The following is a 57,671-nucleotide window of genomic DNA, read 5'->3' as shown; positions in this document are numbered from 1 at the left end:
CGGGGTTCTACGTCCTAAGATCAGCTCAACCGCATAAAGGTACATATGTACTGTATAGCGGTACAGAAGAGAGCGCAACTGCGCTGTCCTTTTTCATCAGCAAGGAGCGGGTAGATGACCATTACGGTTCGCGGTGTGAATTATCAGGAAAACCTGAAAAACGACATGGGGCTGGAATTCTATGACCTCAGCCATCCATGGGGCCTCGGTCAGCCGTGCTGGCCGTACTTCGAGGACGTCAAGATCGAGCGCCTGCACAACATGGCGAAGTCCGGCGTACTGACCCAGCGCATCACGACCGTGATGCATTCGGGCACCCACATCGATGCGCCCGCTCACGTCGTCGAGGGGACCCCGTTCATGGACGAGGTGCCGCTGCCGTATTTCTTCGGCACGGGCGTCGTGGTGTCCATTCCGAAAGGGAAATGGGAAGTCATCACCGCGGAAGATCTTGAAAAGGCGAGCCCGCAGATCCGCGAAGGCGACATCGTCATCGTCAACACCGGGTGGCACAAGCACTACAGCGACAGCCGCATGTACTACGCGTACTCACCGGGCTTTTACAAGGAAGCCGGTGAATGGTTCGCCAAGAAGAAAGTCAAGATGATCGGAACCGACACTCAGGCGCTCGATCATCCGCTTGGCACCGCGATCGGGCCGCACGGTCCCGGCTGGCCCAACGGCTTGCTCCCCCAAGTGAACCAGGAATACGAGCGCGAGACGGGTCGCAAGGTCATCGAGGACTTCCCGGAGTGGGAACCGTGCCACCAGGCAATCTTGAGTTCGGGCATCTGTGGCATCGAGAACGTCGGTGGAGAGATCGACAAGGTGACCGGCAAACGCGTGACGTTTGCAGCTTTCCCGTGGCGCTGGACGCAGGGTGACGGTTGTATCGTTCGCCTCGTGGCGATCGTGGACAAGAGCGGTCAATATCGCCTCGAAAACGGAGAAGCCTGACCATGCACGTCACGCGTTTCGGCGAGGCCGCGGCCTATGTGGCTCCTAACCACTACGACATGCGTTCCCTGCGCCTGCAGGGATTCATCCCTGGCGGTCCGGAGACGTTCTGGGTCGGCCTGTCACATTTTCTACCGGGCGGGGGAGCCGGTCCTGACAGTTCACCGCTGGAGAAAGTGTACGTGGTCCTCGCCGGCGCGATGACGATCAAAACCGACGCCAGGGAAGTGGTGCTTCGACCATTCGACAGCTGCGCGATTCCCGCCGATGAGGTGCGCGAGGTCAAGAATCACGGGAACGAAGTGGCGACGATGATCGTCGTCATGCCTTATGCGGGGGCAGCAGCATGAACCGGCACTGGTTGAAGGATCCACAATCGCTCTTCGACATCCGCGGCAAAGTCGCCGTCGTGACCGGCGCATCGGGCGCATTCGGCAGTCTTGCCGCCAAAGTGCTTGCCGGTGCAGGCGCGAAACTCGTTCTGGCCGCCGGAAACGAACGTGCTGTTGCGCTGACCGCTTCGGAGTGCAGAGAACTGGGGGCGGACGTCCAGTGCGTCGTGCGCAGGCCTGGCACCGAGGCCGACTGCGAAGCCGTCATGGACGCGGCGTTGACGGCCTATGGCTCACTGGACATTCTCGTCGTGGCATCCGGCATGAACGATCCGTGTCCGATCATCGACATGTCACCCGAACGTTTTGATGCGGTGATGGATGGCAACCTCACGAGCGCCTGGTTGCTTTGTCGGGCGTTTGGCCAGCGCGCCATCCGGCGCGGCACGAAGGCCAAGGTCGTACTCGTGTCATCCGCACGCGGCAAGCTCGGACATCCAGCGGGATATTCAGCCTATTGCGCGTCGAAGGCCGCGACGGACGGCTTGACCCGGGCACTGGGCTGCGAGTGGGGAAAACACGGTATCACGGTGAACGCGCTCGCGCCTACCGTGTTCCGTTCCCCGCTGACCGCGTGGATGTTCGAGGAGAACGAGAAGGCCAACAAGGTGCGCGCGGATTTTCTGGCACGCGTGCCGCTGGGGCGCCTCGGTGAACCGGAAGACCTCGCGGGCCCACTGCTCTTCCTGTGTTCCCGCGCGTCGGATTTCCACACGGGCCATACCGTGTATGCCGACGGCGGCTACACGGCCGGATGAGGCGAACAATGGAAAAAATCGCAGTCATAGGTGCAGGGCTGATGGGGCAAGGCATTGCTCAGGTCTTCGCTCTGGCCGGGCATCAGGTCAAGGTCCACGACGTTCAGCATGCCGTGCTGAACAGCCTGCGGCCGCGCACCGAACGAAACCTCCTGGATCTCGGGCAGGACGAGCGCGCCGTGCAACGAATCACCCCGGTTGCCGATCTGCGCGAAGCGGTGGGCGACGCCGATGCAATTTTTGAAGCGGGCCCGGAAGACCTTGCGTGGAAGCAGGATCTGTTCGGTCAGCTCGAGCGGCTTGCTCCTGCGCACGCGCATCTGGCAAGCAACACGTCGGCGATACCGATCACGAGAATCATGGAGCGGCTCGCGTCGGGACACCGCGCACTAGGGACGCACTGGTGGAACCCGCCTTACCTGATCCCGCTCGTCGAAATCATCAAAACACCGAACACGGACGCTGCGACCGCACATCGGATGTTCGATCTGTTGACTCGCGCAGGCAAGACGCCAGCCATCGTCGAGAAGGACATCGCAGGCTTCATCGGCAATCGGCTGCAGCATGCACTCTGGCGCGAGGCGATTTCATTGGTCGCCAACGGTGTATGTGATGCGCGGACGGTCGATACCGTCGTCAAGGCCAGTTTCGGTCGCCGCCTGCCGGTGCTGGGCCCGCTCGAAAACGCGGATCTTGTCGGCACCGACCTGACGCTTGCCATCCATCGTGTCCTCTTGCCTGAAATCGAAAACCAGGCCGGCCCTTCTCCCTACCTCGAATCGCTGGTTCGGGACGGTCGGCTCGGCATGAAAACCGGCGAGGGATTCCGGCGATGGCCGCAGGAAGAACAGGACTCGCTTCGCGCCCGCTTGCAGGCGCATTTGATCGAGATGAACGCGGCTGAAAACCGCTGAGAGAGAAAACCATGGCAAAAAAGCCCAGCAAGGTCATCATCACCTGCGCCGTAACGGGGGCGATCCACACGCCTTCGATGTCGCCGCATTTGCCTTTGACCCCGGAACAGATCGCACGACAGGCGCTGGATGCGGCCGAAGCCGGCGCCGCGATCCTGCATTTGCATGCGCGCGATCCGCATGACGGCCGCCCGAGCGCCGATCCGGACGTATTCGCCGAAATTCTTGCGCCGATCAAGGCCGGTACGGACGCCGTGATCAACATCACATCGGGCGGATCGACGAAGATGACGCTCGACGAACGTCTTGCACCGCCGTTGCGCTTCAAGCCGGAGATGGCATCGTTGAACATGGGATCGATGAATTTCTCCATTCACCCCGTCGCAGGGAAGATCAAGGACTGGAAGTTCCCGTGGGAAAAAGCCTACGTGGAGGGGACGGAGGACATCATTTTCCGGAACACGTTCCGGGACATCCGCCACATCCTTCGCGATCTCGGCGACGGTTGCGGCACGCGCTTCGAATTCGAATGCTACGACGTGGGCCACCTCTATAACCTGGCGCACTTTGTCGACGCCGGCCTGGTGAAACCGCCGTTCTTCATTCAGACGATCTTCGGCATCCTGGGCGGGATCGGCCCGGACCCGCAATGCGTCACCTTCATGCGGGACACGGCAAACCGCCTTTTCGGCGACAGTTATCAATGGTCGGTGCTCGCGGCAGGCCGTCACCAGATGAGTCTGCTGACACATGCCGCGGTCATGGGCGCCAACGTGCGCGTCGGCCTCGAAGACAGTCTTTACCTCGGCCGCGGGCAGATGGCGGAGAACAACGCGGCCCAGGTACGCAAGATCCGGGGCATCCTCGAAGAACTCGGTCTTGACGTCGCCACACCCGCCGAAGCACGAGACATGCTGCAGCTCAAGGGCGCGGACGCGGTGGATTTTTGACGCGGGACATCGAATGAGAAAGCGCTGACGTTACGCAGATTCGCTCCCGTTCCAGCCGGCCCGCCGACCCTCGGGCTTCCCGGACTGGAGCGGCCAAAGATGACGCACCCGTGACGCTGCAGTGATCACGCCGGGAATGGAACGTTTCAAAAGAATATTGGAGACATAAATGCTTAGCATTACGAATCTAAGACTCGCGCTCGTGTTTGTGCTTGCTATCGCGGCGACGAGCCAGGTCGTTGCCGCCGACGAAATCGTCATCGGCGCGTCTTTACCGCTGTCCGGTCCGCTCGCGGGTTTCGGCGCCTATCAGAAGTGGGGCTATGAGACCGCGGTCAACGATGTGAACAAGAATGGCGGGCTCGACGTCGGCGGCACCAGGCACAAGATCAAGCTCGTCATCCGCGACGACAAGACGGATCCCAATTCGACCGCAAGCAACACCGAAACGCTGATCTCCCGCGACGGTGCAGTCGCGATGCTCGGTTCATGCACGCCGGCGCTCGTCAACGCCGGCGCACTCGTCGCCGAGCGCCGAAAGGTGCCGATCGTGTCTGGCTGCGATCCGCTGAGCGCGTTCAAGTCCGTGCGCCAATGGAAGTACGCGTGGGACATCTTCTTCGACGAAGGTGATCTGGGCACGGCCCCGTTCCGCATGCTCGCGGATTACCGGCTGGAAACGAACAAGAAGATCGCGATCTTTTCGGACAACGGTCCGGACGGCAAAGTGGTCGGCGGTGTGATCTGGCCTAACGCGGCCAGGCAAGGCGGGTTCACCGTCGAGCAGCAGAACGCATTTCCCGTCGATGCCCAGCAGTTTACGTCGATGATCAGCCAGGCCAAGGCCGACGACGTGCACATCGCGTTGGTGGACGCGATTCCGCCGCAGGCGATCGCCATGCGCAAGCAGATGGTTTCCGCGAACTTCCAGCCGAAGATTCTGGTGATGGAAAAAGGTGCCGAGCCGGAGCAGTTTGCCCGTGCGCTCGGCAGGTTGTCGGATGGCATCCTGGTGGGCGGCTACTGGGATCCATGCTTCCCGTATCCCGGCGCGGCTGATCTCGGCAAGCGTTTCGAGTCCGAGATGAAGCAAACGCAAAGTCAGCACATAGCAGACTCGTACACGGCTGCCCAGGTTCTCCTCGATGCCATCGCGCAAGCGGGCAGCGTCGACCGCGAGAAGATCAACGATGCAATCGGGAAGACCAACAAGACCTACGTCGTCGGGCCGGTCGCGTTCGACGCCGCGCATACGTCGAAAATCCCGATCGCGCTCATGCAGTGGCAGGGCGGCAAGGCCCTGACCGTCTGGCCGAAGGACCGGGCAAACGGAAAGCTGGTCTTTCCGCTGCCTGTCGCCCACTGACGCATGACAGGAGAACAGTCATGCCAGGACTTTCATTGCCGGATCTCTCCGTCGTCACGAGCAGCCTCGCGTCCGGCCTGCTGCTCGGCGGCATGCTTGCGCTGACTGCGTTGGGCCTGTCGATTGCATTGGGTGTCATGAAGCTCGTCAACCTTGCTCATGGCGAGCTGCTCGTGGCGGGCGCCTATCTCGGGTACTTCCTGACCCGCCTGGCCGGCGTGGATCCACTGCTGGGGTTGCCGCTCGTGGCGCTTGCGGCAGCGGCCATCGCGTTGCCGCTCCATCGGGTCCTGATCCGGCCGCTCGCGGGCAAGGGTATGGAGGCGCCGATGATGTCGATGTTTGGCATCTCGATCATCTTGCAGAACCTGTATCTGCTTGCCTTCAGTGCGGATACGAGAGCGATCGAGACGCCCTACGCGGCGCACTCGCTGCAGTTCGGCCCCGTCACGGTGCCCGAGATCTATGCGATCGGTTTCGTCGTGTCGGTGCTGCTCGTGCTGGGCGTGCACGCCCTCATTACACGGTCGGGCTTTGGACGGGACTTGCGTGCGGCCGCGACGGATCCGACGGCGGCGGCAGTCATGGGTGTGGATGTCGGCCGCGTGCATGCGCTGACGTTCGCGCTTGGGGCGGCCTGTGCCGCGATGGGCGGTGTCCTGATCGGAACGGCGTTCTCGTTCACGCCCAGTACCGGCTCGACCTATCTGCTGATGAGCTTCGCCGTTGTGGTCATGGGGGGCATCGGCAATATCTTCGGCACGCTCGTCGCCGGGGTCACGCTGGGTCTCCTTCAAAGCGTCGGCGCCCTGCTGCTGGGCGACGGTTATCGCGACCTGGTCGGGCTGGTTCTCTTTTTACTCGCCCTGACGCTGCGGCCGCAGGGCATGGTTACGGGAGTCCGGTGATGGCTCAAATGACAAACGATTCCGTTTCGCGCGAACCGTCCCGACCACCGCAGCTCATGAAGCGTCATTCCGCCACCGCAGATCTCATGCCGGTCCTGGTCGCCTGCATCCTTCTGCTGGTTGCCGGAATCGCGGTTCCGCAAATGGGCGACTACGCACTCGAGGTCGGCTTTCGCCTGCTGTTGCTGATAGCGATTGCCGAGGCGTGGAACCTGATGGCCGGCTACGGCGGCATGGTATCGCTGGGCACGGCGGCATTTTTCGGGGCGGGCGCCTATGCACTGACGGGGCTGGTCAATGTCACGGGGCTCCCGTTCCTGGTCGCCCTGCCACTGACCGGGCTGGTGGGCGCAGGTCTCGCCCTTGCAGTCTCGCGCGCGGTGTTCCGCTTGCGAGGGCTGTATTTCACCGTGGGCACGCTGGCGCTTGCCGAGGCGCTCCGTCTCTTCATGATCAACTACAACGGGTTCGGCGGCGCGTCCGGAATATTCCTGTCGAAGGACACGCCGGGGCTGCACACGCTGTTCCTGATGGCCATCGGCCTGCTCGTCGTGACCATCGTCGCGATGGATCTCGCGACGCGCTCCCGGTTTTCGATCCTGCTGCGTGCGGTGCGTGACGATGAGGATGCCGCGGCCCAGATAGGCGTGCGGACTTTCAGGATCAAGCTGGCTGCTTTCGTTGTATCCAGCTTCCTGACATCCGTGGCCGGCGGCCTTCAGGCGCTGAAGCTGGGCACCGTGGAGCCCTATGGTGCATTTGGCGTGCAGTGGACGGTCAGCGCGTTGTCGATCGTCATCATCGGCGGCCAGGGATTGCGGGCGGGCCCTGCCGTCGGTGCAATCTTCGTGGTCGCGCTGGGCGAGTTGCTCGCCGACTGGCCCGCCCTGCATCTGGCACTCACGGGTGCGATTCTCATTCTGGTCATTCGCTTTGCGCCGCAGGGCCTGGCCGGCGTCGGACAGACGATTTTCAAGGGCAGGGGCAACTCATGAACCTCGCACATCCATTGCTGGAAGCAACGGATCTGGTCAAGCGCTACGGCGGCCTCGTCGCCACGGACAACGTGTCGTTGACGATCGGCACGGGAGAAATCGTCGGCATCGTTGGTCCCAACGGCGCGGGCAAGTCCACCCTGATCGGTCTGCTGGGCGGCGCCGTTCGTGCCGACGGCGGATCCGTCAGGCTCGACGGCCGCGATATCACGGCACTTGGGGCCACGGAGCGCGCGCGACTGGGCATTGGCCGGACGTATCAGATCCCGCGCCCGTTCTTGAATGTCACGGTTCGGGAAAACCTGCTCGCGGCACGTTACAGCCTCTATCCGTTCTCCACGAGGCGCGACGCGATCGAGGCCTGCGACCGCATTCTGGAGCGGACCGGCTTGTTCGATATGGCGGATCTGCCCGCGCGACAACTGCCGCTCCTGCGCCGCAAGCGACTTGAAGTGGCGCGGGCGTTGGCGCTCGAACCCAGACTGCTGCTGCTGGATGAAGTCGGCGCCGGTCTGGTCGACAGCGAAATCACCGAACTCATCGACTTGATCCGGTCACTGCGGCACGAAGTTCAGGGAATGATCATCATCGAGCACGTGCTCCGGATCGTCCGCGAATGCTGCCAGCGCCTGACCGTGCTCAATTTCGGGCGCAAGTTTGCGGAAGGCGCTACGCAAGAGGTGCTGACCAGCGACGAAGTCGCCGCCGTGTACCTCGGCACTGCGCACGGCAAGGGGAGCGCCGACGCAGATGGCGGTCATCCGGAAGCGTCACCTCGCCCCGACGACGTAGCGTGTGTCGGTTCGGTCGAACAGGCACGGTCGACTCCCGTGCTGGAGCTCCGCGGCATCCACGCCGGCTACGGACAGGCGCGTGTCCTGAATGGCATCGACCTTAAGGTGAAAAACGGCGAAGTCATCGCCGTTCTCGGGACCAACGGTGCAGGCAAGACGACGCTCGCGAATGTCATTTCGGGCATCGTGCGTCCCACGGCAGGTGACATCCGGATCGATGGTCAGGTCGTCAACGACCATGCTCCCCATCGCATGGCGGCATTGGGGCTTTCTCAATGCATGGAGGGTCGACGCATCTTCGGTTCGCTGTCGGTCGAGGAGAACCTGATGCTTGCGGCGCGGAACGTGCCTGCTCAACAGATCCGTGAACGTCTTGAATCTGTCTATGACATTTTCCCCGATCTGCAGGCGCGCAGGAGCAATTCGGGCACGTCGATGTCGGGCGGTCAGCAGCAAATGCTGGCCATCGGTCGCACGCTGATGGCGCGACCGCGCCTGATCGTCTTCGACGAAATCAGCCTTGGCCTTGCTCCGGTGATGATGGACCGGCTCTACCTCACGCTCCGCAAACTCAAGGAGTCCGGTTTGACGATGCTGATCGTCGAGCAGGACGTCGAGCGTGCGCTCGACCTTGCCGATCAAGTGCACGTCATGGAGCACGGGCGCTTCGCGCTATCCGGGCCAACTGCCTCGATTCGTCACGATCCACGTTTGCGTCACCTGTATATCGGGACCGCAGACTGAGCTCCACCAGAAACCGCTTTACCCGCAATGACGATGCAATAAACCATATAAAACAGGAGACAAGGCAATGAGGAGAATCATCGCTGCAATCGCAGGCTCGAGCGTGTGTTTAGCTGCGCACGCGCAGAGTGCAGTCACGCTGTTCGGCTTTCTCGACGCCGGCATAACCTACGTCAGCAATCAGGGCGGACACGGCAACGTGATGATGGACACCGGGAACTTTGCACCCAACCTGTTCGGCCTGAAGGGATCCGAAGATCTGGGTGGCGGCACCAAGGCAATTTTCTTGCTGGAAAATCAATTCGATCTCGCCAACGGTTCCACGATTCCCGATGCCGGCTCCCTCTTCGGGCGGCAGGCCTGGGTAGGCCTGTCAGACGCACAATTCGGCGAACTCACGTTGGGCAATCAGCATGACTTCATGTGGGAATCCCTGCTGTTCGGTGGATTTCACGACCGCAATGGTGGATTTGATGGAGCGCTGCCGTACGGTGGGCTGTACAACTTCCGTCAGGGGCCGTTTTCCGCGCTCGGCGTTCCCAACAATCCGACCGGTTCTTTCGATTTCGACCGAGTGGCCGGCTCGTCTCGCGTTGCGAACTCGGTCAAGTACAAATCGCCGGATTTTCACGGCGTCACTTTCGGCGCGTTGTACGGATTCGGTGGGGTTGCCGGCGACTTTTCCTCCGGAAGCTCCGTGAGCTTCGGCGCCAACTATTCGCAAGGGCCCTTCGCGATCGGTGCAGCCTACACCGAGGTGAAGTATGCGCAAATGAACAATGGACACGACGGCATTCGTAACTGCGGCGTCGGCGTGCACTATGACTTCGGCGGCGTGCTCGCCAGCATGCTCTATACGAATACGAAGAACACCATGACCGGCGCTCGGATTGACGTGGGCCAGATCGGTGCGAACTGGTTCATTTCGAATGCGTGGACGTTCGGAGGAAACTACGAGTACATGAAGGGAAATGCCGCGTTGCAAAATGACAAGGCTCATCAGGTCACCGCATCGCTGATGTACTGGTTTTCGAAGCGCACGTCGGCTTACGTGGAGGGTGTCTATCAGTATGCGTCGGGAGACAACCCCGCCACGGGTGCCTGGATCAACGGACTCATCGGAACGACGGCTGCCTCGAGCAGCCACTCTCAGGCAATCGCGCGCCTGGGCTTGACGACATTGTTCTGACGGATGACGCCTGAATGATTCTGGGCCACGCTCCCATCAAGCACGATGCCCCCCACGATCAGTGGGGAATCGTCCGGTGTGAACGTTCCGCGTCAGGCAACGCGCGGAGCATCCGGTACCGCACCAAAGCATTCGGGCTCGCGACTGGATAAGCGACGTACCGATTTGGCAAAACAGACAAGCACCATTTTCAAATTTCCGGTTGCTCGACAGGCAACCGGGGCAACCCAGGAGACAACCATGAGACTCGATGAAGTAGAAAGCCTGCTTGACCCGACCCCGCTTCGCCTGGAAACAGGATACGAGCGGTTGCCCGACGGCGTACTTCATGTCGCCTGCAGAACCGACCTGCACCATTGCACTGGCGAGATGTTCGAGTGGTGGTTCCGGTCGCGCCCGGACACACGCCACTATCGCTGGTGGCATCCGGTCGATCACGTCAGCAGCGAGTGGGCCGAAGGGACCGACAATACCCACGTTGGCTCGATCCATCTGGTCGAGGAATACTTTACCGGGTTGCCGGCCCAAAAGCTCGCCATCCAGTTCCGCGATGCGTCGGAATTCTTCAACGAGAATCCGTACAAGATTGCGCGGGACGAGAAGCGCATATCGGCGGCGATATGCGGCCGCATCGGCCTCGGAACGCATCCGGAACGCACACCGGATGGCAAGGTCGTCGGCGGCCGCCTGCTTCATGTCGGACGAGATACGTCATGGGGCCTTGCACTGCGCAGTCACTTCTATATCGGCCAGGATTTGCCGGCCGCCGGCAAAACGCCCGAAGAGATCGGAGCGATGTTCCCCGACGAGTTCGGGCATGCGCTGCTCAGGCATTGCTACAACGAATTTACGTTCCTGTCGCGATTCCTTCCGTCGCTGTACCTCGGCGACAATCGGGAAAAAATCGACATCCCGCTTCCCTGGTAACGGGTTTTGCCCATTGATCTGCGTGATCTCATCCTTAGCCCGATAGGACAAAGGCCGATGGAAAATCATACGGAACGAAATGACCTCCGCAAGAACCGGTCACAAGACATCTGCAACTGGATCCGCGTCGCAGTTCGTTTGCGTGCGCAGTGTGAGCTGCAATTCGTTTTTGTCGATGCCGAAGCGGACGCTCAGCGACCGGAGAACAGCGGCTGTCCACCGCCTCGGCGACCAGAATCGCGTACTGATGGCATGAAGGCAGAGTAATCCGGTCGAATTCACCTGTCGTTGCGGGCGAATGTCCGCAACGACAGAGCCGGATACCCGTTGATCGATGCGATGACCTTTATCGACGCAAGTGCCTGATTCTCGGGAAGTGGATCCCAAAGCCCGAAGTCGTATTCGGATAACGGATCGCTGGCCGAGAATTCAACTCGGCTCATTGCTTCCTCATCAATCGCTGATATCGATTTCAGATGAAACGGGCGGCGCCCGTAGTAGATCGGATGCCAACATCGTGTCACCCGACTACAACGCGCGCCTTGCCGTCAGGCACCGTACTCCTGGTAGAGAGCCGGAAGGAATTTTCCGAGGCATGTGAATTCGGTCATGTCATGAACGGCCATTTCGTAGGCGAGATTTTCAAGCATGACCTTGTCCAGCTTCATCTTCCTGACCAGTTCCTGCGAGAGACGTGCGCCGTCCGGGAATTTCTTGAAGCGACCAAACGATGCATGCGAGCCGATCCAGTAGCGGTTGATCATTTCCAGTCCGGCAGGCGTGTCGCGACCCAGGTGGATCATGAAAACCAGCGGTGAGTGCCGGTCCGTTACCGGCGTGATTATTCCGCTTGCATTGAACGTAAACCCGTTGGCCTTCAGTGCTGCCGGGTCAACACCGAAGCTCTCCGGCGTATCGAAGTTGATATAGCTGTCGAGCAGCAACGGGCCGATGTATTCGGTAACGTGATTCGGGTTGCCATAAAGACGCTCGCTGTAGGTCAGCTTGTCATTGGCGAGTCGAACCGGATCGACAACCGAGTTGTGAATGTGCGCGTGCGGGAACCACAGCATGTAGCGCTCGCTTTCGATCGGATGCCACGTGAACCACCACTCGAACATTTTCGCGGTAACGCCCGGGAAGACATGCCGGCTCTGCGCGTAGGCGAGCGGACCTTCGTCGATGAACGCATAGCCGGAAACCGGTGCATCGGCGAACGTTTGCATCATCTTCGCCAGCCCGGCGACCGTTGGCGGGAGCACGTGTTCCGGCGGAAGCGGGCCGCTCGCGAGCGCATTCACCATGTCGACCGGCGCCACGAGATCCTTCGTGAAATATTTCGCGTACGGCTTGTCTTTCACCAGTTTCTCATTGATCGGCCACCGCTTCTGCATCGGGACTTGAAAATACGTGATACGCGTTCGGTCCGCGCTTGTGCCACCCGGTGCGACTGACGCACTCGCGGATGCAATGGACGGCAACGTATTCGCCGCGGCCATCCCGGCCAGGAGGGCAGGCGCGCCGCTGAGAATTTTTCGGCGTTTCAGGTTGGTGTGCATGTTATTCCTCTCGAATGAGTGGGGGAATCTGGTGTGCGCGCGACGAAAGGCATGGTGACGACGAAGTTCGGCCCGAGTACGCGAGCACCGAAACGGCATCCGGCCGCGGCGGGTGTTGGTACGAAATCATGCTGCTTCCAAAGCGGTTAGCATTACGTATTGATTAATTTCCTCTGAGGTTCTTGTACGGCGAGTCACGCCGATGTGCGGTCAATGTTCGGGGCGGGGCGAGACCGAATGCTCCAGGCAATCGCCGTTATCGCCGAGACGCCCGCAGCCAGATAAAACGGAATGGAATGTCCACCTGGTACCAGCTCCATGAACGATGACGCAAACTGACCCAGAAAAATGGCAACGGACAACAGCGCGAGATTTCGACCTCGCGCTGTTGCGTCGCTGCGCTCGATCGTCATGTGGTTGACGAGCGGAGTCGACAATCCGAAGCCGGTACCGAGCAACACGGTTCCCGCGAACAGCATTGCTGGATCCACTGCGAGTGCGAAGCACAAATGCGCCAGGGCATAGGCAGAGAAAGCAAGCACGAATGTGAATGATGCTCCGACTCGCCTGATGATCCGCGGCATCACTGCAGCGACTACGACAGCGACCACCGACACGAAGGAAAGCACATAGCCGACCTCCGATTCGCTGAATGCGACCTGCCCGAGGCCAGTGGTCAGCCGGAATGGCAGAACGATAATCGCGGTGAAGAAGCAAAGCATCGACAGGAATGCCGCGCCGAAAATCGAGGTCGTCTCGCCTGTTTGCGTCGCACTGCAGATCGATACTTCGGCCACCGGGGACGGCACCTGATTCGGAACGAAGGCCAGCACCATAGCCAATATCAGGAGTGCGACAAGATACAGCGCGAATGGCCCTGCCCATCCGATGCGTGCCAGCATTCCGCCAATCGACAGGAAAATGACGCCGCCAATCTCGATGGCCACACCTTGGCGCGCAATCACCGCCAGCCGAGCCGCTCCCGAGAAGAACTCGGATATCAGCGTGGTACCGGCTGCCATGACGATGACCGTGGCGCCGCCGAGCAGTATCCGGTCCGCAAATACCGGAATGGGACCGTGGAGCATGACGGCTCCCGCCCCCAACACTGCATACAACACAAGCCCGTAGCAGAGGGCGCGATACGCGCCGACTTTCGTGAGGAATCGCCCGGACACCCCACCAAACAATACGACGCCCAGTGACGGGAGCGTCACGAGCCAGCTGGCTGCGTGAGGCACGCCGAGAGCGGGCGCAATGCCCGGCAATCCCGGGGCGAGAACGCAACCCACCATGATAGTTGGACAGGCGGCAAGCAGTAGCGACAATGCCCCAGCCTTGCCCAGACGGCTGGAATGGTTTTGCAATTGACCCTCTTGGTTTGTGTATCGTTATGCGATACAGATGAATCTAATTACGGTACATAAAGTCTGAGGACGAATCGTCTCGATGTCAAGGGACACCGGAAATGAGCGAGCGGCTCGACTCGGTCGCCGATCGTGCTCGGTTCACATTTCGGCTGACGTGTTCGCCGCTCAACGGGGCAGTTGCCTATGAGCAAGGTCCGCACGACTACAGGGTTAGCTCGTATGCGCGTCGTCCGGCCAGACCGTGATGGTGGCGATGCCGGACGCTGTCGCCTCGAGACGCTCGAAGAGGGCGACCCGTCCGAGGTGAACGTCGAGGCAGCGAATACGTCGGTGACTTGCAGTTTCGACGCTGGAGGGTTCGTGAAGGCGTAGCAGCGCTCCGGCTGCGAGGTGCCATCTGTTGTGGACGTGCTGTTGCTCGGACTGGCTATTGCCAGCGTCGAGGTTTTTCAACAGAGGCAGATTGAGGTTGCTCGCGTGCCGCGTGGGGATGCTTCAATTCGACTTAAATCGGTCGTTCCAGACAAGGCGCTGATTGTCTGCTACTGGCCGATGCCTGCTCGATACGGATGCTGGGTCACGACGCAGTCCCAATTGCGCGCTACACCGAAGATGGATGTATACGCACTACCGTGCGTGGTGTCAGTGCGTGCGCAAAACACGCTATTTTCGAGTGAACGTACAGTTGAGCGGGCGAGACAAAGAAAATACCCGCTCAGCGAGCGGGCATGTGAAGGGGAGGAGCGGGAACGTACCGCAGAACCCCCTCCAGGCCAGTAAGCCCTGCACCCTGTTTTCTTTCACCTGACATCGATCAGCCATGACTTGGGCGTACTCAGGCACGGCGAGACGCTGCACGAAGTGACAGTGTGGCGGGTGGGGGCGCGATGCGCGCAAGCGCCGCCCTGATCGCCCCCGTCACACGTTGATTACGCCGCGCCCGATTTCGATCACGCGCCCGCCGACGCCGATTTTACCCGTCGCGCCGACCGACAGCCGCAGTCGGCAAGGCCGGCCGACGGCATCGCCTTGCTCGACCTGAAACGCGGCGGGCAGATCGTGCCCGGCGGCAAGCAACCAGCCACCGAGGTTCGCACAGGCCGACCCGGTGCCAGGATCTTCCGACACGCCGCCGCCCTGCTTCACGAAGAAGTAACGGGACACCACCGTCCCCGGTCGCTTGGCGTCGAACGCGAACACATACGCGGTCCTGCGGCCGAGACTGCTTTGAGGCCAGATGTCGAGGCGGGCGCTGTCGGGCTGCGCACGCCGTACGGCGGCGGGGTTCTTGACCGCGACCAGCAACTGGTCTGCACCCGTGTCGACCCAGATCGGCGGCGCGAGCAGATCGGCTTCCGTGAGTCCCAGCAGGGCCGCCGTGCGGGCAGCGGACAAATCGCACGGCGCCGTCTTTGGCATGCCCACGTGCGGCGCGGTGAACGTCCACACGTCGTCGTGCGCGTTGACGTCGACCACGCCGGCCTTGAATTCGAGCGCGAGATCGTTGCCCGCACCCAGCAGGTCGCGCACGACATGCGCGGTGCCGAGCGTCGGATGGCCCGCAAAGGCCATCTCGTAGCCCGGCGTGAAGATGCGTACCCGCGCATGCGCGCGCGCCGACGGCAGCACGAAGGTCGTTTCCGACAGGTTGAACTGCACGGCGAGTGCGCGCATGGTCGCGTCGTCCATGCCGCGCGCATCTTCGAATACGCAAAGCGGGTTGCCGCCGAACGTCGATTCGGCGAATACATTCAGCAGGCGGAAGGCGTAGGAAGGCATTTGACGCTCGTGTGAGTGGGGTGAGTGGCGTGTGCGCTGCTCGATGCGCCGGAAGTCGTTCAGGGTCGCATGGGCCGGCTCGGCTTGTCGAGTGGCGCAAGCATTGCCGGTGTTCCGACGGACAGAATGCGTCGATCAACACGCGCCCGCTCGCGTCCGGCTTGATGTACTCGACCGCGAGCAGCGCGACGATCGGATGGGTCGTCAAAAGGTGGCGTGATCGGGTGAATGATCGCCGAAGTCCGCCACCATCGCGCCGGTGTTGCACGCCACCACTGCCGCCACCGCGACGGCGAGCCGACCTCCGCCGCTTGGGCGCCGACGTAACGTGCGCATACGATCGGTCGGAATTTCATTTTTCGTGCATGATCGGGTTTCTCCGTCGATCGACGGCGATCGGGCTCCGGCATTCAGCTATCCGCAACGCTCGCGGATATTTTTGCGCTGAAGCAGACAGTCGCGCTCCTGCGCGTGTCAATTGCGATCGCATGCGAACACGGGCTCATCGGATTGACCACAACGACGCCGTGCCCATGCAACACGTGTCGGGTTCAGTGTCGCTCGGCGCGTGCAGGTTGCCGCACGCAGGAGGAAGACATGGAACCAGACGGAAGCGTTCTGAATACCAGCGGCGGGTTGGCCAGCGCGCTTGCGGGGACCGGCTCGCCGCAGGCCGCCCTGGACGCGATCGTTCGTGGCGTGGAAAGCCACGGCATTCCTGCCGGCACCGACTGGCCGACGGCGAAGCAATCTCTCGCGGACAACGACGGACAGTGGAAATTCTCGGCGGTGCTGGTCGCGATCGTCGCGCGGCGCGAGCCGACGATCCTGCTGACCAAGCGCGCGTCGGATCTCAGCGAATACTCGTCGCATGTGAGTTTTCCGGGCGGCCGCCCGGCGGAGTCCGACCGCGATATCGGCGCGACCGCATTGCGTGAGGCGTTCGAGGAAATCCGCCTTGCGCCGGACGCGGTTCGCGTGGTCGGCAGCTTGCCGATCCATAAAACCAGAAAGCGCAATCACGCGATCTTTCCCGTGATCGGCATCGTGCCGGAAACGGCGAAATGGGAAGCGGCGCCCGCGGAAGTCGCGGAGATCTTCGAGTTTCCGTTCCCGGTGCTGCTGAATCCGGATCTGCTCCGGCAATACCCGGACGGCGAGCGCGCGGGCGCATGGTACTGGGCGGAGCAGGCGCAGGACATCTGGGGCGTGACCGCGCTCATCCTGAAGTCGCTCGTGGGCCTGGTACGCGATGCCGCACGCGGCGAGCAGACGCGTCGCGACTAGTTCATGAACCGGGCCTTCGCCCGGCAAGGGTGACGCATGGAGATGGCAGAAACGTTCGGCGACGAAGGGTTCGACATTCCTCGCCGCTATTTTGCAGCGGTCGCGATTCTGGTCGGCGTATTCATGTCCGCGCTGGACAGCGCAATCGTCAATATCGCGCTGCCGACGATCTCGACCGACCTGCACGTGGGTGCGGCGGCGGTCATCTGGGTCGCGAACGGGTATCAGGTCGCGAGCGCGGCGACGATGCTGACGTGCGCGTCGCTCGGCTCGAGAATCGGCGAGCGACGCTTTTACACGATCGGGCTGGTGTTGTTTACCCTCTCGTCTCTCGGCTGCGGACTGGCGCCCACCTTCGGTGCGCTGGTGGCGATGCGGATCCTGCAGGGCATCAGCTACGCAATCCTGATCAGCGTCGGCTATGGTCTCTACCGGGTGATCTTTCCGCCCGGTTCGCTGGGGACGATCTTCGGCATCAATGCGCTGGTGTTTGCGGTCGGGACGGCTGTCGGCCCTGCATTGGGCGGCCTGATCGTCTCCTGGGCATCGTGGCCCTGGCTGTTCTACATCAACCTTCCGTTCGGGATCGCCGCCATCGCGTTCTCGTTCGTCGCGCTGGGGAAAGACACGCATCGGGAGCGCGGTTTCGACGTGCCGGGGGCGGTGACTTCCGCCGCGGCATTCGGCCTCTTTGCGCTGGCCATTGACCAGATCGGGCAGTGGAGCAATCGAACCGTGCTCGTGCTTGCCGCGACGGCGGTGGCGTTGATGCTGGCCTTCTGCATCGGGCAGGCCCGGGCACGGCATCCGCTGTTGCCGCTGGATATTTTCAGGTCGCGCCGGTACACGTTCGCGGTGCTGACGTCGGTGACGATGTTCGTGTCGCAAGGCATGGCGTTGGTGGCGTTGCCGTTCGTGCTGCAGCACACGTATGCATACAGCGTGTTGAAATCGGCGCTGGTCTTTACGCCCTGGCCGATTGCGGTCGCGCTGTGCGCGCCGTTTGCCGGGCGACTGGCGAATCGCTTCAATGCGACGCTGCTGTCGAGTGTCGGCGTGCTGATGTTCTGTCTCGGGATCGGTTCGCTGACCCTGTTGCCCGCGCAACCAACGGTCGAGGATGTCCTGTGGCGCGTCGCGCTATGCGGCGTGGGGTACGGCTTCTTCCTGCCGCCGAACAACAAGGAGATGTTTGCGAACGCGGCGAAGAACCGGACGGCCACCGCTTCCGGCGTGCTGTCGACTGCGAGAACGACAGGCCAGTCGATCGGCGCCGCGCTGGTCGCCGTGGTGATCGCACTCGTCGGCGGCGTGGGCGGAGGCGGGGGCGAGCGGCAGTTTCCGGTCTACGTCTTCGCGTTGGCCTGCGCGATCGCCGCGCTGTCGTTCTTCGCGAGCATCGCGCGCATCTACCGGCAGCGGGGCTAGGTGCGGTTGACGGACATCCACACGCGGGCCTCGCACGCTGCCCGATTCAATGCGACGACACGAACACCGCATCGTCGAATGCGGCCGGAATCGCGAAGCTTGCGCGCATGCGCTGCGTTTCCTTCGCCGGCGTCAGGCCGAACAGGCGCTTGAATTCGCGGCTGAACTGCGACGGGCTCGCATAACCGACCGCGTAGCCGGCCGCCTCCGCCGTCAGATCCTCGCGCACCATCAGCAAGCGGGCCTGATGCAGCCGTATCGATTTCAGGTACTGCATCGGCGATACCTGCGTGATCGCCTTGAAGTGGCTGTGGAAGCTCGGCACGCTCATGCCGGCTTCGTCGGCCAGTTGCGGCACGTCGAGCGGCCGCGCGTAATCGGCGTGGATCACGCGCAGTGACCGGCCGATCCGGCCGAACTGTCCGCGCATCGCCAGGGCGCCGCGCATCGCGCTGCCCTGCGCACCGGTGAGCACGCGGAAATACAGCTCGCGCAGCAGCGCCGGGCCGAGCACCGCGGCGTCGAGCGGCCGGTGCATCGCCTCGACGAAACGCAGCACCGACGCGTGCATCGTGGCATCCATCGGCGTCGACATCATGCTCCGGGGCGCCTGCACGGGCTCCGCGATGCCTGCGCGGTCGATCTGCGCCGCGAGTTCGGCGGCCATCGTGAAATCGAGGTGCAGGTACAGCGCGAGCAGCGGACGCTCGGGCGTCGCGTCGGTTTCCATGCTGAACGGGACGGGCACGGACACCGCCAGGTAGTGATGTTCGTCGTACAGATAGCGCTCGCCACCGAAGTAGCCGCGTTTGCAGCCCTGGCACACGATCACGATGCCGGGGTCGTAAAGCACCGGCGTGCGCGACAGCGCGCGGTTCGAGCGCAGGATGCGCACGCTCGGCAGCGCCGTCAGGTTGTAGCCTTCGTCGGGCGCCAGCGCGCGCAGCAGCGTCACCAGACGCTTCCGGTCGCGCGGCGGCAGCGATGGGGGCCGGGCGGAGGTGGGCTCGGGGCTCATAGTTTTGTGCAAGAAAATCAGCGGAATCGGGCTTATTCGGCGTACAGCGTCAGACTAGTATGCACGCTCCAATCGACATTCGGGAGAAGCTCAAATGGCATCCGGCAACCTCATGCTCATCACCGGCGTCAGCAGCGGCTTCGGCCGCGCGCTCGCACAGGAGGCGCTCGCGGTCGGTCACACGGTGGTCGGCACCGTGAGAAGCGCGCAGGCGGCGCAGGATTTCGAAGCACTGTCCGCGCAGGCGTTCGCGCGGGTGCTCGACGTGACCGACTTCGATCGCATCGACGGCGTCGTCGCTGAAATCGAGGCGAACGTCGGGCCCGTCGACGTGCTGGTGAACAACGCCGGCTACGGGCACGAAGGGATCATGGAAGAAGCGCCGCTCGCGGAGATGCGCCGGCAGTTCGACGTGAACGTATTCGGTGCGGTCGCGATGATGAAGGCGGTCGTGCCGTACATGCGTGAGCGGCGGCGCGGCCGCATCCTGAACATCACGTCGATGGGCGGCCACATCACGATGCCGGGCATCGCTTACTACTGCGGCAGCAAGTTCGCGCTGGAAGGCATTTCCGAAACCGTCGGAAAGGAGCTCGAGCCGCTCGGCATCGCGGTGACGGCCGTGGCGCCGGGTTCGTTCCGCACCGACTGGGCCGGCCGCTCGATGATGCGCACGCCGCGCTCGATCGCGGACTACGACGCGCTCTTCGATCCGATTCGCCAGGCACGCGAAGAGAAGAGCGGCAAGCAACCGGGCGATCCCGCGAAAGCTGCGCGGGCGATGCTCGCGGCGATCGCGGCGGAACATCCGCCCGCGCATCTGCTGCTCGGCAGCGATGCGCTGCGGCTCGTGCGCGGCAAACTGGCGGCGCTGGATGCGGAATTCCGGGCGTGGGAGGCCGTGACGGTGTCGACGGATGGTTGACGCGTGGCTACGCACGATCGTTCGTCCGTAGCGGGTTCGTCCACGTTGACGAAAGTGTCGACGATCATTCGCATCTTGGCGTCATCGTTTAACAAACCTGTCCGATAATGGCTGCCGGCCACAGCGCCGAGTCCAACCACCTTACAGGAGTCCATCGCGATGCCAACCGTCACAACAAAGGATCACGTCGAGATTTTCTACAAGGACTGGGGCCCGAAGGACGCGCAGCCCATCATGTTCCACCATGGCTGGCCGTTGTCCGGTGACGACTGGGACGCGCAGATGCTTTTCTTCGTCCAGAAGGGCTATCGCGTGGTGGCGCACGACCGGCGTGGCCACGGCCGGTCGGCGCAGGTGTCGGACGGCCATGACATGGATCATTACGCGGCAGATGCGTTCGCGGTGGTCGAAGCGCTCGACCTGCGCAATGCAGTGCACATCGGTCACTCGACCGGCGGTGGCGAAGTGGCGCGCTACGTCGCGAAGCACGGCGAGCCGGCCGGCCGCGTCGCGAAGGCCGTGCTGGTCAGCGCGGTGCCGCCGCTGATGCTGAAAACCGAATCGAACCCCGAAGGGCTGCCGCTCGAGGTGTTCGACGGCTTCCGGAAAGCGCTTGCCGACAATCGCGCGCAGTTCTTCCTCGACGTGCCGAGCGGCCCGTTCTACGGGTTCAACCGCGAAGGTGCAACCGTGCATCAGGGCGTGATCCGGAACTGGTGGCGACAGGGGATGGAAGGCAGCGCCAAAGCGCATTACGAAGGCATCAAGGCGTTTTCGGAAACGGACCAGACCGACGACCTGAAGTCGATCTCCGTCCCGACGCTCGTGCTGCATGGTGAAGACGACCAGATCGTGCCGATCGCAGATGCCGCGCTGAAGTCGATCAAGCTGCTGAAGAACGGCACGCTGAAGACGTACCCGGGTTACTCGCACGGGATGCTGACGGTCAACGCGGACGTCCTCAACGCCGACCTGCTGGCTTTCGTGCAGGCGTAACGGTATCGGCGCAGGCCCGCTTCGACGGGCTGCGCTGTCGTTGCGTGCCGGCGGCGCGAGGGTGCGCCCGTAGCGCCGTCGGCAACGCGGCCGGATCGCCGGCCGCAGCGGTCAGCCCGGACCGTTGAAGCGGATGCCCGGAAACGTCAAACGCGGCATCCGGCTTTCCAGGAACGCGAGCAATTCGCGCACCTGCGCGGCCTTGGCGGAGTCTTCCGGCCAGACGAGGTAGTACGCGTCGCCGGAATTGACGGCCGTCTTGAACGGCAGCACGAGCTGCTTCTCGTCGATGGCCGTGGCACACAGCGCGAGATCGCCAATCGAGAGGCCGTGGCCGGCAATGGCCGCCGCGATCCCCTGTTCGAGCATGTCGAACACCTGCCCGCGCGTGATGTCCACTTCGAGATCATGGCCGCTGCCCTTGAGCCAGCGGCGCCAGTCGCGCCGATCGGGCGACGGGTGGATCAGCTCGCATGCCGCCGGATTCGTGCGTGCGACGGTCGCGGTCGCACGCGAGCACACCGGAATCAGCCATTCATCGAATAGCTTCACGCACTGCGTGGCCTCGCCGAACTTGCCTGCGCCGAGCAGGATCGCGCAATCGTAGGATTCGCTGAAAAAATCGACGGTATCGACATCCATCCACACGCTCGCGATCTGCACCTCGAACGCGGGACGCGTGGCGCGAAACGCGGCGAGTGCATCGAGCAGCCAGCGCATCGTGAGGGTGGACGGCGCCTTGAGCCGCAGCACGTCGCGTTGCGACTGGAACAGCACGCAGGCTTCCTCGATCTGCCGGAAGCCGCGCCGCAGGCCCGACGCGAAGATCTGCGCTTCCGCCGTCACGGTCATTTTCGGGCCGCGCCGGACGAACAGCTTCCGGCCGAAGTAGGCCTCGAGCGTTCGGACGTGCTTGCTCACCGCGCTTTGCGTCAGGCTCAGTTCCTCGGCGGCCAGCGTAAACGAGCCGGTGCGCGCGGCGCTTTCGAACGCGCGCAGCGCGTAGACGGGGGGGAGCGGTTTGGCCTTCACGGGTTTCGAATATGAATAAAACTCATGTCATCCGGCAGGATTTTCCGTTTTTCAGCAGCAGGGCGGGCACGCAATACTTGATAAACCCGTGCAATCCACTGCGCTGAATCCCGATGATGCCACCGTGGCGGGCGCACGCGTCAATCCATCCAACAACTTTTTGTCATGGCACTCCATTACCCGCTGCTGTTCGCCTATCTCGCCGCGATCGTGCTGCTCATCGCGACCCCCGGCCCCGTCGTCATGCTCGTGGTTGGCACCGTCGCGCGGCGCGGCTTTCGCCAGGGCTTGCTGACCGCGGTGGGCGCGAATGCCGCGAGCCTCGTGATGATCGCGGGGGCGATGCTGATGGTGTTCGGCGTCGTGCTCGTCAGCGATCGCCTGCTCACGGGGCTGCACGTGGCCGGTTGCATCTTCATCGCGGTGCTGGCCATCCGGACGCTGCTCGGCGAATGGCGCGCCAGCCGGACGCGCGACGGCAACGACTCGCGGGAAGGCGAACCGGCGTCGCAGGCGCCGCGCTTGCCGGGCGTCGTGCGCGGCTTTCTCGTCGGCATCGCGAATCCGAAGGACCTGCTGTTCTTCGTCGCGTTCTTCCCGCAGTTCGTCGGCATCACGCCGGATTCGCGCGTGAGCCTGGCCATCCTGGCCGCACTGTGGATCGCGGTCGATTTCACGATCCTGACCAGCTACATGGCCGCGATCAACCATCCGCTGATTCATCGCAAGCAGCGCTGGATCACGGCTTCGTCGGCGGGCGCGCTGCTCGTGATTGCGCTCGCCGGGCTTGGCGGCGCGATCGCGGGTGCCGCGTAGGCCCATCGGCGATCTGCGTTACGCTTCGTGTGCCCCAACGCTCTTATCGAGTTCAACCATGTCCAGCACTACCCCGACTTTCTCCGAGCACCTCTTTTCCTATGGCACGCTGCAACTCGAACCGGTGCAGCTCGCCACCTTCGGCCGCAAGCTCGACGGCCGGGAGGATGCGATGCCCGGTTACGCAATGGCGATGCTGAAAATCGACGACCCGGAAGTGGTCGCGACGAGCGGGAAGACGCATCATCCGGTGGTGGCCTATACCGGCCACGCGGGCGACCGCGTCACGGGCACCGTGTTTGCGATCACGCCCGAAGAACTGCAGCACGCGGACGACTACGAAGTCGATTCGTATCGACGCGATCGCGTGGTGCTCGAGTCGGGTGTCGCCGCATGGGTGTACGTGGACGCAAATTCGCCGCGCCCTGAATGAATCCGAAGTGCGGGCAGGCTCGATACCGCCGCATTTTTCCCGCTAATCGTTGCGCAGGAACACGACGTAGCCGCGGAACCACGGGTTCGTCGCGAGGTAGGGCGGCGCGTCCCATTCGCCGCCCTGGATGATGCCGATGCGAAACGGCAGCTGCAGCCGCGCGACGCGCGGCAGGTAGTCCGCGTAGTCGGGGATCGTGCTGCGGCCCTGGTAGGTCTGCACGACCACTTCGTCGACGATTCCCCTGAGCTGGTTGACCTGGTCGGTATCGATGCGGCTGCTCCAGTCGAGCAGCCCGGTGATGCTCAGCCGGCAATCGGCGGGCAGCGTCTCGCGCAGCGACCGCAGGAATTCGAGGTAATCCTGCAGGTGGCGCGTGCGCGCATCGAAGTCGATCTGGATACCGGTGATCGTGCGGCCCGACGCGCGCCAGCGCGTGAGCTGCGCGAGCATGATCTGCGTGACGCGCGGTGTCCACCGCAGCGTATGCGCACGATAGACGAGCCACACGCGCGCCTGCGGCGCGGGCGGCAGCGCGACGCCCTGCGCGATCACGCGGACCTGCGATTCGTCCCACGGCGGTGCCTCGATCTGACCTTGCAGCACGTAGACGGTGCGGGCGTCGCGCACGACCGCCTGCGGCTTCACGCCCGCCCACAGCCAGAACGCGTCGTACCGCGCGGCGTCGACGGTGCCGGCCAGGGCGACGCGCCCGGCCAGCAGCAGTGCGAGGCACGCCAGGCACGCGATGCGCTTCACGCGGCGCTTACCAGTAGTAGCGGAGCTTCTGCGCCCACGGCGTGCCCGCGTAGCTGGCCTTCAGCGTATCGAACCAGCGCTTGCGCACGTTCTTCGGCACGTCCTTGCCGCCGCATTCGTTGGAGCCGCCCGGCGCATAGCACTTGATCGCGCGGTAGTACGCGTACGCGCGGTCGTTCGGGTTCGCCTGCGCATCGGCCATCACCGTCACGTAGCTCGACATCCGCTCGTACGGCTTGCCGGCGAACTGCGACGGCCCGGCGCCGAGCGTCGGCGGGATGCGCGTGGCGGCCGTCGTCGATGCGTTGCGTATCCACATCGGCACCGGATCGTTTTCGAGGCCGGGTGCGGGCGGGTGCAGGCGCACGAAATCGGCGAGGCAGTTCAGCCCTTTCGCATCGGCGGGATTCTGCTGGAGCGCCGTCGCAATGTCGTGCGCGGACGGGCACGTATAAGCGTCTTCGTTTTTGGCGCCGGCTGCGATGAACGGCTTCAACGGATCGGCAGGCTTGCCGGACACCAGCGCGGCATCCGCGATGAACTCGGCGTAATGCGAGCGCGTGAGCTCCTTGTACAGCAGCGTGTACAGCGCGGTGTCGCGCATCGCGCCGCCGGCCGCCTGGTTTTGCGCCTGCGCACGCAGCAGGTCCGCATTGGCCGAGCGTTGCAGCAGCACGGCGCGAATCGCGGCGTTCTGCACGGGCGAATCGTCGGCGAACGCGTCGTTGACGAGCCCGGCCTGCTCCAGGTTGATCGCGAGCGCGAGTTCCAGCGCCTCGCGCTGGAAGCGGAATTTCGCCAGCGGGATCAGGTCGCGCCACAGCTGGCGCGCCTTGTCGGTCTGGCCGCTGTCCTCCAGCGCGAACCCGCGCAGTGCCTGCTGGCTCAGGCCGAAGTAGTCGAGCGGCTCGGCGGGCGTCTGCGGCAGCAATGCGAGCGCGGCGTCCGGCTTGTGCCCGATCTGGACATACCAGGTCGCGAGCAGGTAGTCGTAGAGCGCGGGCGCATTCGCGAAGCGCGGCTTCTGCGCCTGCAGGTCGTCCAGCGTCAGCGACTTGCTGCGGCTCGAATCGCTGCTGTTCGACGTGCGCATGTTCAGCAGGTCGATGGTCGCGAGCACGGTCGGCGACTGGATCTGGCTCGGGTCGAAGTCCGCCCCGAACAGCAGCTTGCTGTCGAGTTCGTTCGCCAGCTGGATCAGCGGCACGTTCGACGTCGCCGGCGACCAGCGCGCGAGCGCGTGGCCGTACAGGTCGGCCTGCTGGGTGACGTTCCCGCCGAGCCACGCGACACGCCGCAACAGCCCCGTCGCGGAGGTCGCATAGCGTCCCTGCGGATATACCTTCAGGTAGGTGCGAAACACCGTATTGGCCGCGTCGAGCGATACCTTCGTCACGCGGCCGCGCGACGGTGTGGGGCCGTCGTTGTCGAACACGTTGGCCTGCGCGGCATTCAGCTGCGCGCGCCCGGCCATATAGAGGCCGGTTTCCTTCAGCCACGGGTTCGCGCTGTGCGAAGCGCTCGCGAAGGCCCGGGTCGCGGTGAGGAAGTCGGCACGGTAGAACGCGTTCGTGCCGTCGAGGTACGCAGCGAACTGCTGACCGAGCGGCGACTTGACCGGCGGTTTCGTCCAGGCCGAGGTGCTCGCGCCGCCCGTGGCGCAGGTCTTCTGCGTGATGTCGGCGCGCGCCGCGCGCAAGCGCGCGGCTTCGTCGGCGGGGAGGCCACCGGCACCGCCCAGCGCGTCGTTGAATGCGTCGGCGCCCGCGCTCATGCTGCGGCAGATGCTGCCTTCGCCGTCGGCGTACTGGTTCGACGGTGCTTCGCTATCCGCTGCGTTGCCGGTCTTGTCGGGCTCCTTCTGCCCGATGTAGATCCATCCGGAAAAGTCCATCGGGAACGGCACGATGATCTGGTTGATCCGGTCTTTCGCCGGGATCGTCTTCGGATCCGGAAACGCCTGCGCGACCTTGGTGCTGTCGACCATCATCAGCATCGCGTTGATGCGTGTGTCGTTGGCCGGGCTCAGCATCGGCAGGTTGGCGCAGGAGTAGGTGGTTTGCCGGAGCGTGGTCGGCGCATAGCAGCCGTCGTCGCCGCTGGCATGGGCGCCGGGGATCCAGAGCAGGCTGGCCGCCAGCGCGGCGAACAGGTTTCGGTGCAGCGATGGGTTTTTACGCATTTTTTTCTTGTGCCGGGTGTGGGGCCGCAGCGGCCGAGTCTCTCAGGTGAGGCGATTTCGCCCCGGCGCGTATCGTACCGCACGGGCTGCACGAAATTCGCAGGCGCGCGCTGCGGCCGGGCTCAGCGGCAACCGACGAGCTTAGGTCGGCAAGTCATGTCGACGGCCGGTTCGATCCGGCGCCTGCATCACGCGTATACGCTGCTGGCGACGCCGTCGTCGGCCACATCGTCGATCGCGGCACGCAGGTCGTCGATCGCCACCATCAACTCGCGAACCTGCCGCAACGACGGGTACTGGTGCAGCACGGCATGCCATTGCGGTAGCGTCAGCAGCGCGTGCCAGACGACGCCGAGGCTGCCCGGATCGGCATCCGGCCGCTGTGCCAGCGCGCTCGCGTATTCGAGGCTGGCCTGTGCCGACAGCAACTGCATCCGGCTGGCGGCGCCCAGCAGGCGCGGCGTCGCGTCCGCGGACGCATCGCAGCAATAGAGCACTTCCCGTGGCAGCGCCGCTTCGTCGGTCGTCAGCGCGCGCAGCGACGCGCCGTGCACGCGCACCGTGCCCTGGTGCGTCTCGAACGCATAGATCGTGTCCGGATCGGCCTGCGCGAGCAGGTTCAGGCCGCGCAGCAGCCGCGGCAGATCGGTCGTCGCGGCATCCGCGGACGCTTTCGCTTCGACGAGGAAGCGCACGTTCCACGCAGGCGCCGGGTCATCGCCGCGCGGGCGTTCGAGCAGGATCGCGTCCCATTCGGTTTTCGCGCGATCGTGCCGGCCCGGTATCGACGACGGCACGCGCATCGACGTCACCACCCGGTACGTGCGGCGTGCGTCGACGGCGTCGAGCCTGCTGGCCAGTGCGTCGAGTGCCCGCGCGGCCAGCGCTTCGACGGCAGCGCCACGCTGCTGCGACGCGACGCCTTGCGCGACGGCGACCGTGCTGCCTTCGAGCGGACCTTGGCGAACCCAGAGCGCACGGTAGCGACGGACGTGCTCGTCCGATGCCAGTGCGTCGACGCGCAGCATGCGTTCGAGCGCGGGGCTGTCCTTCAGCTTGACGATGTCCTGCTCGAATGCCGCGTCGGTCGCCATGTCGGGCAGCGCGAGCAGTTGCCGCAATGTGTCGTGCAGGTCGGCCCACGACGCGGCGGTAGCGGCCGCATGCAGCCGCGCGAGCCCGTCGCGTTGCCACGGCCGGGCGCTGCGCTCGAGCTTGGCCGGGTGCGCGATCGCATTGACGGCCGAGTGCAGCGCGCGACGGTCCTGTTCGGCGTGCGCGGACAACGACGCGTATTCGCGCACGCTCGGCGCATCGTGCCGCAGCACCGCGGCCTGGAAGGCGGGATCGCCGGAGTGCGTATCCGTCGCATCGCGGATCATCTGCGCGAGGGCGTCGATGAAGCGCTGCCGCAGTGCCGCGTCGGGCGTCTGTCCGTCGCTTCGCATCCTGCGTGCTTCCTCGATCGCGATCGCGAGCGTGGCGGCCGGGTTCGCGGCATCGGCCGGCGACAGCGCGCGGTCGAGCGGCGGCAGCCGGTAGCGGCGCGCGACGGTGCGCAGTGTTTCGTCGAGCAGGGCGGGAAGCGGTGTCAGCGACATGGTCGGTATCGGCGTGAAAGCGTGCGTGCCAAGGGTTAGGGCGCAGTGCGCACGATGATGTGCAACGTTATCACGCCGGGGCGGGCGGGATGGGGCGCGTGCCGTTGCGAAGGGGCGGCGTGCCACGGCACGCGGCATCAGTCGCGCGCAATGTTCCTGGTCAGCGTCTCGATGGTCAGGCTGTCGTCTCGCGGCACGCCGACGCCTGCGTCGAACGGGTAGCCCATCCGCTCGCCCGTTCGCGTGTAGCCGCGGCGCAGGTAGAAGTCGATCAGTTCGTGGCGCACCGACAGGACGACCATCACGGCGGTTCCGATCTTCCAGTGGCGAACGGCGAATTGCTCGGCTTCGTTCAGCAACGCCTTGCCGAGCCCGCGGTCCTGCATCGACGGCGCGACGGCCAAGGTGCCGAGACAGGCCGCGTTGCCGTCTCGTCTGACTTCGATGCAGCCGGCGATGCTGCCATCGATCTCCGCGACGAGCAGGACGGAGTCCGGTGCCCGCAGCGTCGCAGCGAGCTGTGACGACGTCATTCGCGGGCCGTCGATCAATGATGCTTCATGTGTCCATCCGGCCGCACCCGTCGTCGGGCGGTACGCTGCGTTGACCAATCGGACGAGCGCGTCGACGTCCTGCTCGTTCGCTGCCCGGTAGCTGGCGGCGCGCTTGAGCCCGCCTGTCTTTTCATCCATTTGAGCCCTCGGTGTCCGGTACAACGGTTGGTCCTGAACGTCACGTCGTCCAAGGATAGCCGAACGATCGGCCGGCATGGGCATGGGCCCGGCCTGGCCGAACACCCGGCCATCGACATTTCGCGTTACGCTGAAGCGTTCGCGCCGGGCCACCGGCATCATCGGCTTATGCGGCCCGTGCCGAACGGGCCGATCCCGATCCCGCCGTGGACTGCGAACGCGAATACCCGACATGCAGCAGCCCGTCATGCCCCGCAGCCCGCCCGCCGTCGCGGATCTGCTCCTGCTCCTCACGCTCTCGACGTTATGGGGCGCGTCCTACACGTTCATCCGGATCGGCGTCGAGACGATTCCGCCGCTGACGCTGATCGCCGCGCGGACTTTGATCGCGGGCGCGGTGCTGCTGCTGTGGATGCGCGTCACGCGCATTCGGATGCCGCGCGATCTCGCGGTCTGGCGGCGCTTCTTCGTCCAGGCGCTGCTGAACAGCGTCGTGCCGTTCACGCTGATCGCGTGGGCCGAACGTTCGGTCGAAGCGGGGCTTGCGACGATCCTTAATTCCGCATCACCCGTACTCGCATTCGTCGGCACCTGGCTGATCACGCGCCATGAGCCGCTGACGTCGCGGAAGCTGTTCGGCGTCGTCGCGGGGCTCGTCGGCATCGCGCTGGTGGTCGGCGTCAGCGCATTCGACGGACTCGGGCGGCAACTCGTGCCGCAACTGGCGATCGTCGCGGCGACTGTCTGCTACGCGGGGGCCGCGATCTACGGGCGAGGCTTCAGCGGACTGTCGCCCGCGGCGCCTGCCGCCGGCTCGCTCATCGTCGGGGCGGCCGTGCTGGTACCGGCCAGTCTCGTCGTCGATCGCCCGTGGACGCTTCATCCGTCGGCGCCATCGCTGATCGCGCTGGCAGCGCTCGCGGTCTTCTCGACCGCACTCGCGTTCGTCATCTACTTCCGGCTCGTCCAGACCCTCGGGTCGGTCGGCACGACGGCGCAGGCGTATCTGCGCGTGCCGATCGGCGTTGGCATCAGCATGGCGCTGCTCGGGGAGTCGTTGTCTGCATCGGCGTGGCTGGGGCTCGGATGCGTCGTCGCGGGCGTGGCCGCGATGACGCTGCCGTCACGACCGCGCGGGCAGCCACGCTCCTGATACCCGCCACGAAGCAGGCCGCGCATGGATCGCGGCCATCATGCCGAGGCCAGCGACCGCCCCGGTCAGCCGTGCCCGCGTGCCGCGTGCATCACGCCGTCAACGTCACCGACAGGCTGCCGAGGTCGCCGAAGCGGACCGTCAGCGCATCGCCGAGCGGCACGTCGATCGCGCCCGCGTACGAACCGGTCGTCACGATCTGCCCGGCGCGCACGGCGTCGCCGCGCGAGGCGAGGAAATTGACGAGCCACACCAGCGGCTTCAGCGGATCGCCGTCCGGATGGCGGCCGTCGATCGCGCGGTTCAGCGCGCCTTCGAACGACAGCGCCAGCGTCTCGAGCGGCACGTTCAGCCCGTCGGGCACGACCGGGCCGACGCACAGCCCCTGGTTGAATTGCCCGTCGGCCAGCAGTTCGAACTTCGACGCGCGCGTGGGCTCCGCATAGCGGCAGCCCAGCACCTCGAGCACGATGCGCACTTCGCGGATCGCGTCGCGCACATCCTGTTCGTCGTACGGCTGTTCGCGTGCGGGCAGGTCGCGATCGAGCACGAACGCGATTTCCGGTTCGATCCGCACGATCGGCCCGCCGACCACGCGGTACGGCGCATCGGCCTCGCGGATCGTCGACGCGAAGATCGGCGCGAGGATCACGCGGTCGGGCGGCGGCAGCGCGCATTTCCATCCGCCGATGGGTTCGCCGAGCAGGTCGGCCACGCGCTGCTGGATCGCGAGCGCGGTCTCGACGTTCTCGGGACGCAGCGCATCGGGCAGCAGCGGGCCGGGCGCGCCGGCATGGCGGGCGGCGACGAGATGCTGGGCGGCGCCGTCCACGCGTTCGGTAGTCGTTGTCATGTCGGTTGAGCGAGTTGAAAGTGGGCCGGCAAATAAGGGCCGGACGAAAGTCGCACATCCGATGATAGCGCCTTCGACGCGATGGCCGCTCGATCCGGTTGCGCATGGATGGCTCGCAACCGCCGCGACAGGCCCCCGGGATATCCCCTAGACGATCGGTTCGCCCCGGCGCTTGCACGCCGGGCAGGTTGTGCGACACAATAGGGAAAGCGCTTTCCCAAATGAATCGGACGACGGGGAAACGCGGGCGACTGCGCGACGGATCGCGGCCGCATCGGATGCCGCATGTTCCGATCGCCGCACGCCATCGGCCGTGCGCCACTCGCCGTGCACAACGATTCGACAACAACATGGAGGCAGCAGATGTTCAACAGGCTTCGGGCAGTAACTTTCGCAGTCCTTTCAGTGCTGGCGGCGCAGGTGTGCGCCGCGCCGGTCACGCTCGACGTGACGGGCTGGAAGGGCGGCGGCGCCGAGCCCGCCAACATGGCGGCGCTGATCGCAAGGTTCGAGAAGGAAAACCCCGACATCAAGATCAAGTTCGAGTACATGTCGCGCAACGACACGACGACGGTCGTGTCGTCGCGGCTGCAGGGCGGCAACGGGCCCGACGTGCTGATGGTCGACCGCGAGCTGATGCGGCAGTGGCAGGGCGCGCATCAGTTGCTGGACCTGAGCGGCGAGAAGTGGGTGCCGACGATCTGGCGCGGCGTGCGTAGCCACACGCAGATCGGCGGGAGGACCTACATGCTGCCGATGGAGCTGGTCGGCATCGGTCTGTTCGCGAACCTCGACCTGCTCAAGCGTGCGGGCGTCGCGACGGTACCGACCGACGTCGACCAGTTGAAAGCCGCGTGCGGGAAGCTGGCAGCGGCCGGCATCACGCCGATGCTGCTGCCCGCGAAGGAAGGCTGGGCGCCCGCGGCGCTCGTGATTCCGTCCGGGCTGGCAGCCGGCGGCGGCGATGCGGATGCGCGCGCCGAATCGTTCGTCGGCGCGGGCAGCGCGCGCTTCGCGGCCGATCCGGCGTTCAAGCAGTCGATGGCCGCGCTGAAGGTGCTCGCCGACGCGAAGTGCTTCGTGCCGCGCCTGAACAATGGCGTGAGCGCGTGGAGCACGGGGCTGACCGAATTCCAGGCCGGCCGCGTCGCGATGATGCCGCAGGGCGCATGGAACATCGCGAAGTTCAGCGCGACGAAGGGCCTGTCGTTCCAGTTCGCGCCGCTGCCGGCGCTCGTGCCCGGCAACGGGCCGGTCGCGCTCGACATGCTCGGCACCGCGTGGGCGATCAACGCGGCATCGCACCAGACCGACGCCGCGAAGAAGTGGCTCGCGTTCTGGGCGCGCCCCGACAACAACCGCCAGTTCCTCGACGCGGAAGCCGGGTTCAGTCCGTTCGAAGGCGGCACCGATGCGATGCCGCCGCAGGCGCAGCCATACGCGGCCGTGCAGAAGAACGGGCACGTCGTGCTGTATCCGAAGGGCGTGTGGACCGGTGCGCTGTTCACGGCGATCTGGAATTCGATGTCCGCGTATTTCCTCGACATCGGGCAGGACCCGGCGAAGCTGCTCGCCCGCTGGGATGCGGCCGCGCGATGAACGGCCTGACTGCTGACATTTCCCGTGCCGCGCGAGGGTGCGCGGCGCGGTTTGACGAAGGAGGCACCCGATGAAGCGCAACCGGACCTTGCTGTGGTGCGCCGTGCCGGCGCTCGCGCTGTACGCGCTGCTGAGCCTGTATCCGCTGTTCAAGGCCGCGCGGATGAGCCTGACGGATTTCTCCGGCGTGGGCGACGCGCACTGGATCGGGCTCGCGAACTACGCGGCCGCGTTTCGCGATCCGGCGAGCCTGCATACGCTCGTCGTCACGTTCGCGTATGCGGCGATCGTCGTGATCGTGCAGAACGGGCTCGGGCTGCTGTTCGCGGCGCTGCTGTTCTCGCTGCCCCGGCTGCGCGGCGCGCTGCGGGTCGGGCTGCTGGTGCCGAGCATGTTCTCGGCGGTGATCGCCGGGTTCGTGTGGGAGTACCTGTACTCGCCGCTCGGCGGCGGCATCAACGAGCTGCTGCATCTCGTGCATCTGGACGCGCTGCAGCAGGTATGGCTCGGCGATCCGTCGGTCACGCTGCCGGCCGTCACGGCCGTGCACGTGTGGATGTACGTCGGCTATTCGACGGCGATCTTCCTGGCCGGCTACCTGAACATTCCGTCGGAACTGCACGACGCGGCGAAGCTCGATGGCGCGAATGCGTGGGTGCGCTTCACGCGCATCGACCTGCCGCTGCTCGCGCCGGCCTTCACCGTGAACATCACGCTGAGCACGATCGGCACGCTGAAGACCTTCGAGCTGCCGCTCGTGCTGACCAACGGCGGGCCGGACGGCGCGACGACCACGCTCGGGCTGCAGATTTTCCACAGCCTGTTCAACGACTACAAGTTCGGCTTCGCGAGTGCACTGTCGATGATCATGCTCGCGATCGTCGTGGTGGTCGCCACCACGCAGAACACGATCCTGCGCCGCCGGGAGGACAACCTGTGAACGTCATCCGTCAACGATTTCATGCGGACCGTCCGTCCGCCGGCACGTCGGGCGGCGGGCTGCGCGCGGGGGCGCTGCTGCGCCGCATGCCGGGGTTCGCGCGGCTCGTCGCCGCGATCGCGATCGTCGCGATCGTGCTGCTGCCGACGATCTACATGGTGCTGATGTCGCTGCGCACCGGCGACGACATCATCGCGCGCCCGCTCGGGCTGCCCGACCACGTGTTCTTCGGCAACTACGCGGCCGTGTTCACGCAGATGAACTATTGGCGCAGCGTCGCGAACACGATCGGCATCACGCTCGCGGTCACGTTCCTCGTCGCGCTGCTGTCGTCGCTCGCGGCGTATCCGCTGGCACGCGTGAAGGGCCGGCTGTCGAACGCGGTCTACATCGTGCTGACGCTCGGCCTGACGATCCCGATGTTCGTCAGCCTGACGCCGCTGTACGTGCTGTTCCGCGACCTGCACCTGCTCAACACGTACCTCGGCGTCGTGCTCGCGTACACCGTGCAGAGCCTGCCGCTCGGCGTGTTCTTCTACACGAGCTTCCTGAAGCGCATTCCACTTGAACTCGAGGAAGCGGCGGTGATGGACGGCTGCAGCCCGCTGCAGGTGTACTGGTACATCGTGCTGCCGCTGCTGCGGCCGATCACCGGCACGCTCGCGATGTTCGTCACGCTGTCGGTGTGGAACGACCTCGTCTATCCGCTGCTGTTCCTGACCGACTCGTCGAAGTTCACGATCACGGTCGCGGTGTTCCGCTTCATCGGCACCAACGACATCGATCCGACCAAGCTGTTCCCGGCAGCCGTGATGGGCACGCTGCCGCTGCTCGTGCTGTTCTTCATTCTCCAGCGCAGGATCGTCGCGGGCATCACGGCCGGCGCGGTCAAGGGGTGACATCATGAATCCATTCGAATCGCTCGACGGCCGCGTGATCGTCGTCACCGGCGGCGGCGACGGCATCGGCCTCGGCATCGTCGAAGTGCTCGCGCAATGCGGCGCGCAGGTGGTCGTCGCGGAGAAGAACGCCGCGCGTGCCGATGCGGTGCGCGAACGGCTCGACGGCCGCGACGCGCTGTTCGTCGAAACCGACGTCGCGGACCCGGCGAGCGTCGTTGCGCTGTTCGAGCGCGTCGACGCGCATCACGGCCGGCTCGACGGGCTCGTGAACAATGCGGGCATCACGCTGCACGGCCCGTTCGACGCATTCTCGCTCGACGACTGCGACCGCCTGTACCGCACCAACCTGCGCTCGATGTTCCAGTGTACGCAGCTCGCGGCGCCGCGCATCGCGCGCGCCGGTGGCGGCGCGATCGTCAACATCGCGTCGAATCATGCGGGCGCGAGCGTGCCGGGCTTCGAGATGTACGCGGCGACCAAGGGCGGCATCGTCGCGATGTCGCGTGCGATGGCGACGAGCCTCGCGCCGCAGCGCATCCGCGTCAACACGCTGAGCCCCGGCTTCACGCTGAACGCGCCGATCGGCGCGGCACTCGAGCGCGATCCCGCGCTGCTCGACACGTATCGCGCGCTGCATCCCGCGCAGCGCATCAACGAACCGGCCGATATCGGCCGGATCGCTGCGTTCCTGCTGTCGGACGCGGCGACCGGCATCGCCGGCGCCGATCTCGTCGCCGACAACGGCATGTCGGCACTGCTGTTCAACCGGACCCGTTCCTACACATGAAGATCACCGAAATCGAAACATTTGCGGTCGCGCCGCGCTGGCAGTTCGTCAAGGTCAGCACCGACGAAGGGCTGGCCGGCTGGGGCGAGCCGATCGTCGAAGGGCGTGCGGCCACGACCGCGGCGGCCGTGCACGAACTCGCCGACTACCTGATCGGCCGCGATCCGCGCCACATCGAGGATTTGTTCCAGGTCATGTATCGCGGCGGCTTCTATCGCGGCGGCCCGATCCTGACGAGCGCGATCTCGGGCATCGAGCAGGCGCTATGGGACATCAAGGCGCGCGCGCTCGGCGTGCCCGTCTACGACCTGCTCGGCGGCCCGGTGCGCGACAAGGCACGCGTCTATGCGCACGTGAAGGGCGACACGCCCGACGAGATGGCCGCGAACGCGCGGCAGCTCGTCGAGGCCGGTTATACCGCGCTGAAGATGGGCGTGGTCAACGCGACCGACTGGATCGAGTCGCCGGCGGCGATCGATCGCGCGGTCGCGCGCTTCGGCACGGTGCGCGATGCGGTCGGCAAGGAGGTCGGGCTCGGCATCGACTTCCACGGCCGCGTGCGCCGCCCGGTCGCGAAGGTGCTCGCCAGGGCGCTCGCGCCGTTCGACCCGATGTTCTACGAGGAACTGCTGCTGCCCGAGCACAACGACGCGCTGCGCGAAGTCGCGCGCGATTGCGCGGTGCCGCTCGCGACCGGCGAACGGCTGTTCACGCGCTGGCAGTTCAAGGAGCTGCTGCAGGAAGGCGTCGTCGACATCGTGCAGCCCGACGTGAGCCACACGGGCGGCATCTGGGAGCTGCGCAAGATCGCGGCGATGGCCGAAGCGTACGACGTCGCGGTCGCGCCGCATTGCCCGCTGGGGCCCCTGACGCTCGCGGCGTCGCTGCAGATCGATTTCTGCACGCCGAACGCGTTCATCCAGGAGCAGTCGACCAATGTGGCCTATCACGACGACAACGCGATGTACGCCTACACGCGCGGCATTCCGTTCGCATTCGACGCGGGCTACGTCGCGCGCCCGGATGCGCCGGGGCTCGGCGTCGAGATCGACGAAGAGAAGGTGAGGGAAGCCGCCGCGACGGGGCACCGCTGGCGCAACCCGGTGTGGCGCCGCGAGGATGGCTCGGTCGCCGAATGGTAAGCGGCACGAACGGACGAGGAGAAACGCAATCATGGCAAGTGTGTCGCTCAAGCAGATCCGCAAGCGTTACGACGACGGCGCGGAGGTGATCAAGGACGTCAGCCTCGATATCGAGGACGGCGAATTCATGGTGTTCGTCGGCCCGTCGGGCTGCGGCAAGTCGACGATGTTGCGGATGCTGGCAGGGCTCGAGGAGATCACGTCGGGCGACCTGCTGATCGACGGCCGCCGCGTCAACGACGTGCCGGCCGCGAAGCGCGGGCTCGCGATGGTGTTCCAGAACTACGCGCTGTATCCGCACATGACGGTGTTCGAGAACATGGCGTTCGGGCTGAAGCTCGCGGGTGTCGACGCGGCCGAGACGCGCACGCGCGTCGGGCAGGCGGCCGAGGCGCTGCGGTTGTCCGCGCTGCTCGACCGCAAGCCGAAGGCGCTGTCGGGTGGCCAGCGGCAACGCGTCGCGATCGGCCGCGCGATCGTGCGCAAGCCGGGCGTCTTTCTGTTCGACGAACCGCTGTCGAACCTCGACGCGGCGCTGCGCGGCGGGATGCGGCTCGAACTCGCGCGGCTGCACCGCGAGCTCGGCAGCACGATGATCTACGTGACGCACGACCAGGTCGAGGCGATGACGCTCGGCGACCGGATCGCGGTGTTCAACGGCGGGCGCATCGAGCAGGTCGGCTCGCCGCTGTCGCTGTACGAGCAGCCGGCGAACCACTTCGTCGCGTCGTTCCTCGGTTCGCCGTCGATGAACTTCCTGCCGTGCCGCGCGCAGGGCGGCGCGGACGCACCGCGCTTCGACGTGCCGGGCGGCTCGCTTGCCGCGACGCCGGACGCGTCGCGCACGTGGCCGTCCGGTTCGCTGCAGCTCGGCATTCGCCCGGAGAACCTCACGGTCGGTGCGCCCGGCACGGGGCTCGACGGCCGCGTCACGCACGCCGAGCACCTGGGCGACGCGACGATCGTCTATGTCGAGCTCGCGGGCCACGACCGGCTGCTGTCGGTGCGGCAGAACCGCGACGCGTACACGGTCGCGTCGGGTCAGCCGGTCGGCGTGCGCGTCGACATGCGGCACGCGCACTTCTTCGACGACGCGGGCCGCGCGCTGTAAGGCCGGCTTCCGGCAGGTTCCGCCCGCCGCACCGGCGGGCGGCCGAACGCATGCATAACAACAGAATTTCGATGACGACAGTAAAACTGGTACAGGGCGCGAACGCGATCCTGGGAGAGGGCCCGCTCTGGTGCGAACGCTCGGCGTCGCTCTACTGGATCGACATCAAGCGCACCGCGCTCTATCGCTACACGCCCGGCCACGGGCAGACCGGCTTCTGGCTGCTGCCGGAGCTGGCCGGCTGCGTCGCAGGTGTCGACGACGGGCGGCTGCTGGTCGCGCTGAAGAGCGGCCTGCACCTGTTCGACCCCGCGCACGGCACGCTCGAACGGCTGGCCGACGCCGCGCATGCGCGGCCGTCGCTGCGCTACAACGATGGCGCGGTCGATGCGCGTGGCCGCTTCTGGGTCGGTACGATGGCCGACGACGGCGACGGCCCCGGCGATCTGCATTGCTTCGAGCATGCGCGTGCGTCGCGCGTCGCGGTGGCCGGCTTCGCGTGCGCGAACGGGATGGGCTGGAGCCCGGACGGCACGACGATGTACGTGACGGATTCCGGCCGCCGCACGATCTTCGCGTACGACTTCGACGTCGATGCCGGGCGGTTATCGAATGCGCGGCCGTTCGCGACGTTCGGCGACGCGCGCGGCGTGCCGGACGGGCTCGCGGTCGATGCGGAGGGCGGCGTGTGGTCGGCGATCTGGGACGGCTGGCGGCTGCATCGCTACGCGCCGGACGGCGCGCTCGACCAGGTCGTCGAAATGCCGGTGCAGCGGCCGACCAGCGTCGCGTTCGGCGGCGCCGATCGCGCGACGCTGTTCGTGACGTCCGCATCGGTCAACGTGAGTGCTGACGGGTTGCTGCGCGGGCCGCTCGCGGGCAGCCTGTTCGAGATGCGCCCGGGCGTGGCCGGGCTCGAGCAGCATTGCGTCGCGCGCGCGTGGCTGGGGGACGCGGTCGCGGCCGTGCCGCGTTGATCGGGCAGTAAGCGGCGAACGCTCAGCGGCGGCGCGCGTCGCGCGGCCGCACCGTCGATTCGCGGACGACGAGCCGCGCTTCGAGCATCGCATGCGGGGCGGGCGACTTGCCCGCGAGCGCGTCGAGCAGCGTCGTCATCGCGATTTCGCCGGCGCGCTCGGTTTCGGTGTCGATCGACGTCAGCGTGGGCGACGTAAGCTTGCCGAGTTCGAGGTTGTCGAAGCCGCACACGGCGACGTCGTGCGGGATCGCGATACCGAGCCGTTCGGCCTCCTTGATGAAGCCGGCCGCGATCATGTCGTTGTAGCAGATCACCGCATCGGGCGGCTCGGCCGACAGCATCACCGACGCGCACACACGCTCGCCGTCGGCCACCGTCGCACGCGGCACGCTGAAGGTGCGCAGCGGCAGCCCGGCACGTGCGAGCACCTGCTCGGCACCGGCGCGGCGTTCGTCGTCGCCGCGCGCGTTGGGCAGGCTGATGTACGCGAAGCGCTGGTACTTCTCCATCAACAGGTGCTGCGCGAGCATCTCGCCCGCACGGATCGGATCCGAGTACAGCGTGAGCAGGCCGTCGCGCGGTGCGGAACCGACTGCGACCACCGGCTTGCCGAGGCTCGCGGTCCAGCGCAGGTCGTCGTCGGGCATGCTGGTGTTCAGGATCAGCCCGTCGACGCGCCGGCTCAGCTTGGTCAGCGCGGGCCGCTCGCCTTTGCGGTTCTCGTCGGCGTCGACGATCAGGACGACGAAGTCGTTGCGCTGCGCGATCCGGTTCACGCCCTTGACCATCGCGGTGAAGTACGGGTTGAGAATGTCCTGGATCACGACGCCGACCGCGCCGGTCTGGCCGGTGGCCATCGAGCGCGCGAGCGGGTTCGACTCGTAGCCGAGTTGCTCGATCGCTTCGGCAATGCGGCGCTCGACGTCGGGCGAGAAGCGCTTCGTCTTGTTGATGAACTTCGAGACGGTTCCGATGGAGACGCCTGCGGCGGCGGCGACTTCGTTGATCTTGGCCACGATGAAAGTGAGTGTCAGTGCATTTTGCCGGTGAGCATAGCATGCGCACCGGCGGCGGCGATCGGGCGGCGGCATCGCAGGCGTGCCGCGCGATCGGACTCGGTAGTATCCCTTGGAGGGCCAGAATTTTCTTGAAAAAGCGCAACCGCGCGCCGACAATGAAAACGCTTTCCCATTTCGCGAGCATAGCACGCGTGCCTTCCGCAAGAAACGTAGCGGAAAACGATGCACGACAGCCGCCGCGAAATTTTTTTGCTGTCGAGGGAAAGCGCTTTCCCCAATCAAACGAGACGTGAACGAAAAGAAGGAGGAGATCTAGATGCGACAGTATGGGTGGATCGCGGCGCTGGCCCTGGCGGTGCCGGCGGTGGCGCAGGCTCAATCGAGCGTCACCGTGTGGGGGCGTGTGGGCGGCGACGTGCAGTACCTGAGCGGCGTACAGAACGGCCCGCATTCGACGGGCTCGCGCATTTCGGAAGGCAACGACTGGGGGACGAGCATCCTCGGCATCACCGGCAAGGAGGATCTCGGCGGCGGCAACCAGGCGGTGTTCTGGCTCGAATCGTCGATCAACGCGGCGAACGGCAACTACGGCGGCGGCGTGCTGTTCCAGCGCGGGGCGTGGGTCGGCTTCAAGAACGAGCGCTACGGTTTCCTGCGGCTCGGGCAGGGTTCGTTCATCAACAGCTATATCTGGTCGTACGATCCGCTGCTCGAGGAAAACTATTCGGTCGAGTCGCTGACATCGTACCGGAACGGCCCGAAGCTGTCGAACGGGATCCGCTACGAATCGCCGAAGTTCGGCGGCTTCTCGTTCGCGCTGCAGGCGAACCTCGGCAACAGCTCGAACGGCTGGCTGCGCGGCTCGCCGAACAACGTGGGCGCGACGGGGTTGTCCGACGGCGCGACGGTGGCCTACACGCACGGCGACTTCGAAGTGCGCGCCATCTGGAACGAGATCCGCAACCAGTACGGCCGCGAAGACAACCTGTTCACCGCATCGCAGGAAGCATTCATCGGCGTGCGCGACCGCTTCGGCCCCGCGCTGGTGCAGATCGGCTATACGCGCTACAGCGCGCCCGACACGCCGGCCGGCCTGTCGCGCACCGCGAACTACTACTGGGGCGGCGTGACGTACGACGCGACGCCGTTCCTGCATCTGCAGAGCGCGGTCTATTCGATGAAGATCGACGCGGGCCAGTGGACCGCCGACCACAGCGGCGAAGGGCGCTCGACGATCATCGGCCTCGGCGCGATGTACGACCTGTCGAAGCGCACGTTCCTGTATGCGACGGCCGCACACGTGTTCAACAGCGCGGGGGCGAACCTGGGCGTGAACCCGCAGTCGCCGGGGCTCGGCAACGGCAACGGGCTCGGTGCGTCGCCGATGCCGGGGCACGGGCAAACGGGCGTCTACGCGGGTATCGAGACGCTCTTCTGATACCGGCCTGACGAAGCCGCGAGTCGCAACCGTCAAACAGAGGAATCCTATGCAAGATGCAATACCACGACCAGGCGGCCCCTCGCCGGTGCCACGCCTGATCGCGCTCGACTGGGGCACCACGTCGCTGCGCGCGTACCTGATGACGGATGCGCGGACCGTGCTCGACGAGCGGGCCGCGCCGAAGGGCGTGATGCAGCTGGGCGGCGCGGGCGCCGCGATCGCCGACGCATGCGATGCGGCCTTCGAGGACGTGTGCGGCGCATGGCTCGATGCGTGGCCGGCGCTGCCGGTCGTCGCGGCCGGCATGGTCGGCAGCACGCAGGGCTGGCGCGAGGCCCCGTATGCGGACGTGCCGATCGACGCGGCGCGGCTTGGCGCGTCGCTGCAGTCGGTGCGTGCGCGGCGCGGCGTGACCGTGCACATCGTGCCGGGGCTGATCCAGCGCGGCGAGCTGGCGAACGTGATGCGCGGCGAGGAGACGCAGATCGTCGGTGCGTTGCAGGCGGGCGGCGCGTCGCCCGGTTCGGCGTTGGTCCGGTGGATCGGTCTGCCGGGCACGCATTCGAAATGGGTCGCCGTGCGCGGCTCGCGCGTCGAGCGCTTCCGCACGTTCATGACGGGCGAACTGTACGCGCTGCTGTGCACGCACAGCCTGCTCGGCCGCACGATGCAGCCGTCGGCCGGGTTCGCGCGCGACGCCTTCGAGCGCGGCGTGCGCGCCGCACAGGCCGGCCATGCGACGGGGCTGCTCGCGACGATCTTCGGCAGCCGTGCGCGGCTGCTGGCCGGCGATCTGGCGCCCGACGAGCAGGCCGACTACCTGTCCGGCGTGCTGATCGGTCATGAGCTTGCGGGGCTGGCGGCCGAAGACGGTGGGCCAGGCGGTGCGACCCGCGATGACGCGCCGCGCCCGATGCTGATCGGCGACGCCGCGTTGTGCATGCGTTACCGGCATGCGGCATCGCTGTTCGGCTGGCCGCCCGTCGACACGATCGACGGCGCGGCGGCAGCCGGCCTGTGGGTGCTGGCCGAGCGGGCGGGGCTGCTGCCCGCGGCAAGCGAGGAGGGGGCGCCGGTTCGTCTCGACGAACCGGCTGCCGGAATGGGCGGCCGGCATGAGGATCGAACCGCGGATCGACCTGCGGTCGACCCGGTGCCGGATCACGAATGCAATATTTCGGGAGACTGACTTTGAAACACTGGAAGATTGTCGCAGCGCCGCTGATCGGCGCGCTCGCAGCATGCGGTGGCGGGGAATCGGCGGACGGCGTCGCGGCCGGGCAGCAGCTTGCCGCCGCGCCCGCTGCCGGAAAGACGGCCGATGACGTGCCCGGCACGCTGCACGTCGACTGCTCGCTCGGCGCGAACGGAACGGGCTCGCCCGCGACGCTCGGCTCCGCCGCGAATCCGATTCACGATCTCGCGACGCTGAACCGGATCGTGCTCGCGCCCGGCATGCATGTGCGCTTCAAGCGCGGCACGACCTGCGACGGCAGCTTTACGCCGGCACCGGGCAGCACCGGCGCGGCTGGCGCGCCCATCGTCGTCGATGCGTACGGCGACCCGAAGGCGCCGCGCCCCGTCATCGCGGCCGGCTGCACCGATGCGACGGCCGACCCCGACCAGTCGATCACCGAGCAGCACAAGACGCCGAGCGGGTTCAGCGGCTATTACTCGCTATGCAAGTCCGACAATCCCACGGTGAATCGTGCGGCCATCTATCTCTACAACACCCAGTACTGGGAGATCCGCTCGCTCGAGCTGACCAACGATGCGACGACGCCCGGCGGGCGCCTCGGGCTGTATGTGCGGCTCGAGGATTACGGCACGGGCAGCCACTATCACGTCGACGACGTGTACGTGCATCACGTGCGCGGCTATCTGAAAGACGTTGCCGGCAATACGGTCGGGTCGTACAAGACGACCGGCGGGATGCTGTTCGAAGTGACCCGCGACAACGAAGTCGTCGGTACGAAGGAGAAGCGGACCGGCTTCGACGACATCGCGGTCGAGAACAGCGAGATCTACAACGTCGACGCGGTGGCGCTGTCAACGCGATCCGCGTGGATGTGCCGGGAGGGTGGTGCGCCGTGCGGCGACTATCCGCCGTACAAGGGCAACTCGGCCTACCTCACGAATCCGGCCACGCAGGCATCGACCGACTATTTCCCGATGACGCGCGTCGTGTTCCGCAACAACCTGATCCACAACGTCGGCGGCGACGGCATCATCGTCCGCACGGCAACCGCGCCGCAGGTCGAGGCGAATCACCTGTACGACATCTGGATGCGGGCGCCGGGCAACAGCGCCGGCGCCTGGGCGATCAACACGGACGATGCGCTGTTCCGCTACAACGAAGTCAACGGCGTGCGGCTGCAGAACAATATCGAGGCCGGCGACGGGATGGCGTTCGACGCCGATCTCGGCACGCGCAACACGCGCGTGGCCGCGAACTTCAGCCACGACAACGACGGCGGGCTGATGCTGTTCTGCGGATGCGGTTCCGACGGGCTCGGCCACGTCGCGCAGGAAACCGGTGCGATCGTCGAGAACAACCTGAGCCTGAACGACAAGCGGCGGATCGTGTCCGCCGCGGGCTCGGCCGATTCCGTCGTGCGCGACAACGTCGTGATCACGCGCACGCCGGGCCTGATCACGCCGATCGTCGAAAACCTCAGCTATGCGAACGCGTTCCAGGTGACGGGCAACCGCTTCTACAACGCATCGGACAGCGGCGCGATCTTCCGGACGAAGAATCCGCAAGGCAGCTACGCCAACATCGTGTGGAGCGGCAACACGTACTTCGGCTACGCGGCGGACCCCGAATTCACCGGGCCGAACTATCGTCACGGCGCCCAGCCCGATACGGTCCTGCCGTTCGCGGGACAGGACGTGGATGCGGTCGCCAGCGAATGGTCGCGTGCCAGCGGGTTCGACAAGTACAAGTACCGCGCGCCGTACGCACGATGACGCACCGGCCGCCGGTGCGGGGCGGCGCCCTGCGTCGGCCGGTCGCAGCGTGAATGCCGGCGCGACTTGATCGCCGTCAACATTCGAACCCGCCATCCGCCGATGATGGTGACAGGGCCGAGCGCGATCAGACGCGCGGCCAATCATCCCAGCGAGGTTCGCATGTACGAGAAGATCATGGTGGCCGTCGACGGCAGCGCTTCGTCGAAACAGGCGCTTGCCGAGGCAGTGAAGGTTGCGCTGGCGGGCGACGCGCACGTCAGCGTCGTGTACGTGGTGGACAAGTCGGTGTTGTTCACGTACGCGGGCCGTTTCGACCCGCACGCGCTGGTCGAGGAAATCCGCGACGACGGGCGCAAGGTGCTGCGCGAAGCGGAGCAGATCATCGCGCTGGCCGGCGCGAAGGGCGAGGCCGAACTCGTCGAGACCGAGAGCATCGGCGAGGACATCGCGGAACGCCTGCAGCGCTACGTGAAGGAATGCGGGATCGATCTCGCGGTGGTCGGTACGCACGGGCGGCGCGGCATCCGGCGTGTGCTGCTCGGCAGTGTCGCCGAGCGCTTCGTGCGCGGCTCGAAGTGCCCGGTGCTGCTGATCCGCGGCGACGATGACGACGGCGCAGCGGCTGCCGCTGCTTAACGCGGCGGGTGCGCGATGATACGTCGCCAGTACCGGATCGTCGTCGCGGCGATCGCCGTGTTCGTGTCGCTCGCGGGGATGATGGCCGTCGTGTCGGGGCTGCTGTTCGACAACGCGATGGCGCTGCGCGGCGGCGCGATCGCACTGGTCGTTGGCGTGGCGGGCTTCGTCGTGATGCTCAATCCGGGCGCGAAAGGCGAGGAGTGACGGAAGCGAGCGTGGCCGGCCTTGTCCGGGGATGGTGCCGGGACTAAACACCTAGGCCGGTAGCCGCTTTCCACACTTCTGGCAACAGCCGTTGCGGCGCCATGCGTCCGCTTGCCTGTCCGCTCGTATCGCCGGTTACTCGCTTGCCGTACCCGACGCCTTCGCGCCATCCTGCCCGAGCGGTATCGCCAGCCGCTTCAACGTCTCCGCCAGGTCCGCGTTCTCCGGCTGGACCTTCCGCGCCTGCGCGAACGCATCGCGCGCGGCATCCTCGCGGCCCAGCTTCCACAGCACTTCCCCCTTGTGCGTCAGCCCGCTCGCATAGGCTTCGAGCGTGCCCTTGTCCGTGTCGTCGTCCTTCGCGAAGATCGCGATCGACCGGTCGAACCACGTCAGCGCGTCGTCGTTGCGACCGAGGCGATACAGTGCCCAGCCCTTGCTGTCGAGCGCATACGCGTCGTTCGGTGACGTCGCCAGGTGCGCATCGATCATCGCCATCGCACGATCGATCTTCAGGCCCGCATTGACGAGGTCGTAACCGACGCTGTTCAACATGCGATCCGAGAAGTGGCCGACCTCGAGCGCGGTGTCGATGCGGCCTTCGTCCCGCTCGGCAATCGCCAGCGCGACCATCTTGGCCGCGATCTGTTGCTGGAGTGCCTGGCCGAGGTGCTGGCCGTCGGCGACCAGGCTGCCGAGATACTGCGTGTAGAGATCGGGCACGCCCGGATTGCCGGCACTGTTGGCGATGTCCGTGGCGGGCCCGGCACACCAGTCGGTGTCCGCGGGCACGCGCAATACCGTGGGGTGCAACCAGAGCTTGCGGTCCACCTGCGATTGCGCGAAGACGGTATAGCCGTTGGCATCGATGCGCCCGCAGGCCAGGTATGCGCCCGTCACGTCGAGTACATACGAGTAACGGCCGTAGGGCCGCCCCGTATCTTCGTCGATCACGCGAAACGTCCCGCCCATGTCGCCTTCGCCGACGACAGACTGAAGCGCCCACTCGCTCTCGGGATGACGGGCGGGCAGGCGAATCCGCACCGTGCGTCCGGCGGCATCGGTCGTGCCGAACACGACGCTTTCGCCGCCTTCTTCATAGGGAGGCAGCCCCGCGATCACCTGCCCGGGCAGCAGCAGCCGGTAGCGTGCATTCGGCAGCGGCTGGTGCGTGACGGGGTCGCGCAGCACGAATTGATGCACATAAGCCCCTTTGCCGAACGACGCGGTCGGCGGGACATAGGTGCGTGCGTGGGCAGCGGGCAGGACGGTGCAGCTCAAGGCCGCGGCAGCGAGCGCGGCGAGAAGTCGGGATGACATGAAATTGCAGTGCTTATTGGTATGAGTTTTATGGGTCGACGGCCGGAAATGGAAATGCGCTGAAGCTGTTGCGCAACCGTCGACCAGCAACCGGCTGCGGCATGCGAATCCCGCTACGGATGGCAGGGATGTTCAGCGCATTTCAATGCGAAATCCGAGCGCCGCTACGCGATGCAGGGAAGCGGCGGACGGATGACGCGCGAATGCAGTGCGCAGCATAGCAGGGCTTGCCGCGCGCTCGCGCCCCAGGTGGCGTTTGCTGTTGCGCGCGGATCAACGATATCGTGATTTGTATCAAGTCATGATATGTCGATCCGCCCGACAATCGATTCGACCACGGTGGAAAGGGCGAAACGAATGCGATCCGATCGACCTTTACATCCGCCATTTCACCTCCTTAAATAATCAGGGTCTGCCAAAAGACCGGAAAAACGAGATCCCCATGAGCCATTTCCTGGATAGATTGCGTTATTTCTCCACCACGAGGCCACGCTTTTCCGACGGACACGGTGCCGTCACGGACGAGGACCGAAAATGGGAAGACGGCTACCGGCTGCGCTGGCAGCACGACAAGATCGTCCGCTCGACCCACGGCGTGAACTGCACGGGCTCGTGCTCGTGGAAGGTCTATGTGAAAGGCGGGATCGTCACCTGGGAAACCCAGCAGACCGACTATCCGCGCACGCGCCCCGACATGCCGAACCACGAGCCGCGCGGCTGCTCGCGCGGTGCGTCCTACTCCTGGTATCTGTATAGCGCGAATCGCCTGAAGCATCCGATGGTGCGCAGCGCGCTCGTGAAGCTGTGGCGCGAACGCCGCCGCACGCTTGGGCCCGTCGACGCGTGGCGCTCGATCGTCGAAGACGACGAAGCGCGCCGTTCGTACCAGAGCCGGCGCGGGCTCGGCGGCTTCGTGCGCGCGAGCTGGGACGAGGTCAACGAGATCGTTGCGGCCGCAAATGTCCACACTGTGAAGCAGCACGGCCCCGATCGCGTGGTCGGCTTCTCGCCGATTCCGGCGATGTCGATGGTGTCGTATGCGGCGGGTTCCCGTTACCTGTCGCTGATCGGCGGCGTGTGCCTGAGCTTCTACGACTGGTATTGCGACCTGCCGCCTGCGTCGCCGCAGACCTGGGGCGAGCAGACCGACGTGCCGGAATCGGCCGACTGGTACAACTCGACGTTCATCATGATGTGGGGCTCCAATGTCCCGCAGACACGTACGCCGGACGCGCACTTTCTCGTCGAGGCGCGCTATCGCGGCACCAAGGTCGTGTCGGTGTTCCCCGACTACTCGGAAGGCGCGAAATTCGGCGACTTGTGGCTGCACCCGAAGCAAGGCACCGACGCGGCGCTTGCGCTCGCGATGGGGCACGTGATCCTGAAGGAATTCCATCTGGCGGGGAAGAGCGACTACTTCACCGACTATTGCAAGCGCTATACCGACATGCCGTGCCTCGTGCGCCTCGTGCCGCACGGCGACGGCTACGTGCCCGAGCGTCTCGTACGCGCATCCGACTTCGACGATGCGCTCGACGAAGCCGCGCATCCGGACTGGAAGACCGTGATGATCGACGATGCGACCGGCGAGTTCGTCGTGCCGGTCGGCTCGGTCGGGTTCCGCTGGGGGCAGCAGGACGAAGCCGACAAGGGCAAGTGGAATCTGCGCGGCGAGACGTCGAAGGGCGCGGCACTCGCGCCGCGGCTGTCGTGCACGGCCGCGCACGACGACGTGGTCGACGTGCTGTTCCCGTATTTCGGCAACCAGCCGCACGCGCATTTCAATTCGACGCAGCACACGTCCGAGCTGTCGCGCCGGATCGGCGTGCGGCGCATCGCGACGCGCAACGGCGACCTGCTGGTCGCGACCGTCTACGACCTGTTCGTCGCCAACTACGGGCTCGACCAGGGCCTCGGCGGCCGCGACGTGGCCGCGAGCTACGACGACGACCTGCCGTACACGCCTGCCTGGCAGGAAGCGATCACCGGCGTGAAGCGCGCGGACGTGATCTCGGTCGCGCGGCAGTTCGCGGAGAACGCGCACAAGACGCAAGGCAAGTCGATGGTGATCATCGGCGCCGGGATCAACCACTGGTTCCACATGGACATGTCGTACCGCGCGATCATGAACATGCTGATCATGTGCGGCTGCGTCGGCAAGCCGGGCGGTGGCTGGTCGCACTACGTGGGCCAGGAGAAGCTGCGCCCGCAAACCGGCTGGACGGTGCTATCGGGCGCGCTCGACTGGAGCCGCCCGCCGCGCCAGATGAATGCGACGTCGTTCTTCTACGCGCACACCGACCAGTGGCGCTACGACCCGATGGACCCGGCCACGCTGCTGTCGCCGCTCGCGGACAAGTCGCAGTTCCACGGCGCGCCGATCGACTACAACGTGCGCGCGGAACGGATGGGCTGGCTGCCGTCCGCGCCGCAGCTCGCGGTGAATCCGCTGAAGGTCGGCGCGGCGCTCGCCGATCCCGCGCATGCCGGTGCGGCGCTCGCGCAGCAGTTGAAGGCGGGCACGCTGAAGTTGGCGAGCGAGGATCCCGATGCGCCGGAGAACTTCCCGCGCAACCTGTTCGTGTAGCGCTCGAACCTGCTCGGTTCGTCGGGCAAGGGGCATGAATATTTCCTGAAGCACCTGCTCGGTACGACCCACGGCGTGCAGGGCGAGGATCTCGGCGCGACCGGCGGCACGCGCCCCGAGGAAGTGACGTGGCATGACGACGCGCCGCGCGGCAAGCTCGACCTGCTCGTGACGCTCGACTTCCGGATGTCGACGACCTGCATGTACTCGGACGTCGTGCTGCCCACCGCGACGTGGTACGAGAAGGACGACATGAACACGTCCGACATGCACCCGTTCATCCACCCGCTGTCGGCGGCCGTCGATCCCGCGTGGGAATCGAAGAGCGACTGGGAGATCTTCAAGGGGATCGCGAAGCGCTTCTCCGAACTGTGCGACGGGCATTTGAGTGTCGAACGCGACGTGGTGCTCGCACCGATCGCGCACGACACACCGGGCGAGCTCGCGCAGCCGTTCGACGTGCAGGACTGGAAGCGCGGCGAATGCGAGCCGGTGCCGGGCCGCACGATGCCGAACGTGACCGTCGTCGAGCGCGACTATCCGAACACCTACGCGCGCTTCACGTCGCTCGGGCCGCTGATGGACAAGCTCGGCAACGGCGGCAAAGGCATCGGCTGGGACACGAAGGACGAAGTGAAGCTGCTCGGCGAGCTGAACTACAAGGTGGCCGACGGCGCGGCGCAAGGGCGGCCGCGTATCGACACGGCGCTCGACGCGGCCGAGGTGATCCTCGCGCTCGCGCCCGAGACCAACGGCGAAGTGGCGGTGAAGGCGTGGCGCGCACTGTCCGGCATCACGGGCATCGACCATACGCACCTGGCCGCCGCGCGCGCGGACGAGAAGATCCGTTTCCGCGACATCCAGGCGCAGCCGCGCAAGATCATCTCGTCGCCGACGTGGAGCGGGATCGAATCCGAGCACGTGTCGTACAACGCCGGCTACGTGAACGTGCACGAGCTGGTGCCGTGGCGCACGATGACCGGCCGCCAGCAGCTCTATCAGGATCATGCGTGGATGCGCGCGTTCGGCGAATCGCTGTGCGCATACAAGCCGCCGGTCGATACGGGCAGTTACGCGCACATGGTCGGCACGCGTTCGAACGGCAACCCGGAACGGGTGCTGAACTTCCTGACGCCGCACCAGAAGTGGGGGATCCACAGCACCTACACGGACAACCTGCTGATGCTGACGCTGTCGCGCGGCGGCCCGATCGTGTGGATGTCGGAGGACGACGCGAAGGCGATCGGCGCGGTCGATAACGACTGGATCGAGTGCTACAACTCGAACGGCGCGTTGTGCGCGCGGGCCGTGGTCAGCCAGCGGATTCCGTCCGGGATGGTGATGATGTACCACGCGCAGGAGAAGATCGTGAACACGCCGGGCTCCGAGATCACCGGCACGCGCGGCGGCATCCACAACTCGGTCACGCGCATCGCGCTGAAGCCGACCCATATGATCGGCGGTTATGCGCAGCTCGCGTACGGCTTCAACTACTACGGCACGGTCGGCTCGAATCGCGACGAGTTCCTGATCGTGCGCAGGATGAACAAGATCGACTGGCTCGATGGCGAAGAGACCGCGGTCGACCCCACAACGCAAGCCGTACGGGCTACCGGAGAAACGTCATGAAGGTACGCGCACAGATCGCGATGGTGCTGAACCTCGACAAGTGCATCGGCTGCCATACCTGCTCGGTGACCTGCAAGAACGTATGGACGAGCCGCGAAGGAATGGAATATGCGTGGTTCAACAACGTCGAGACGAAACCGGGCATCGGCTACCCGAAGGACTGGGAAAACCAGGACCGTTGGCGCGGCGGCTGGAAACGGCGTGCCGACGGCAAGATCGAGCCGCGTCTCGGCAGCAAGTGGCGGTTGCTCGCGCAGATCTTCGCGAACCCGCACCTGCCCGAGATCGACGATTACTACGAGCCGTTCACGTTCGACTACGCGCACCTGCAGGAAGCCGGCAATACGCGCGCGATGCCGGTCGCGCGGCCGCGCTCGGTGATCAGCGGCCAGCGGCTCGAGAAGATCGAGTGGGGGCCGAACTGGGAGGAAATCCTCGGCGGCGAGTTCGAAAAGCGCGCGAAGGACTACAACTTCGAGAATGTGCAGAAGGAGATCTACGGGCAGTTCGAGAACACTTTCATGATGTACCTGCCGCGCCTGTGCGAGCACTGCCTGAACCCGGCGTGCGTCGCGTCGTGCCCGTCGGGCTCGATCTACAAGCGCGAGGAAGACGGCATCGTGCTGATCGACCAGGACAAGTGCCGCGGCTGGCGCATGTGCGTGTCGGGGTGTCCGTACAAGAAGATCTACTACAACTGGCAGAGCGGCAAGGCCGAGAAGTGCATCTTCTGCTATCCGCGCATCGAGGCCGGCCAGCCGACCGTGTGCTCGGAAACCTGCGTGGGCCGCATCCGCTATCTCGGCGTGCTGCTGTACGACGCCGACCGGATCAGCGAGGCGGCCAGCGCCGAGAACGAGAAGGATCTGTACGAAGCGCAGCTGTCGCTGTTCCTCGATCCGGACGACCCGGCCGTGATCGCGCAGGCCGAACGCGACGGCGTGCCGGCCGCCTGGATCGACGCCGCGCGGCGGTCGCCGACCTACAAGATGGCGATCGACTGGAAGATCGCGTTCCCGCTGCATCCGGAATACCGGACGCTGCCGATGGTGTGGTACGTGCCGCCGCTGTCGCCGATCAACGCGGCCGCGAACAGCGGGGACCTCGGGATGAATGGCTACCTGCCGGACGTCGAATCGCTGCGCATCCCGCTGCGCTATCTCGCGAACCTGCTGACGGCCGGTGACGAGGCGCCCGTGAAGCTCGCGCTCGAGCGGCTGCTCGCGATGCGCGCGTTCATGCGCGCGCGCCACGTGGACGGCATCGACGCGCGCGGCGTGCTCGACCAGGTCGGGCTGTCGCTCGCGCAGGTCGAGGAGATGTACCGCTATCTCGCGATCGCGAACTACGAGGATCGTTTCGTGATCCCGACCACGCATCGCGAGTATGCGGAGAACGCCTACGACCTTCGCGCGTCGTGCGGCTTCTCGTTCGGCAACGGCTGCTCGGATGGCCGTTCGGAGGCCAGCCTGTTCAGCCCGAGGAAGGGCAGCAAGACGATTTCGATCCACGAGGCTTCCCGATGATGAGCACCGCATCCGATCCGACCTATGCGGCGCTCGCTGCGCTGCTTGATTATCCCGACGAGGCGCTCGTTGTCGCGCTCGATTCGATCGAAATGCACCTGCGCGAGCATGCGCGCCTGCCGAAAACGGTGCGCGCGGGCCTCGACCGGTTCCTTGCATACGTGCGCGAGCGCGACCTGCTGACGCTGCAGGAGAACTACGTCGGGCTGTTCGACCGTGGCCGCGCGACGTCGCTGTACCTGTTCGAGCATGTGCACGGTGAATCGCGCGACCGCGGGCAGGCGATGGTCGACCTGCTGCAGATGTACGAGCGGCACGGGCTGTTCCTGAACCAGGGCGAACTGCCCGACTACCTGCCCGTGTTCCTCGAATACCTGTCGCGGCTGCCGGCGCCCGATGCGCGCAAGCTGCTCGCCGAAACCGGCGAAATCCTGAGCGCGCTGGCCGGCCAGCTCGCGCAGCGCGGCAGCCATTACGGCTTCGTCGTCGGGGCGCTGCTGCCGATGGCCGGCCTCGCACCGGCCGACGCGCCGGACGACACCGACGACGACGTGGCCGCCGAGCGGCCGAGTGCCGCCGACTACCGCGCGCTCGACGCGTCGTATGCGGACGAGGCCGTGCGCTTCGTCGGCGCGGCCACGCCGGCGGAGGAACCGGTGCGCTTCTACGATCAACGGCCTGCGCGGCGCGCGTAAGCGCGCCGGTTCAACAGGGGAAAGCCATGAACGATTACCTGCATCAATTCCTGTTCGGGATCTATCCGTACATCTGTCTCGCCGTGCTGCTGCTGGGCAGCCTGATCCGCTTCGACCGTGAGCAATACACGTGGAAAAGCGATTCGTCGCAGCTGTTGCGCCACGGCATGCTGCGGCTCGGCAGCAACCTGTTCCACTGGGGCGTGCTGGTCGTCGTGCTCGGGCACTTCGGCGGCTTCCTCGCGCCGCACTGGCTCGTGTCGCCGTTCCTGTCGGCGTCGGGGCACCAGCTCGTCGCGATGGTGGCGGGCGGGGCGGCCGGTGTCGCGGCGATCATCGGGCTGACGATCCTGATCTGGCGGCGCCTCGGCGACCCGCGTATCCGTAAGAACAGCCGCAAGTCCGACATCCTGATCGTGCTGATGCTGTGGGTGCAGCTCGCGCTCGGGCTCGGCACCGTCGTGCTGTCGACGCGCCACATGGACGGCGCGATGTTCGAGCAGCTGACCGACTACGTGAAGGGCGTCGTCACGTTCCGGCCGGACATCGCGAGCCTGCTGGTCGGCGTGCCGCTGACGTACCGGCTGCATATCCTGCTCGGCTTCACGATCTTCCTCGTGTCGCCGTTCACGCGGATGGTGCACATCTGGAGCGGGATCGCGTCGGTCGCGTACCTGATCCGCCCGTACCAGCTTGTGCGCAAGCGCTGAGGAGGCCGCATGAACGACGTTCTCCATGACGTACCGGCCGCGTTGCGCATCAACGGCATCGCGATCGACGACGACGCGGTCGCGGCCGAGGCCGCGCATCACGGCGACGCGCCCGATCCGCTCGACGCCGCACGGCGCGCGCTCGCGGTGCGCGAACTGCTGCGGCAGCGCGCGGTATCGCTCGCGCTGCTCGACGAAGGCGCGCCACTCGACGACGCGGCCGTCGACGCATTGCTCGAACGCGAGCTCACGCACTTGCCCGAACCCGATCGCGCGAATTGCGAGCGCTACTACGCGCAGCATCCGGCGCGCTTTCGCCGCAACGACATCGTCTATGCGAGCCACGTGCTGTTCGCGATGACGGACCGTGTGCCGCTCGCGCCGCTGCGGCAGCGCGCGGAAGCCGCGCTCGCCGACGTGGTGGCCGCACCCGACACGTTCGAAGCGCTCGCGCGCGCGTCGTCGAACTGCCCGTCGGCGGAAGTCGGCGGCAGCCTCGGGCAACTGCTGCGCGGCGACACGGTGCCGGAATTCGAGGCCGCGCTGTTCGACACCGACGGGCTCGGCGTGCTGCCGAAGCTCGTCAATACGCGCTTCGGCTTTCACATCGTGCGCATCGAGCGCCGCGTGCCGGGCGATGCGGTGCCGTTCGACGAAGCCGCCGCGCAGATCGCCGCGTACCTGTCGGAACGCGTGCGGGAGCGGGCGATGCGGCAGTACGTGGCGATTCTCGCGGGTAGTGCGCGCGTCGAAGGTGTCGCGTTCGATGGCGCGAACGGCCCGCTGGTCCAATGAAACGGGGTTTGGCGTATGGCAACTCAACAACAAGGTAACGTGGTGCCGGCCGGCGGCGCGCCGGCGATTCCGCTGCGCGCGTGGTCGGTGCTGGCCGCGAGCACGCTCGCATTCATGGTGTGCTTCGTCGTGTGGATGATGTTCGGCGTGCTCGGCGTGCAGCTGCGCACCGATCTCGGGCTGAACAGCACGGAGTTCGGGCTGCTCACGTCGACGCCCGTGCTGACCGGCGCGCTGATGCGCCTGCCGCTCGGCACCTGGACCGACCGCTTCGGCGGCCGGATCGTGATGACGGTGCTGCTCGTCGTGTGCGCGGTGCCCGTCTATATCGTCAGCTACGCGACGCAGCTGTGGCAGTTCCTGCTGATCGGGCTGTTCCTCGGTTGCGTCGGTGCATCGTTTGCGGTCGGCACGCCGTATGTCGCGCGTTTCTTCCCGCCGCAGCGGCGCGGGCTCGCGATGGGCGTGTTCGGCGCGGGCACCTGCGGCGCGGCCGTCAACCTGTTCGTCACGCCGCTGCTGCTCGGTGCGTACGGCTGGCGCTTCGTGCCGCGCGTCTACGCGGTCGCGCTGCTCGTCACGGCCGCGATCTTCTGGTTCGCGTCGGCGCCGGACCCGGGCGCGGGCAAGCGCGGCGGCTCGTGGCTCGATTCGTTCAAGGTGCTGCGCGACCCGCGCGTGTGGCGGCTGTGCCAGTACTACTCGATCACGTTCGGCGGCTTCACTGCGCTGTCGCTGTGGATTCCGCAGTACCTCAAGAGCGAATACGGGATGTCGCTCGTGATGGCGTCCGCGTTCGCGGCCGGCTTCTCGCTGCCGGGCTCGGTGCTGCGCGCGCTCGGCGGCGCGCTGTCCGACCGCTTCGGTGCGCACGCGGTCACATGGTGGGGGCTGTGGATCGCGTGGATCGCGCTGTTCCTGCTGTCGTATCCGGCGACCGACTTCGTGATCCACACGATCGACGGCACCGCGACGCTGAATGTGTCGATGCCGGTGGCCGGTTTCGTCGCGCTGACCTTCGTGCTCGGCGCGGTGTTCGCGCTCGGGATGGCGTCGACGTTCAAGTACGTCGCCGACGATTTCGCGGACAACATGGGCGTCGTTACGGGCATCGTCGGGCTCGCGGGCGGGCTCGGCGGGTTCCTGCTGCCGATCCTGTTCGGCGTGCTGCTCGACCTGCTGCGCGTGCGCACGACCTGCTTCATGTTCCTGTACGGGATCGTGTGGGTGTCGCTGATCCTGATCTATTTGTCGGAAGTGCGGCGCACGCCGGTCACTGGCTGACGGGTTTCGATCGATGTGATGTGTCTGAGCGCGAGGCCGGAACGATCCGGTGTCGCGCTGCGTCGCCCGTCGCGCCCGGAACGCGGCGCGCGACGTATCCGGCCGCGCGCGCTTCTGTCAAACTGGCGCCCATGAAACCGCGCCTCGCCTCACCGCCTTCCTCCGATTCCGCGCCTGCGCCCGCAGGCTTTCCCGACGCCGACGAACTGGCCGCGCTGCGTGCGTGGTATGCGGGCATGACCGTGCGCCAGGCCGTCGCGCGCTACCTGCCCGATCGTCTCGGCGAAGGGCGCTCGGCGCGCGGCGTGATCGGCGTCATCCGCCGCCGTCTCGTGCGCGTCGCGCGGCAGGCTGGCCGGCCCGATCTCGCGGAGCAGCTCGGTCATCCTGACGGTGAGCGTTTGCAGGAGGCGAAGGCTGCGGCCGAAGCGATCGGCCTGCTGCGCCATGCGCGCCCGCCGGTCCCGCAGATCAGCGACGACGTCGGCCTGTGGCTGCCCGCGCGCGCGGTCGTCGCGCTGCGTGCGCACGGGATCGCGACGCTGGCCGATCTCACGGTGCGGATTCCGCGCCGGCGCCAGTGGTGGCGTGCGATCGCGGGCCTCGGCATGGCCAGTGCGCGGCACATCGAGGCGTTTTTCGCCGCGCATCCGGCCCTGACCGAACGGGCGCGCGCACTGATCGCGGCGACACCGCGCGGCAGCATCGTGCCGTGGGAGCAGTTGAAGCTGCCGCATGAGGTCGACGGCTCGGCTGGCACGTTCCGCGCGCCGCGCGCGACCAGCACGCTGGATGCGGACAACGATTACGCGGCCGTGCACGCGTGGCTGTCGCTGCACGAATCGGCCGCGACACGGCGTGCGTACCGGAAGGAGGCCGAGCGGCTGATCCTGTGGGCGATCGTCGAACGCGGCCGCGCGCTGTCGTCGCTGACGACCGAGGATGCGGTCGCCTATCGCGCGTTCGTGCGGCGCCCGACGCCGCACGAGCGCTGGGTCGGGCCCGTGCGGCCGCGCGGTGCGCCCGACTGGCGGCCGTTCTCGGGCGCGCTGTCCGCGCGCTCGGCGGCATACACGCTGTCGGTGCTCGGCGCGCTGTTTCGCTGGCTGATCGAGCAGCGCTACCTGCTCGCGAATCCGTTCGCGGGCGTCAAGGTGCGCGACACGCGCGGCGCGAACGCACTCGACACGTCGCATGCGTTCACCGAAGGCGAGTGGCTGCTCGTGCGCACGATCGCCGACGGGCTCGAGTTCCGCAAGGGCACACGCATCGGTGCGCCGCAGTCGGGCTGGACGGCGGCCGCCGCGCAACGGCTGCGCTTCATTCTCGATTTCGGCTATGCGACCGGGCTGCGCGCGAGCGAGCTGGTCGGCGCGACGCTCGGCGACATCGAGACCGATGCGCACGGCGACGCGTGGCTGAAGGTGATCGGCAAGGGCAGCAAGGCCGCGCGCGTCGCGCTGCCGCCGCTCGCACGCACGGGGCTTGACCGTTTTCTGGTCGCACGCCGGTTGCCGGTCACGCCATCGCGCTGGCGGCCCGACACGCCGCTGATCCCGAGCCTCGCGGAAGACGGTGCGGCCGCGATCACGAGCGTGCGGCTGTGGAAGGTGATGCAGCGTTTCTTCGCGCAGACGGCCGATCAAGTCGATGCCGACAATCCCGCGCTTGCGCAGAAGCTGCGGCAGGCGAGCCCGCACTGGATGCGTCATACGCATGCGACGCACGCGTTGGCGCGCGGCGCGGAGTTGACGACCGTGCGCGACAACCTGCGGCATGCGTCGATTTCCACGACGTCGATTTATCTGCATGGTGACGATGTGAAGCGGGCGCGGCAGATGTCGAGCGCGTTCGCAGCCGACAAGTAACGGCGTCGTGCGGGTCGGGCAGGGGCTGCCTGCGCGTCGTCAAGTCGCCTGTCGGCCTGCGTCCGGCGGTGCAAGGTGCTGCGCCGCGCGCGCCACGACCGCATGACGATCGGGCCGCACGCGCTCGAACAGCGCGGACACCGACGCGAGAATGTCCGGTGCGGCCTGCTCGGGACGCCCGCAGTCGAACGGCGGCTCGGGCGCGTACTCGATGCCGAGCTGCACGGCTTGCGCATAGGCCGGGCCGGCGATGTCGGCCATCACCGACAGCGCCATGTCGATGCCGGCGGTGACGCCGCCGCCCGTGATGACCGGGCCGTCACGCACCACGCGGCCGGTGTCGACGATCGCGCCGAACGGCGGCAGCAGGTCGCGCCACGCCCAGTGGCAGGCGGCCCGCCGGCCGTGCAGCAACCCGGCCGCGCCGAGCACCAGCGACCCGCTGCACACGGAGGTAACATAGCGGGCGCCTTGCGCGAGCCGGCGGACTTCGCGAACGAACGCATCGTCGGCGATCGCGTCGATCACGCCGAGCCCGCCCGGCACGCAGACGAGATCGGTGTGTGCGATGTCGGCAAGCCGCTCGACGGCCGCGATGGTCAGGCCGCTGTCCGCGCGAATCGATCCGCCGCGCACGGAGGCCCGGTGAATCCGCGCGCCCGGCAGGCGCCAGAACACCTCGTCCGGGCCGGTGAAATCGAGCTGCGTGACATGATCGAACAACGCGAATACGACGATGAACGG

50 protein-coding genes and 1 pseudogene (1 of these 51 only partly in view) are annotated in these 57,671 nt (G+C 65.9%); 37 read left to right on the top strand and 14 right to left on the bottom strand.

The window, feature by feature from the left end; all coding sequences use genetic code 11:
- Nucleotides 1-114 precede the first annotated feature (114 nt).
- The 11 genes from QZM67_RS09575 (at nucleotide 115) to QZM67_RS09525 (ending at nucleotide 10,894) form a co-directional block, all read left to right on the top strand.
- Nucleotides 115-957, top strand: coding sequence for a cyclase family protein (locus QZM67_RS09575; RefSeq protein ID WP_301802123.1), 843 nt, complete (start codon nucleotides 115-117; stop codon nucleotides 955-957).
- Between the two features lie 2 nt (nucleotides 958-959).
- On the top strand, nucleotides 960-1,307 hold the full coding sequence (locus QZM67_RS09570) for a cupin domain-containing protein (RefSeq protein WP_301802121.1): 348 nt from the start codon (nucleotides 960-962) through the stop codon (nucleotides 1,305-1,307).
- A complete protein-coding gene (locus QZM67_RS09565) occupies nucleotides 1,304-2,107 on the top strand; it encodes an SDR family NAD(P)-dependent oxidoreductase (protein ID WP_301802119.1) in 804 nt (267 codons plus the stop codon). The genes QZM67_RS09570 and QZM67_RS09565 overlap by 4 nt, the downstream gene beginning before the upstream one ends.
- Before the next feature lie 8 nt (nucleotides 2,108-2,115).
- On the top strand, nucleotides 2,116-3,021 hold the full coding sequence (locus QZM67_RS09560) for a 3-hydroxyacyl-CoA dehydrogenase family protein (protein ID WP_301802116.1): 906 nt from the start codon (nucleotides 2,116-2,118) through the stop codon (nucleotides 3,019-3,021).
- Nucleotides 3,022-3,032: 11 nt separating this feature from the next.
- Nucleotides 3,033-3,971, top strand: a complete 939-nt coding sequence (locus QZM67_RS09555; RefSeq protein WP_301802113.1) for a 3-keto-5-aminohexanoate cleavage protein — start codon at nucleotides 3,033-3,035, stop codon at nucleotides 3,969-3,971.
- Between the two features lie 169 nt (nucleotides 3,972-4,140).
- Nucleotides 4,141-5,337, top strand: coding sequence for an amino acid ABC transporter substrate-binding protein (locus tag QZM67_RS09550; protein ID WP_301802110.1), 1,197 nt, complete (start codon nucleotides 4,141-4,143; stop codon nucleotides 5,335-5,337).
- A gap of 20 nt (nucleotides 5,338-5,357) precedes the next feature.
- A complete protein-coding gene (locus QZM67_RS09545) occupies nucleotides 5,358-6,245 on the top strand; it encodes a branched-chain amino acid ABC transporter permease (protein ID WP_301802107.1) in 888 nt (295 codons plus the stop codon).
- Nucleotides 6,246-6,253: 8 nt separating this feature from the next.
- On the top strand, nucleotides 6,254-7,240 hold the full coding sequence (locus tag QZM67_RS09540; RefSeq protein WP_301802104.1) for a branched-chain amino acid ABC transporter permease: 987 nt from the start codon (nucleotides 6,254-6,256) through the stop codon (nucleotides 7,238-7,240).
- The gene (locus QZM67_RS09535) at nucleotides 7,237-8,778 is read left to right on the top strand and encodes an ATP-binding cassette domain-containing protein (RefSeq protein ID WP_301802102.1); all 1,542 of its coding nucleotides are present in this window, start codon (nucleotides 7,237-7,239) and stop codon (nucleotides 8,776-8,778) included. Before QZM67_RS09540 ends, QZM67_RS09535 begins: the two co-directional genes overlap by 4 nt.
- Nucleotides 8,779-8,845: 67 nt before the next feature.
- Nucleotides 8,846-9,967 carry a porin gene (locus tag QZM67_RS09530; protein WP_301802100.1) on the top strand — a complete coding sequence of 374 codons (1,122 nt, stop codon included), beginning with the start codon at nucleotides 8,846-8,848 and terminating at the stop codon, nucleotides 9,965-9,967.
- A 240-nt stretch (nucleotides 9,968-10,207) separates the two neighbouring features.
- Nucleotides 10,208-10,894, top strand: a complete 687-nt coding sequence (locus tag QZM67_RS09525) for a hydrolase (protein WP_301802097.1) — start codon at nucleotides 10,208-10,210, stop codon at nucleotides 10,892-10,894.
- Nucleotides 10,895-11,172: 278 nt separating this feature from the next.
- Here QZM67_RS09525 and QZM67_RS09520 read toward each other — a convergent pair whose 3' ends face one another.
- The 4 genes from QZM67_RS09520 to QZM67_RS09505 form a co-directional block, all read right to left on the bottom strand.
- Nucleotides 11,173-11,337 (bottom strand): hypothetical protein, encoded by a 165-nt coding sequence (locus tag QZM67_RS09520; protein WP_301802094.1) that lies wholly within the window; start codon nucleotides 11,335-11,337, stop codon nucleotides 11,173-11,175.
- Between the two features lie 105 nt (nucleotides 11,338-11,442).
- Entirely contained in the window at nucleotides 11,443-12,453 is a 1,011-nt protein-coding gene (locus QZM67_RS09515) for a hypothetical protein (protein ID WP_301802092.1), read from the bottom strand.
- A 194-nt stretch (nucleotides 12,454-12,647) separates the two neighbouring features.
- Nucleotides 12,648-13,820, bottom strand: a complete 1,173-nt coding sequence (locus tag QZM67_RS09510) for an MFS transporter (RefSeq protein WP_301802089.1) — start codon at nucleotides 13,818-13,820, stop codon at nucleotides 12,648-12,650.
- Between the two features lie 921 nt (nucleotides 13,821-14,741).
- Nucleotides 14,742-15,602 (bottom strand): PhzF family phenazine biosynthesis protein, encoded by an 861-nt coding sequence (locus QZM67_RS09505; protein WP_301802088.1) that lies wholly within the window; start codon nucleotides 15,600-15,602, stop codon nucleotides 14,742-14,744.
- A 597-nt stretch (nucleotides 15,603-16,199) separates the two neighbouring features.
- On the opposite strand from QZM67_RS09505, the gene QZM67_RS09500 reads away from it, so the two are divergent.
- Both QZM67_RS09500 and QZM67_RS09495 read left to right on the top strand, forming a co-directional pair.
- Nucleotides 16,200-16,889: a CoA pyrophosphatase gene (locus QZM67_RS09500; RefSeq protein WP_301802086.1), complete on the top strand. Its 690-nt coding sequence runs from the start codon at nucleotides 16,200-16,202 to the stop codon at nucleotides 16,887-16,889.
- Nucleotides 16,890-16,925: 36 nt separating this feature from the next.
- Nucleotides 16,926-18,317: an MFS transporter gene (locus QZM67_RS09495; protein WP_301802085.1), complete on the top strand. Its 1,392-nt coding sequence runs from the start codon at nucleotides 16,926-16,928 to the stop codon at nucleotides 18,315-18,317.
- A gap of 46 nt (nucleotides 18,318-18,363) precedes the next feature.
- Here the strand turns inward: QZM67_RS09495 and QZM67_RS09490 are convergent, their stop codons facing one another.
- Nucleotides 18,364-19,335 carry an AraC family transcriptional regulator gene (locus QZM67_RS09490; protein WP_301802080.1) on the bottom strand — a complete coding sequence of 324 codons (972 nt, stop codon included), beginning with the start codon at nucleotides 19,333-19,335 and terminating at the stop codon, nucleotides 18,364-18,366.
- Nucleotides 19,336-19,429: 94 nt separating this feature from the next.
- Between QZM67_RS09490 and QZM67_RS09485 the strand changes: the two genes are divergently transcribed.
- Nucleotides 19,430-20,260, top strand: a complete 831-nt coding sequence (locus tag QZM67_RS09485) for an oxidoreductase (RefSeq protein ID WP_301802079.1) — start codon at nucleotides 19,430-19,432, stop codon at nucleotides 20,258-20,260.
- Between the two features lie 159 nt (nucleotides 20,261-20,419).
- Nucleotides 20,420-21,256 carry an alpha/beta fold hydrolase gene (locus QZM67_RS09480; RefSeq protein WP_175021654.1) on the top strand — a complete coding sequence of 279 codons (837 nt, stop codon included), beginning with the start codon at nucleotides 20,420-20,422 and terminating at the stop codon, nucleotides 21,254-21,256.
- Between the two features lie 111 nt (nucleotides 21,257-21,367).
- On the opposite strand, the gene QZM67_RS09475 is transcribed toward QZM67_RS09480, so the two are convergent.
- Complete coding sequence (locus QZM67_RS09475) at nucleotides 21,368-22,288, bottom strand: LysR substrate-binding domain-containing protein (RefSeq protein WP_301802078.1); 921 nt, start codon at nucleotides 22,286-22,288, stop codon at nucleotides 21,368-21,370.
- A gap of 165 nt (nucleotides 22,289-22,453) precedes the next feature.
- Here QZM67_RS09475 and QZM67_RS09470 point away from each other — a divergent pair, with 165 nt between their 5' ends.
- Together QZM67_RS09470 and QZM67_RS09465 are read left to right on the top strand one after the other, a co-directional pair.
- Entirely contained in the window at nucleotides 22,454-23,104 is a 651-nt protein-coding gene (locus tag QZM67_RS09470; protein ID WP_301802077.1) for a LysE family translocator, read from the top strand.
- Between the two features lie 58 nt (nucleotides 23,105-23,162).
- Nucleotides 23,163-23,537, top strand: coding sequence for a gamma-glutamylcyclotransferase family protein (locus QZM67_RS09465; protein WP_301802076.1), 375 nt, complete (start codon nucleotides 23,163-23,165; stop codon nucleotides 23,535-23,537).
- Nucleotides 23,538-23,579: 42 nt separating this feature from the next.
- Here the strand turns inward: QZM67_RS09465 and QZM67_RS09460 are convergent, their stop codons facing one another.
- The 4 genes from QZM67_RS09460 to QZM67_RS09445 form a co-directional block, all read right to left on the bottom strand.
- Entirely contained in the window at nucleotides 23,580-24,296 is a 717-nt protein-coding gene (locus QZM67_RS09460) for a DUF3142 domain-containing protein (RefSeq protein ID WP_301802075.1), read from the bottom strand.
- A gap of 7 nt (nucleotides 24,297-24,303) precedes the next feature.
- Nucleotides 24,304-26,478, bottom strand: a complete 2,175-nt coding sequence (locus tag QZM67_RS09455; protein ID WP_301802073.1) for a hypothetical protein — start codon at nucleotides 26,476-26,478, stop codon at nucleotides 24,304-24,306.
- A 188-nt stretch (nucleotides 26,479-26,666) separates the two neighbouring features.
- Nucleotides 26,667-28,079 carry a 3-deoxy-D-arabino-heptulosonate 7-phosphate synthase gene (locus QZM67_RS09450; protein ID WP_301802071.1) on the bottom strand — a complete coding sequence of 471 codons (1,413 nt, stop codon included), beginning with the start codon at nucleotides 28,077-28,079 and terminating at the stop codon, nucleotides 26,667-26,669.
- Nucleotides 28,080-28,216: 137 nt separating this feature from the next.
- Nucleotides 28,217-28,933, bottom strand: coding sequence for a GNAT family N-acetyltransferase (locus QZM67_RS09445; RefSeq protein WP_301802069.1), 717 nt, complete (start codon nucleotides 28,931-28,933; stop codon nucleotides 28,217-28,219).
- A gap of 85 nt (nucleotides 28,934-29,018) precedes the next feature.
- Here QZM67_RS09445 and QZM67_RS09440 point away from each other — a divergent pair, with 85 nt between their 5' ends.
- Complete coding sequence (locus QZM67_RS09440; protein WP_301802066.1) at nucleotides 29,019-29,924, top strand: DMT family transporter; 906 nt, start codon at nucleotides 29,019-29,021, stop codon at nucleotides 29,922-29,924.
- Between the two features lie 91 nt (nucleotides 29,925-30,015).
- Here the strand turns inward: QZM67_RS09440 and QZM67_RS09435 are convergent, their stop codons facing one another.
- Nucleotides 30,016-30,777, bottom strand: a complete 762-nt coding sequence (locus QZM67_RS09435) for a 2-keto-4-pentenoate hydratase (protein ID WP_301802064.1) — start codon at nucleotides 30,775-30,777, stop codon at nucleotides 30,016-30,018.
- 363 nt (nucleotides 30,778-31,140) lie between these two features.
- Here QZM67_RS09435 and QZM67_RS09430 point away from each other — a divergent pair, with 363 nt between their 5' ends.
- From QZM67_RS09430 to QZM67_RS09400, 7 genes are all read left to right on the top strand, one after another.
- On the top strand, nucleotides 31,141-32,376 hold the full coding sequence (locus tag QZM67_RS09430) for an ABC transporter substrate-binding protein (RefSeq protein ID WP_301802062.1): 1,236 nt from the start codon (nucleotides 31,141-31,143) through the stop codon (nucleotides 32,374-32,376).
- Nucleotides 32,377-32,446: 70 nt separating this feature from the next.
- On the top strand, nucleotides 32,447-33,316 hold the full coding sequence (locus tag QZM67_RS09425; RefSeq protein WP_011349624.1) for a carbohydrate ABC transporter permease: 870 nt from the start codon (nucleotides 32,447-32,449) through the stop codon (nucleotides 33,314-33,316).
- Nucleotides 33,313-34,215, top strand: a complete 903-nt coding sequence (locus QZM67_RS09420; RefSeq protein WP_043192111.1) for a carbohydrate ABC transporter permease — start codon at nucleotides 33,313-33,315, stop codon at nucleotides 34,213-34,215. The genes QZM67_RS09425 and QZM67_RS09420 overlap by 4 nt, the downstream gene beginning before the upstream one ends.
- Before the next feature lie 4 nt (nucleotides 34,216-34,219).
- The gene (locus QZM67_RS09415) at nucleotides 34,220-35,005 is read left to right on the top strand and encodes an SDR family NAD(P)-dependent oxidoreductase (RefSeq protein ID WP_301802058.1); all 786 of its coding nucleotides are present in this window, start codon (nucleotides 34,220-34,222) and stop codon (nucleotides 35,003-35,005) included.
- A complete protein-coding gene (gene dgoD, locus QZM67_RS09410) occupies nucleotides 35,002-36,147 on the top strand; it encodes a galactonate dehydratase (protein WP_301802057.1) in 1,146 nt (381 codons plus the stop codon). The genes QZM67_RS09415 and dgoD overlap by 4 nt, the downstream gene beginning before the upstream one ends.
- A 31-nt stretch (nucleotides 36,148-36,178) precedes the next feature.
- A complete protein-coding gene (locus QZM67_RS09405; protein WP_301802056.1) occupies nucleotides 36,179-37,258 on the top strand; it encodes an ABC transporter ATP-binding protein in 1,080 nt (359 codons plus the stop codon).
- Nucleotides 37,259-37,329: 71 nt separating this feature from the next.
- Nucleotides 37,330-38,235, top strand: coding sequence for an SMP-30/gluconolactonase/LRE family protein (locus QZM67_RS09400; protein ID WP_301802055.1), 906 nt, complete (start codon nucleotides 37,330-37,332; stop codon nucleotides 38,233-38,235).
- Between the two features lie 22 nt (nucleotides 38,236-38,257).
- Here QZM67_RS09400 and QZM67_RS09395 read toward each other — a convergent pair whose 3' ends face one another.
- Nucleotides 38,258-39,253, bottom strand: coding sequence for a LacI family DNA-binding transcriptional regulator (locus tag QZM67_RS09395; protein WP_301802053.1), 996 nt, complete (start codon nucleotides 39,251-39,253; stop codon nucleotides 38,258-38,260).
- Nucleotides 39,254-39,572: 319 nt separating this feature from the next.
- Here QZM67_RS09395 and QZM67_RS09390 point away from each other — a divergent pair, with 319 nt between their 5' ends.
- The 5 genes from QZM67_RS09390 (at nucleotide 39,573) to QZM67_RS09370 (ending at nucleotide 44,513) form a co-directional block, all read left to right on the top strand.
- The gene (locus QZM67_RS09390; RefSeq protein WP_175021668.1) at nucleotides 39,573-40,694 is read left to right on the top strand and encodes a porin; all 1,122 of its coding nucleotides are present in this window, start codon (nucleotides 39,573-39,575) and stop codon (nucleotides 40,692-40,694) included.
- A 49-nt stretch (nucleotides 40,695-40,743) separates the two neighbouring features.
- Nucleotides 40,744-41,886 (top strand): 2-dehydro-3-deoxygalactonokinase, encoded by a 1,143-nt coding sequence (locus QZM67_RS09385; RefSeq protein WP_301802050.1) that lies wholly within the window; start codon nucleotides 40,744-40,746, stop codon nucleotides 41,884-41,886.
- Between the two features lie 2 nt (nucleotides 41,887-41,888).
- Nucleotides 41,889-43,667 (top strand): right-handed parallel beta-helix repeat-containing protein, encoded by a 1,779-nt coding sequence (locus QZM67_RS09380; protein ID WP_301802048.1) that lies wholly within the window; start codon nucleotides 41,889-41,891, stop codon nucleotides 43,665-43,667.
- Nucleotides 43,668-43,829: 162 nt separating this feature from the next.
- On the top strand, nucleotides 43,830-44,306 hold the full coding sequence (locus QZM67_RS09375; RefSeq protein ID WP_175021671.1) for a universal stress protein: 477 nt from the start codon (nucleotides 43,830-43,832) through the stop codon (nucleotides 44,304-44,306).
- A gap of 15 nt (nucleotides 44,307-44,321) precedes the next feature.
- Nucleotides 44,322-44,513, top strand: coding sequence for a DUF2964 family protein (locus tag QZM67_RS09370; RefSeq protein WP_174932689.1), 192 nt, complete (start codon nucleotides 44,322-44,324; stop codon nucleotides 44,511-44,513).
- A gap of 135 nt (nucleotides 44,514-44,648) precedes the next feature.
- Here QZM67_RS09370 and QZM67_RS09365 read toward each other — a convergent pair whose 3' ends face one another.
- Nucleotides 44,649-45,833: a tetratricopeptide repeat protein gene (locus tag QZM67_RS09365; RefSeq protein ID WP_301802043.1), complete on the bottom strand. Its 1,185-nt coding sequence runs from the start codon at nucleotides 45,831-45,833 to the stop codon at nucleotides 44,649-44,651.
- A gap of 442 nt (nucleotides 45,834-46,275) precedes the next feature.
- Here QZM67_RS09365 and QZM67_RS09360 point away from each other — a divergent pair.
- The 7 genes and pseudogenes from QZM67_RS09360 (at nucleotide 46,276) to QZM67_RS09330 (ending at nucleotide 56,927) form a co-directional block, all read left to right on the top strand.
- Nucleotides 46,276-50,049 (top strand): annotated as a pseudogene (locus tag QZM67_RS09360) (nitrate reductase subunit alpha).
- Complete coding sequence (gene narH, locus QZM67_RS09355) at nucleotides 50,046-51,575, top strand: nitrate reductase subunit beta (RefSeq protein ID WP_301802041.1); 1,530 nt, start codon at nucleotides 50,046-50,048, stop codon at nucleotides 51,573-51,575. Before QZM67_RS09360 ends, narH begins: the two are co-directional and overlap by 4 nt.
- On the top strand, nucleotides 51,575-52,270 hold the full coding sequence (gene narJ / locus QZM67_RS09350; RefSeq protein WP_089454349.1) for a nitrate reductase molybdenum cofactor assembly chaperone: 696 nt from the start codon (nucleotides 51,575-51,577) through the stop codon (nucleotides 52,268-52,270). Before narH ends, narJ begins: the two co-directional genes overlap by 1 nt.
- A 26-nt stretch (nucleotides 52,271-52,296) precedes the next feature.
- Nucleotides 52,297-52,980, top strand: a complete 684-nt coding sequence (gene narI / locus QZM67_RS09345; protein WP_043192090.1) for a respiratory nitrate reductase subunit gamma — start codon at nucleotides 52,297-52,299, stop codon at nucleotides 52,978-52,980.
- A gap of 9 nt (nucleotides 52,981-52,989) precedes the next feature.
- Nucleotides 52,990-53,775 (top strand): peptidylprolyl isomerase, encoded by a 786-nt coding sequence (locus tag QZM67_RS09340; protein ID WP_301802036.1) that lies wholly within the window; start codon nucleotides 52,990-52,992, stop codon nucleotides 53,773-53,775.
- A gap of 15 nt (nucleotides 53,776-53,790) precedes the next feature.
- Complete coding sequence (locus tag QZM67_RS09335; RefSeq protein ID WP_175021676.1) at nucleotides 53,791-55,059, top strand: nitrate/nitrite transporter; 1,269 nt, start codon at nucleotides 53,791-53,793, stop codon at nucleotides 55,057-55,059.
- Between the two features lie 131 nt (nucleotides 55,060-55,190).
- Nucleotides 55,191-56,927, top strand: a complete 1,737-nt coding sequence (locus tag QZM67_RS09330) for a site-specific integrase (RefSeq protein WP_301802034.1) — start codon at nucleotides 55,191-55,193, stop codon at nucleotides 56,925-56,927.
- A 39-nt stretch (nucleotides 56,928-56,966) separates the two neighbouring features.
- Here QZM67_RS09330 and QZM67_RS09325 read toward each other — a convergent pair whose 3' ends face one another.
- Nucleotides 56,967-57,671, bottom strand: the 3' portion of a protein-coding gene (locus QZM67_RS09325; protein ID WP_301802033.1) for a DJ-1/PfpI family protein. Its footprint extends 12 nt past the window's final position; the window shows 705 of its 717 coding nt (coding positions 13-717); its start codon lies beyond the right edge, outside the window; the stop codon is at nucleotides 56,967-56,969.

This window comes from Burkholderia sp. AU45251 (assembly GCF_030482905.1).
GTDB lineage: Bacteria > Pseudomonadota > Gammaproteobacteria > Burkholderiales > Burkholderiaceae > Burkholderia > Burkholderia aenigmatica.
Note: the sequence above shows the minus strand (reverse complement) of the source record. Positions and strands in the feature narration are given on the sequence as shown.

Coding starts and splice junctions, on each gene's coding strand:
- QZM67_RS09575 (WP_301802123.1), top strand. CDS start 115: ATGACCATTACGGTTCGCGGTGTGAATTATCAGGAAAACCTGAAAAAC.
- QZM67_RS09570 (WP_301802121.1), top strand. CDS start 960: ATGCACGTCACGCGTTTCGGCGAGGCCGCGGCCTATGTGGCTCCTAAC.
- QZM67_RS09565 (WP_301802119.1), top strand. CDS start 1,304: ATGAACCGGCACTGGTTGAAGGATCCACAATCGCTCTTCGACATCCGC.
- QZM67_RS09560 (WP_301802116.1), top strand. CDS start 2,116: ATGGAAAAAATCGCAGTCATAGGTGCAGGGCTGATGGGGCAAGGCATT.
- QZM67_RS09555 (WP_301802113.1), top strand. CDS start 3,033: ATGGCAAAAAAGCCCAGCAAGGTCATCATCACCTGCGCCGTAACGGGG.
- QZM67_RS09550 (WP_301802110.1), top strand. CDS start 4,141: ATGCTTAGCATTACGAATCTAAGACTCGCGCTCGTGTTTGTGCTTGCT.
- QZM67_RS09545 (WP_301802107.1), top strand. CDS start 5,358: ATGCCAGGACTTTCATTGCCGGATCTCTCCGTCGTCACGAGCAGCCTC.
- QZM67_RS09540 (WP_301802104.1), top strand. CDS start 6,254: ATGACAAACGATTCCGTTTCGCGCGAACCGTCCCGACCACCGCAGCTC.
- QZM67_RS09535 (WP_301802102.1), top strand. CDS start 7,237: ATGAACCTCGCACATCCATTGCTGGAAGCAACGGATCTGGTCAAGCGC.
- QZM67_RS09530 (WP_301802100.1), top strand. CDS start 8,846: ATGAGGAGAATCATCGCTGCAATCGCAGGCTCGAGCGTGTGTTTAGCT.
- QZM67_RS09525 (WP_301802097.1), top strand. CDS start 10,208: ATGAGACTCGATGAAGTAGAAAGCCTGCTTGACCCGACCCCGCTTCGC.
- QZM67_RS09520 (WP_301802094.1), bottom strand. CDS start 11,337: ATGAGCCGAGTTGAATTCTCGGCCAGCGATCCGTTATCCGAATACGAC.
- QZM67_RS09515 (WP_301802092.1), bottom strand. CDS start 12,453: ATGCACACCAACCTGAAACGCCGAAAAATTCTCAGCGGCGCGCCTGCC.
- QZM67_RS09505 (WP_301802088.1), bottom strand. CDS start 15,602: ATGCCTTCCTACGCCTTCCGCCTGCTGAATGTATTCGCCGAATCGACG.
- QZM67_RS09500 (WP_301802086.1), top strand. CDS start 16,200: ATGGAACCAGACGGAAGCGTTCTGAATACCAGCGGCGGGTTGGCCAGC.
- QZM67_RS09495 (WP_301802085.1), top strand. CDS start 16,926: ATGGAGATGGCAGAAACGTTCGGCGACGAAGGGTTCGACATTCCTCGC.
- QZM67_RS09490 (WP_301802080.1), bottom strand. CDS start 19,335: ATGAGCCCCGAGCCCACCTCCGCCCGGCCCCCATCGCTGCCGCCGCGC.
- QZM67_RS09485 (WP_301802079.1), top strand. CDS start 19,430: ATGGCATCCGGCAACCTCATGCTCATCACCGGCGTCAGCAGCGGCTTC.
- QZM67_RS09480 (WP_175021654.1), top strand. CDS start 20,420: ATGCCAACCGTCACAACAAAGGATCACGTCGAGATTTTCTACAAGGAC.
- QZM67_RS09470 (WP_301802077.1), top strand. CDS start 22,454: ATGGCACTCCATTACCCGCTGCTGTTCGCCTATCTCGCCGCGATCGTG.
- QZM67_RS09465 (WP_301802076.1), top strand. CDS start 23,163: ATGTCCAGCACTACCCCGACTTTCTCCGAGCACCTCTTTTCCTATGGC.
- QZM67_RS09455 (WP_301802073.1), bottom strand. CDS start 26,478: ATGCGTAAAAACCCATCGCTGCACCGAAACCTGTTCGCCGCGCTGGCG.
- QZM67_RS09450 (WP_301802071.1), bottom strand. CDS start 28,079: ATGTCGCTGACACCGCTTCCCGCCCTGCTCGACGAAACACTGCGCACC.
- QZM67_RS09445 (WP_301802069.1), bottom strand. CDS start 28,933: ATGATGCCGGTGGCCCGGCGCGAACGCTTCAGCGTAACGCGAAATGTC.
- QZM67_RS09440 (WP_301802066.1), top strand. CDS start 29,019: ATGCCCCGCAGCCCGCCCGCCGTCGCGGATCTGCTCCTGCTCCTCACG.
- QZM67_RS09435 (WP_301802064.1), bottom strand. CDS start 30,777: ATGACAACGACTACCGAACGCGTGGACGGCGCCGCCCAGCATCTCGTC.
- QZM67_RS09430 (WP_301802062.1), top strand. CDS start 31,141: ATGTTCAACAGGCTTCGGGCAGTAACTTTCGCAGTCCTTTCAGTGCTG.
- QZM67_RS09425 (WP_011349624.1), top strand. CDS start 32,447: ATGAAGCGCAACCGGACCTTGCTGTGGTGCGCCGTGCCGGCGCTCGCG.
- QZM67_RS09415 (WP_301802058.1), top strand. CDS start 34,220: ATGAATCCATTCGAATCGCTCGACGGCCGCGTGATCGTCGTCACCGGC.
- dgoD (WP_301802057.1), top strand. CDS start 35,002: ATGAAGATCACCGAAATCGAAACATTTGCGGTCGCGCCGCGCTGGCAG.
- QZM67_RS09405 (WP_301802056.1), top strand. CDS start 36,179: ATGGCAAGTGTGTCGCTCAAGCAGATCCGCAAGCGTTACGACGACGGC.
- QZM67_RS09400 (WP_301802055.1), top strand. CDS start 37,330: ATGACGACAGTAAAACTGGTACAGGGCGCGAACGCGATCCTGGGAGAG.
- QZM67_RS09390 (WP_175021668.1), top strand. CDS start 39,573: ATGCGACAGTATGGGTGGATCGCGGCGCTGGCCCTGGCGGTGCCGGCG.
- QZM67_RS09385 (WP_301802050.1), top strand. CDS start 40,744: ATGCAAGATGCAATACCACGACCAGGCGGCCCCTCGCCGGTGCCACGC.
- QZM67_RS09375 (WP_175021671.1), top strand. CDS start 43,830: ATGTACGAGAAGATCATGGTGGCCGTCGACGGCAGCGCTTCGTCGAAA.
- QZM67_RS09370 (WP_174932689.1), top strand. CDS start 44,322: ATGATACGTCGCCAGTACCGGATCGTCGTCGCGGCGATCGCCGTGTTC.
- QZM67_RS09365 (WP_301802043.1), bottom strand. CDS start 45,833: ATGTCATCCCGACTTCTCGCCGCGCTCGCTGCCGCGGCCTTGAGCTGC.
- narH (WP_301802041.1), top strand. CDS start 50,046: ATGAAGGTACGCGCACAGATCGCGATGGTGCTGAACCTCGACAAGTGC.
- narJ (WP_089454349.1), top strand. CDS start 51,575: ATGAGCACCGCATCCGATCCGACCTATGCGGCGCTCGCTGCGCTGCTT.
- narI (WP_043192090.1), top strand. CDS start 52,297: ATGAACGATTACCTGCATCAATTCCTGTTCGGGATCTATCCGTACATC.
- QZM67_RS09340 (WP_301802036.1), top strand. CDS start 52,990: ATGAACGACGTTCTCCATGACGTACCGGCCGCGTTGCGCATCAACGGC.
- QZM67_RS09335 (WP_175021676.1), top strand. CDS start 53,791: ATGGCAACTCAACAACAAGGTAACGTGGTGCCGGCCGGCGGCGCGCCG.
- QZM67_RS09330 (WP_301802034.1), top strand. CDS start 55,191: ATGAAACCGCGCCTCGCCTCACCGCCTTCCTCCGATTCCGCGCCTGCG.